The 53,827-nt window shown below is 68.9% G+C and carries 65 protein-coding genes, 1 tRNA gene, 1 pseudogene and 1 riboswitch (1 of these 68 running past the window's edge); of the genes and pseudogenes, 18 read left to right on the top strand and 49 right to left on the bottom strand.

Annotated features, from left to right (window positions below; all coding sequences use genetic code 11):
• The 13 genes from J1M46_RS01635 to prmC form a co-directional block, all read right to left on the bottom strand.
• Window positions 1-149 carry the start of a peroxide stress protein YaaA gene (locus J1M46_RS01635; RefSeq protein ID WP_206446245.1) on the bottom strand. Its footprint begins 568 nt before the window's first position, so 149 of the gene's 717 nt are visible here — the first part of the coding sequence; its start codon is at window positions 147-149; its stop codon lies off the left edge, out of view.
• Window positions 146-406 carry a F0F1 ATP synthase subunit epsilon gene (locus J1M46_RS01630; protein ID WP_206446244.1) on the bottom strand — a complete coding sequence of 87 codons (261 nt, stop codon included), beginning with the start codon at window positions 404-406 and terminating at the stop codon, window positions 146-148. Before J1M46_RS01630 ends, J1M46_RS01635 begins: the two co-directional genes overlap by 4 nt.
• On the bottom strand, window positions 406-1,869 hold the full coding sequence (atpD, locus tag J1M46_RS01625) for a F0F1 ATP synthase subunit beta (protein ID WP_206446243.1): 1,464 nt from the start codon (window positions 1,867-1,869) through the stop codon (window positions 406-408). The genes J1M46_RS01630 and atpD overlap by 1 nt, the downstream gene beginning before the upstream one ends.
• A gap of 18 nt (window positions 1,870-1,887) precedes the next feature.
• Entirely contained in the window at window positions 1,888-2,772 is an 885-nt protein-coding gene (locus J1M46_RS01620; RefSeq protein WP_206446242.1) for a F0F1 ATP synthase subunit gamma, read from the bottom strand.
• A gap of 23 nt (window positions 2,773-2,795) precedes the next feature.
• Complete coding sequence (gene atpA, locus J1M46_RS01615) at window positions 2,796-4,430, bottom strand: F0F1 ATP synthase subunit alpha (RefSeq protein ID WP_206446241.1); 1,635 nt, start codon at window positions 4,428-4,430, stop codon at window positions 2,796-2,798.
• A 26-nt stretch (window positions 4,431-4,456) separates the two neighbouring features.
• Window positions 4,457-5,242: a F0F1 ATP synthase subunit delta gene (locus J1M46_RS01610; protein ID WP_206446240.1), complete on the bottom strand. Its 786-nt coding sequence runs from the start codon at window positions 5,240-5,242 to the stop codon at window positions 4,457-4,459.
• On the bottom strand, window positions 5,242-5,802 hold the full coding sequence (locus J1M46_RS01605) for a F0F1 ATP synthase subunit B (RefSeq protein ID WP_206446239.1): 561 nt from the start codon (window positions 5,800-5,802) through the stop codon (window positions 5,242-5,244). Before J1M46_RS01605 ends, J1M46_RS01610 begins: the two co-directional genes overlap by 1 nt.
• Before the next feature lie 7 nt (window positions 5,803-5,809).
• The gene (gene atpE, locus J1M46_RS01600) at window positions 5,810-6,046 is read right to left on the bottom strand and encodes an ATP synthase F0 subunit C (protein ID WP_092667153.1); all 237 of its coding nucleotides are present in this window, start codon (window positions 6,044-6,046) and stop codon (window positions 5,810-5,812) included.
• 40 nt (window positions 6,047-6,086) lie between these two features.
• Window positions 6,087-6,914: a F0F1 ATP synthase subunit A gene (gene atpB / locus J1M46_RS01595; protein WP_206448517.1), complete on the bottom strand. Its 828-nt coding sequence runs from the start codon at window positions 6,912-6,914 to the stop codon at window positions 6,087-6,089.
• A 165-nt stretch (window positions 6,915-7,079) separates the two neighbouring features.
• Window positions 7,080-7,541 (bottom strand): hypothetical protein, encoded by a 462-nt coding sequence (locus tag J1M46_RS01590; RefSeq protein WP_206446238.1) that lies wholly within the window; start codon window positions 7,539-7,541, stop codon window positions 7,080-7,082.
• The gene (locus tag J1M46_RS01585) at window positions 7,538-8,749 is read right to left on the bottom strand and encodes a glycosyltransferase family 4 protein (protein WP_206446237.1); all 1,212 of its coding nucleotides are present in this window, start codon (window positions 8,747-8,749) and stop codon (window positions 7,538-7,540) included. The genes J1M46_RS01590 and J1M46_RS01585 overlap by 4 nt, the downstream gene beginning before the upstream one ends.
• Before the next feature lie 4 nt (window positions 8,750-8,753).
• Window positions 8,754-9,533, bottom strand: coding sequence for an L-threonylcarbamoyladenylate synthase (locus tag J1M46_RS01580; RefSeq protein WP_206446236.1), 780 nt, complete (start codon window positions 9,531-9,533; stop codon window positions 8,754-8,756).
• 57 nt (window positions 9,534-9,590) lie between these two features.
• The gene (gene prmC / locus J1M46_RS01575; protein ID WP_206446235.1) at window positions 9,591-10,463 is read right to left on the bottom strand and encodes a peptide chain release factor N(5)-glutamine methyltransferase; all 873 of its coding nucleotides are present in this window, start codon (window positions 10,461-10,463) and stop codon (window positions 9,591-9,593) included.
• A gap of 124 nt (window positions 10,464-10,587) precedes the next feature.
• Here prmC and cysK point away from each other — a divergent pair, with 124 nt between their 5' ends.
• Window positions 10,588-11,517, top strand: a complete 930-nt coding sequence (cysK, locus tag J1M46_RS01570; protein WP_206446234.1) for a cysteine synthase A — start codon at window positions 10,588-10,590, stop codon at window positions 11,515-11,517.
• 58 nt (window positions 11,518-11,575) lie between these two features.
• Window positions 11,576-12,130, top strand: a complete 555-nt coding sequence (epsC, locus tag J1M46_RS01565; protein ID WP_206446233.1) for a serine O-acetyltransferase EpsC — start codon at window positions 11,576-11,578, stop codon at window positions 12,128-12,130.
• Between the two features lie 166 nt (window positions 12,131-12,296).
• Here epsC and J1M46_RS01560 read toward each other — a convergent pair whose 3' ends face one another.
• From J1M46_RS01560 to lysA, 19 genes are all read right to left on the bottom strand, one after another.
• Entirely contained in the window at window positions 12,297-12,710 is a 414-nt protein-coding gene (locus tag J1M46_RS01560) for a DMT family transporter (protein WP_206446232.1), read from the bottom strand.
• Between the two features lies 1 nt (window position 12,711).
• Window positions 12,712-13,026 carry a DMT family transporter gene (locus J1M46_RS01555; RefSeq protein ID WP_206446231.1) on the bottom strand — a complete coding sequence of 105 codons (315 nt, stop codon included), beginning with the start codon at window positions 13,024-13,026 and terminating at the stop codon, window positions 12,712-12,714.
• A gap of 10 nt (window positions 13,027-13,036) precedes the next feature.
• Window positions 13,037-13,100, bottom strand: a riboswitch (guanidine-III (ykkC-III) riboswitch).
• 148 nt (window positions 13,101-13,248) lie between these two features.
• Window positions 13,249-13,668: a hypothetical protein gene (locus J1M46_RS01550; RefSeq protein WP_206446230.1), complete on the bottom strand. Its 420-nt coding sequence runs from the start codon at window positions 13,666-13,668 to the stop codon at window positions 13,249-13,251.
• Between the two features lie 17 nt (window positions 13,669-13,685).
• Entirely contained in the window at window positions 13,686-14,291 is a 606-nt protein-coding gene (locus J1M46_RS01545; RefSeq protein WP_206446229.1) for a carboxymuconolactone decarboxylase family protein, read from the bottom strand.
• Window positions 14,292-14,476: 185 nt separating this feature from the next.
• Complete coding sequence (locus tag J1M46_RS01540) at window positions 14,477-14,938, bottom strand: AAA family ATPase (protein ID WP_206446228.1); 462 nt, start codon at window positions 14,936-14,938, stop codon at window positions 14,477-14,479.
• A 79-nt stretch (window positions 14,939-15,017) separates the two neighbouring features.
• The gene (locus J1M46_RS01535; RefSeq protein ID WP_206446227.1) at window positions 15,018-16,133 is read right to left on the bottom strand and encodes a ScyD/ScyE family protein; all 1,116 of its coding nucleotides are present in this window, start codon (window positions 16,131-16,133) and stop codon (window positions 15,018-15,020) included.
• A gap of 184 nt (window positions 16,134-16,317) precedes the next feature.
• The gene (locus J1M46_RS01530; RefSeq protein ID WP_241248974.1) at window positions 16,318-16,572 is read right to left on the bottom strand and encodes a PLD nuclease N-terminal domain-containing protein; all 255 of its coding nucleotides are present in this window, start codon (window positions 16,570-16,572) and stop codon (window positions 16,318-16,320) included.
• Window positions 16,569-17,786, bottom strand: coding sequence for an MFS transporter (locus J1M46_RS01525; protein WP_206446226.1), 1,218 nt, complete (start codon window positions 17,784-17,786; stop codon window positions 16,569-16,571). The genes J1M46_RS01530 and J1M46_RS01525 overlap by 4 nt, the downstream gene beginning before the upstream one ends.
• A 53-nt stretch (window positions 17,787-17,839) precedes the next feature.
• Window positions 17,840-19,240, bottom strand: a complete 1,401-nt coding sequence (locus J1M46_RS01520) for a HipA domain-containing protein (protein ID WP_206446225.1) — start codon at window positions 19,238-19,240, stop codon at window positions 17,840-17,842.
• On the bottom strand, window positions 19,240-19,503 hold the full coding sequence (locus J1M46_RS01515) for a helix-turn-helix domain-containing protein (protein ID WP_206446224.1): 264 nt from the start codon (window positions 19,501-19,503) through the stop codon (window positions 19,240-19,242). Before J1M46_RS01515 ends, J1M46_RS01520 begins: the two co-directional genes overlap by 1 nt.
• Before the next feature lie 121 nt (window positions 19,504-19,624).
• Window positions 19,625-19,774 (bottom strand): hypothetical protein, encoded by a 150-nt coding sequence (locus tag J1M46_RS01510; RefSeq protein WP_206448759.1) that lies wholly within the window; start codon window positions 19,772-19,774, stop codon window positions 19,625-19,627.
• Entirely contained in the window at window positions 19,767-20,351 is a 585-nt protein-coding gene (locus J1M46_RS01505) for a DUF6036 family nucleotidyltransferase (RefSeq protein WP_206446223.1), read from the bottom strand. Before J1M46_RS01505 ends, J1M46_RS01510 begins: the two co-directional genes overlap by 8 nt.
• A complete protein-coding gene (locus tag J1M46_RS01500; protein ID WP_274606898.1) occupies window positions 20,348-20,848 on the bottom strand; it encodes a helix-turn-helix domain-containing protein in 501 nt (166 codons plus the stop codon). The genes J1M46_RS01505 and J1M46_RS01500 overlap by 4 nt, the downstream gene beginning before the upstream one ends.
• A gap of 78 nt (window positions 20,849-20,926) precedes the next feature.
• Complete coding sequence (gene prfA, locus J1M46_RS01495; RefSeq protein WP_206446221.1) at window positions 20,927-22,009, bottom strand: peptide chain release factor 1; 1,083 nt, start codon at window positions 22,007-22,009, stop codon at window positions 20,927-20,929.
• 1 nt (window position 22,010) lies between these two features.
• Window positions 22,011-24,296, bottom strand: coding sequence for a transcription termination factor Rho (gene rho / locus J1M46_RS01490; protein WP_206446220.1), 2,286 nt, complete (start codon window positions 24,294-24,296; stop codon window positions 22,011-22,013).
• Window positions 24,297-24,452: 156 nt separating this feature from the next.
• Window positions 24,453-25,475, bottom strand: coding sequence for a homoserine kinase (gene thrB, locus J1M46_RS01485; protein ID WP_206446219.1), 1,023 nt, complete (start codon window positions 25,473-25,475; stop codon window positions 24,453-24,455).
• Window positions 25,472-26,572: a threonine synthase gene (gene thrC / locus J1M46_RS01480; protein WP_206446218.1), complete on the bottom strand. Its 1,101-nt coding sequence runs from the start codon at window positions 26,570-26,572 to the stop codon at window positions 25,472-25,474. Before thrC ends, thrB begins: the two co-directional genes overlap by 4 nt.
• Window positions 26,573-26,583: 11 nt before the next feature.
• On the bottom strand, window positions 26,584-27,894 hold the full coding sequence (locus tag J1M46_RS01475; RefSeq protein WP_206446217.1) for a homoserine dehydrogenase: 1,311 nt from the start codon (window positions 27,892-27,894) through the stop codon (window positions 26,584-26,586).
• Window positions 27,891-29,453, bottom strand: a complete 1,563-nt coding sequence (gene lysA / locus J1M46_RS01470) for a diaminopimelate decarboxylase (protein ID WP_206446216.1) — start codon at window positions 29,451-29,453, stop codon at window positions 27,891-27,893. Before lysA ends, J1M46_RS01475 begins: the two co-directional genes overlap by 4 nt.
• Window positions 29,454-29,591: 138 nt before the next feature.
• Here lysA and J1M46_RS01465 point away from each other — a divergent pair, with 138 nt between their 5' ends.
• Window positions 29,592-29,825: a hypothetical protein gene (locus tag J1M46_RS01465; protein WP_206446215.1), complete on the top strand. Its 234-nt coding sequence runs from the start codon at window positions 29,592-29,594 to the stop codon at window positions 29,823-29,825.
• A 6-nt stretch (window positions 29,826-29,831) separates the two neighbouring features.
• Window positions 29,832-30,104: a hypothetical protein gene (locus J1M46_RS01460; RefSeq protein ID WP_206446214.1), complete on the top strand. Its 273-nt coding sequence runs from the start codon at window positions 29,832-29,834 to the stop codon at window positions 30,102-30,104.
• Window positions 30,105-30,608: 504 nt separating this feature from the next.
• Here the strand turns inward: J1M46_RS01460 and J1M46_RS01455 are convergent.
• Entirely contained in the window at window positions 30,609-30,869 is a 261-nt protein-coding gene (locus tag J1M46_RS01455; protein ID WP_241249190.1) for a type II toxin-antitoxin system PemK/MazF family toxin, read from the bottom strand.
• 46 nt (window positions 30,870-30,915) lie between these two features.
• Window positions 30,916-31,146, bottom strand: coding sequence for a hypothetical protein (locus J1M46_RS01450; RefSeq protein WP_206446212.1), 231 nt, complete (start codon window positions 31,144-31,146; stop codon window positions 30,916-30,918).
• Between the two features lie 203 nt (window positions 31,147-31,349).
• On the opposite strand from J1M46_RS01450, the gene J1M46_RS01445 reads away from it, so the two are divergent.
• Both J1M46_RS01445 and J1M46_RS01440 read left to right on the top strand, forming a co-directional pair.
• Window positions 31,350-32,492, top strand: a complete 1,143-nt coding sequence (locus J1M46_RS01445; protein WP_342384218.1) for a Fic family protein — start codon at window positions 31,350-31,352, stop codon at window positions 32,490-32,492.
• Window positions 32,493-32,501: 9 nt separating this feature from the next.
• The gene (locus J1M46_RS01440) at window positions 32,502-33,200 is read left to right on the top strand and encodes a DNA-3-methyladenine glycosylase (protein ID WP_206446210.1); all 699 of its coding nucleotides are present in this window, start codon (window positions 32,502-32,504) and stop codon (window positions 33,198-33,200) included.
• Here the strand turns inward: J1M46_RS01440 and J1M46_RS01435 are convergent, their stop codons facing one another.
• The 4 genes from J1M46_RS01435 to cmtR (J1M46_RS01420) all read right to left on the bottom strand — a co-directional run bounded on the left by J1M46_RS01435 (window position 33,201) and on the right by cmtR (J1M46_RS01420) (window position 36,518).
• Window positions 33,201-33,596, bottom strand: a complete 396-nt coding sequence (locus J1M46_RS01435; protein ID WP_206446209.1) for a PIN domain-containing protein — start codon at window positions 33,594-33,596, stop codon at window positions 33,201-33,203.
• Complete coding sequence (locus J1M46_RS01430) at window positions 33,593-33,883, bottom strand: hypothetical protein (protein WP_206446208.1); 291 nt, start codon at window positions 33,881-33,883, stop codon at window positions 33,593-33,595. Before J1M46_RS01430 ends, J1M46_RS01435 begins: the two co-directional genes overlap by 4 nt.
• Window positions 33,884-34,110: 227 nt before the next feature.
• Entirely contained in the window at window positions 34,111-36,003 is a 1,893-nt protein-coding gene (locus J1M46_RS01425; RefSeq protein WP_206448515.1) for a heavy metal translocating P-type ATPase, read from the bottom strand.
• A 143-nt stretch (window positions 36,004-36,146) separates the two neighbouring features.
• Window positions 36,147-36,518 carry a Cd(II)/Pb(II)-sensing metalloregulatory transcriptional regulator CmtR gene (gene cmtR / locus J1M46_RS01420; RefSeq protein WP_206446207.1) on the bottom strand — a complete coding sequence of 124 codons (372 nt, stop codon included), beginning with the start codon at window positions 36,516-36,518 and terminating at the stop codon, window positions 36,147-36,149.
• A gap of 124 nt (window positions 36,519-36,642) precedes the next feature.
• Between cmtR (J1M46_RS01420) and J1M46_RS01415 the strand changes: the two genes are divergently transcribed.
• From J1M46_RS01415 to J1M46_RS01405, 3 genes are all read left to right on the top strand, one after another.
• Window positions 36,643-37,164 (top strand): signal peptidase II, encoded by a 522-nt coding sequence (locus J1M46_RS01415; protein ID WP_206446206.1) that lies wholly within the window; start codon window positions 36,643-36,645, stop codon window positions 37,162-37,164.
• 97 nt (window positions 37,165-37,261) lie between these two features.
• Entirely contained in the window at window positions 37,262-37,621 is a 360-nt protein-coding gene (cmtR, locus tag J1M46_RS01410; RefSeq protein ID WP_206446205.1) for a Cd(II)/Pb(II)-sensing metalloregulatory transcriptional regulator CmtR, read from the top strand.
• Complete coding sequence (locus tag J1M46_RS01405) at window positions 37,618-38,217, top strand: cadmium resistance transporter (protein ID WP_206446204.1); 600 nt, start codon at window positions 37,618-37,620, stop codon at window positions 38,215-38,217. Before cmtR (J1M46_RS01410) ends, J1M46_RS01405 begins: the two co-directional genes overlap by 4 nt.
• Window positions 38,218-38,292: 75 nt before the next feature.
• On the opposite strand, the gene argS is transcribed toward J1M46_RS01405, so the two are convergent.
• Window positions 38,293-39,951 (bottom strand): arginine--tRNA ligase, encoded by a 1,659-nt coding sequence (argS, locus tag J1M46_RS01400; protein ID WP_206446203.1) that lies wholly within the window; start codon window positions 39,949-39,951, stop codon window positions 38,293-38,295.
• A 62-nt stretch (window positions 39,952-40,013) separates the two neighbouring features.
• Between argS and J1M46_RS01395 the strand changes: the two genes are divergently transcribed.
• Window positions 40,014-40,604 (top strand): hypothetical protein, encoded by a 591-nt coding sequence (locus J1M46_RS01395; protein WP_206446202.1) that lies wholly within the window; start codon window positions 40,014-40,016, stop codon window positions 40,602-40,604.
• 20 nt (window positions 40,605-40,624) lie between these two features.
• On the opposite strand, the gene J1M46_RS01390 is transcribed toward J1M46_RS01395, so the two are convergent.
• The 10 genes from J1M46_RS01390 to J1M46_RS01345 form a co-directional block, all read right to left on the bottom strand.
• Window positions 40,625-41,734: an IS110 family transposase gene (locus J1M46_RS01390; RefSeq protein WP_241248972.1), complete on the bottom strand. Its 1,110-nt coding sequence runs from the start codon at window positions 41,732-41,734 to the stop codon at window positions 40,625-40,627.
• 228 nt (window positions 41,735-41,962) lie between these two features.
• Window positions 41,963-42,727 carry a transglutaminase-like domain-containing protein gene (locus J1M46_RS01385; protein ID WP_206446201.1) on the bottom strand — a complete coding sequence of 255 codons (765 nt, stop codon included), beginning with the start codon at window positions 42,725-42,727 and terminating at the stop codon, window positions 41,963-41,965.
• A gap of 64 nt (window positions 42,728-42,791) precedes the next feature.
• Complete coding sequence (locus tag J1M46_RS01380; protein ID WP_206446200.1) at window positions 42,792-43,685, bottom strand: type II secretion system F family protein; 894 nt, start codon at window positions 43,683-43,685, stop codon at window positions 42,792-42,794.
• A complete protein-coding gene (locus J1M46_RS15165) occupies window positions 43,685-44,503 on the bottom strand; it encodes a type II secretion system F family protein (protein ID WP_206446199.1) in 819 nt (272 codons plus the stop codon). The genes J1M46_RS01380 and J1M46_RS15165 overlap by 1 nt, the downstream gene beginning before the upstream one ends.
• Before the next feature lie 104 nt (window positions 44,504-44,607).
• Window positions 44,608-46,083: a CpaF family protein gene (locus tag J1M46_RS01370; protein WP_206446198.1), complete on the bottom strand. Its 1,476-nt coding sequence runs from the start codon at window positions 46,081-46,083 to the stop codon at window positions 44,608-44,610.
• Window positions 46,080-47,267, bottom strand: a complete 1,188-nt coding sequence (locus tag J1M46_RS01365) for an AAA family ATPase (RefSeq protein ID WP_206446197.1) — start codon at window positions 47,265-47,267, stop codon at window positions 46,080-46,082. The genes J1M46_RS01370 and J1M46_RS01365 overlap by 4 nt, the downstream gene beginning before the upstream one ends.
• The gene (gene cpaB, locus J1M46_RS01360) at window positions 47,264-48,013 is read right to left on the bottom strand and encodes a Flp pilus assembly protein CpaB (protein WP_206446196.1); all 750 of its coding nucleotides are present in this window, start codon (window positions 48,011-48,013) and stop codon (window positions 47,264-47,266) included. The genes J1M46_RS01365 and cpaB overlap by 4 nt, the downstream gene beginning before the upstream one ends.
• A 49-nt stretch (window positions 48,014-48,062) precedes the next feature.
• Window positions 48,063-49,034: a Tad domain-containing protein gene (locus tag J1M46_RS01355; protein ID WP_206446195.1), complete on the bottom strand. Its 972-nt coding sequence runs from the start codon at window positions 49,032-49,034 to the stop codon at window positions 48,063-48,065.
• Window positions 49,031-49,411 carry a TadE family protein gene (locus J1M46_RS01350; protein WP_206446194.1) on the bottom strand — a complete coding sequence of 127 codons (381 nt, stop codon included), beginning with the start codon at window positions 49,409-49,411 and terminating at the stop codon, window positions 49,031-49,033. Before J1M46_RS01350 ends, J1M46_RS01355 begins: the two co-directional genes overlap by 4 nt.
• 78 nt (window positions 49,412-49,489) lie before the next feature.
• Window positions 49,490-49,708: a Flp family type IVb pilin gene (locus tag J1M46_RS01345; protein ID WP_206446193.1), complete on the bottom strand. Its 219-nt coding sequence runs from the start codon at window positions 49,706-49,708 to the stop codon at window positions 49,490-49,492.
• Between the two features lie 387 nt (window positions 49,709-50,095).
• On the opposite strand from J1M46_RS01345, the gene J1M46_RS01340 reads away from it, so the two are divergent.
• From J1M46_RS01340 to J1M46_RS01305, 8 genes and pseudogenes are all read left to right on the top strand, one after another.
• On the top strand, window positions 50,096-50,731 hold the full coding sequence (locus J1M46_RS01340; protein ID WP_206446192.1) for a TetR/AcrR family transcriptional regulator: 636 nt from the start codon (window positions 50,096-50,098) through the stop codon (window positions 50,729-50,731).
• Window positions 50,732-50,762: 31 nt separating this feature from the next.
• Window positions 50,763-51,401, top strand: a complete 639-nt coding sequence (locus J1M46_RS01335) for a prepilin peptidase (protein WP_206446191.1) — start codon at window positions 50,763-50,765, stop codon at window positions 51,399-51,401.
• 42 nt (window positions 51,402-51,443) lie between these two features.
• Window positions 51,444-51,519, top strand: a tRNA-Arg gene (locus J1M46_RS01330).
• Between the two features lie 60 nt (window positions 51,520-51,579).
• Entirely contained in the window at window positions 51,580-52,173 is a 594-nt protein-coding gene (locus tag J1M46_RS01325; protein ID WP_206446190.1) for a TetR/AcrR family transcriptional regulator, read from the top strand.
• Between the two features lie 62 nt (window positions 52,174-52,235).
• Window positions 52,236-52,517, top strand: a complete 282-nt coding sequence (locus J1M46_RS01320) for a metal-sensitive transcriptional regulator (protein WP_206448513.1) — start codon at window positions 52,236-52,238, stop codon at window positions 52,515-52,517.
• A gap of 37 nt (window positions 52,518-52,554) precedes the next feature.
• Window positions 52,555-52,887, top strand: a complete 333-nt coding sequence (locus tag J1M46_RS01315; RefSeq protein WP_206446189.1) for a heavy-metal-associated domain-containing protein — start codon at window positions 52,555-52,557, stop codon at window positions 52,885-52,887.
• Between the two features lie 136 nt (window positions 52,888-53,023).
• Window positions 53,024-53,350, top strand: a complete 327-nt coding sequence (locus J1M46_RS01310; RefSeq protein ID WP_206446188.1) for a hypothetical protein — start codon at window positions 53,024-53,026, stop codon at window positions 53,348-53,350.
• A pseudogene (locus J1M46_RS01305) lies at window positions 53,341-53,706 on the top strand (HTTM domain-containing protein); the annotation flags it as partial. The gene J1M46_RS01310 and the pseudogene J1M46_RS01305, both read left to right, overlap by 10 nt.
• Between the last annotated feature and the right edge of the window lie 121 nt (window positions 53,707-53,827).

Here is a 53,827-nt window from a genome sequence, read left to right as displayed (position 1 = left end):
TCCTGCCCGGCGGCGACCAGGCGGTCGAGCGCTGCCAGTGCCCGCGAACGGGCGACGGCCAGCCCGGGGAATCCCAGACTGGCCGTCGTGAGGCTTGCGCCGCTCCCGCCTGCCGCCTTCGTCTCGCTGGGCGGCAGCAGGACGATCACGTGAGCTTGGCGTTCCGAGCGACGATCTCGACCCGGTCGTGGTCGACCGAGAGGAAGCCATCGGCGGCGTCCACGGCGTGCACCGTGCCGGAGCTGTCGGTGACGCGCACCTGCCCCTCCGCGGCGAGCACCGCGAGCACCGGCTCGTGGCCCTTCAGGATGCCGATCTCGCCCTCGGTGGTCTTGGCGATCACCTGCGTGGCCTCGCCGGTCCAGACCTCCTCCGCAGCGGAGACGATGCTGACGGTGAGAGCCATCAGCCGTTGTCCTTCTGGATCTGCGCCCACTTCTCCTCGACGTCCGAGATGCCACCGACGTTGAAGAAGGCCTGCTCGGCCACGTGGTCGAACTCGCCCTTGGCGATCGCGTCGAACGACTCGATCGTCTCCTTGAGCGGCACCGTGGAACCCTCGACACCGGTGAACTTCTTCGCCATGTAGGTGTTCTGCGAGAGGAACTGCTGGATGCGGCGCGCACGGTTCACGACGATCTTGTCCTCCTCGGACAGCTCGTCGACACCGAGGATGGCGATGATCTCCTGCAGCTCCTTGTTCTTCTGGAGGATCTGCTTGACCGTCGTCGCGACGCGGTAGTGGTCGTCGCCCAGGTAGCGGGGGTCGAGGATGCGGCTGGTCGACGTGAGCGGGTCGACGGCCGGGTAGAGACCCTTCGACGCGATCTCGCGGCTCAGCTCCGTCGTGGCGTCGAGGTGCGCGAACGTCGTGGCCGGGGCCGGGTCGGTGTAGTCGTCAGCGGGCACGTAGATGGCCTGCAGCGACGTGATCGAGTGACCGCGGGTCGACGTGATGCGCTCCTGGAGCACACCCATCTCGTCGGCGAGGTTGGGCTGGTAGCCGACGGCGCTGGGCATGCGGCCGAGCAGCGTCGAGACCTCCGAGCCCGCCTGCGTGAAGCGGAAGATGTTGTCGATGAACAGCAGCACGTCCTGCTGCTGCACGTCGCGGAAGTACTCCGCCATCGTCAGCGCGCTCAGCGCGACGCGGAGACGCGTGCCCGGGGGCTCATCCATCTGGCCGAAGACGAGGGCGGTCTTGTCGAACACGCCCGCCTCCTCCATCTCGTGGATGAGGTCGTTGCCCTCACGGGTGCGCTCGCCGACACCGGCGAACACCGAGACACCGCCGTGGTCGGATGCCACGCGCTGGATCATCTCCTGGATGAGGACGGTCTTGCCGACACCGGCACCGCCGAACAGACCGATCTTGCCGCCGAGCACGTAGGGCGTGAGGAGGTCGATGACCTTGATGCCGGTCTCGAACAACTGCGTCTTCGACTCGAGCTGGTCGAACGACGGCGCCTTGCGGTGGATGCCCCAGCGCTCGGTGACCTCGAGGGTCTCGCCCTCGGCGAGGTTGAGCGCCTCGCCGATGACGTTGAAGACCTTGCCCTTGGTGACGTCGCCGACGGGAACGGTGATCGACTCGCCGGTGTCGCGCACCTCCTGGCCGCGGACGAGGCCGTCCGTCGGCTTCAGCGCGATGGCGCGGACGAGGTCGTCGCCGAGGTGCTGTGCGACCTCGAGCGTGATCTCCTGCGCCGGCGTGCCGTCGCCGAAGTCGACGGTCGTCTTGAGCGCGTTGTAGATGCCGGGGATCGCGTCGTGCGGGAACTCGATGTCGACGACGGGACCGGTCACGCGAGCGACGCGACCGACGCCGGCCTGCGTCTGCGAGGTCTCGGTGGTGTCAGTGATGGTCATGATGGTTGCCTTTCGTGGCTACTTCGCCGAGGCGAGGGCGTCCGCGCCGCCCACGATCTCGGAGATCTGCGTCGTGATCTCGGCCTGGCGCGCGTTGTTGCGCAGGCGGGTGTAGTCGGTGATGAGCTTGTCGGCGTTGTCGGAGGCCGACTTCATCGCCTTCTGCGTGGCTGCCTGCTTGGCGGCGGCCGACTGCAGCAGTGCGTTGAAGATGCGGCTCTCGACGTAGACCGGCAGGAGTGCGTCGAGCACCCGGGCGGGCTCGGGCTCGAACTCGTACAGCGGCAGGTGCTCCGCGGTGCCGGCGTCCTCCGCCTCCACCACCTCGAGCGGCAGCAGCCGCACCGAGGTCGGATCCTGCGTCATCATGCTCACGAAGCGGTTGTAGACGACGTGGATCTCGTCGACCTGCTCCGAGACATACGCCTCGAGCACGGCCTCCGCGATCTCCTGCGCGACCTCGGGCGTCGGCACGTCCGAGATGCCCGTCCACTCCCTGATGTAGGGGCGCTGGCGGAACTTGAAGTAGCCGACGGCCTTGTTGCCGATCAGGTAGTGATCGACTTCCTTGCCCTCAGACTCGAGCTTCGCCCGCAGCTCGCCCACCTCGCGGATGATCTGCGAGTTGAACGCGCCGGCCAGGCCGCGGTCGCTCGTCAGCACGACGATCGCCGCCCGCTTGAGCTCGTCTCGCTCGACCGTCAGCGGGTGCGCCTCGTTCGAGTACGTGGCCACTGCGCTCACGGCGCGCGTGAGCGCCCTGGCGTAGGGGTTCGACGCCTTGACGCGCACGAGCGCCTTCTGGATGCGCGATGCAGCGATGAGCTCCATCGCCTTGGTGATCTTCTTGGTCGACTGCGCAGACTTGATCTTCTGCGTATAGACCCGGAGCTGGGCTCCCATTCCGCCTCCTCAGCGAGCTCGCGTCAGCGACGGCCCTTGACGATCTGCTCCTGGTTGACGTCCTCAACCATCGGGTTGTTCGCCTCGGTGCCGGGGTCGGTGATGCTCGAGGACTCCTTGCCCTGCCAGTTCCTGGCGAACTCGTCGACCTCGGACTCGAGCTGAGCCTTCGTCTCGTCGTCCAGCTTGGCGGCGTCACGGATCGTGGCGAGCAGCGTGCTGTTGTTGCGCAGGTGCTCGAGGAGCTCGGACTCGAACTGCAGCACCTGGCTGACCTCGACGTCGTCGAACTTGCCGTTGGTGCCGGCCCAGATCGAGACGACCTGCTCCTCCACCGGGTACGGCGAGTACTGCGGCTGCTTCAGCAGCTCGGTGAGGCGTGCGCCTCGGGCGAGCTGCCGGCGCGAGGTGGCGTCGAGGTCGGATGCGAACATCGCGAAGGCCTCGAGCGAGCGGTACTGGGCGAGCTCGAGCTTGAGCGTGCCGGAGACCGACTTGATCGACTTGACCTGCGCGTCACCGCCGACTCGCGAGACCGAGATGCCGACGTCGACCGCAGGACGCTGGTTGGCGTTGAACAGGTCGGACTGCAGGAAGATCTGGCCGTCGGTGATCGAGATCACGTTGGTCGGGATGTAGGCCGAGACGTCGTTGGCCTTCGTCTCGATGATCGGCAGACCCGTCATCGAGCCGGCACCGAGCTCATCCGAGAGCTTCGCGCAGCGCTCGAGCAGACGCGAGTGCAGGTAGAAGACGTCACCGGGGTATGCCTCGCGGCCCGGCGGACGGCGCAGCAGCAGCGAGACGGCGCGGTAGGCCTCCGCCTGCTTCGACAGGTCGTCGAAGATGATCAGGACGTGCTTGCCCTCGTACATCCAGTGCTGGCCGATGGCCGAGCCCGTGTACGGAGCGAGGTACTTGAAGCCGGCCGGGTCGGAGGCGGGCGAGGCGACGATGGTGGTGTACGCCATCGCGCCGGCGTCCTCGAGGGCGCCCTTCACCGAGGCGATGGTCGAGCCCTTCTGGCCGACGGCGACGTAGATGCAGCGCACCTGCTTGTTGACGTCGCCCGAGTCCCAGTTGGCCTTCTGGTTGATGATCGTGTCGATCGCCAGTGCCGTCTTGCCGGTCTGGCGGTCGCCGATGATCAGCTGACGCTGGCCGCGGCCGACGGGGATCATGGCGTCGATCGCCTTGATGCCGGTCTGGAGCGGCTCGTGCACCGACTTGCGCTGCATCACGCCGGGCGCCTGCAGCTCGAGGGCGCGGCGGCCGCTCGTGGCGATCTCGCCCAGTCCGTCGATCGGGACGCCGAGCGGGTCGACGACGCGGCCGAGGTAGCCCTCGCCGACGGGGACGGAGAGGACCTCGCCCGTGCGGGTCACCTCCATGCCGGCCACGATGCCGTCGAACTCACCGAGCACGACGACGCCGATCTCGGTCTCGTCGAGGTTCTGCGCGAGGCCGAGCGTGCCGTCCGCGAAGCGGACGAGCTCGTTCGCCATGACGCCGGGGAGGCCCTCGACGTGCGCGATGCCGTCTGCGGCGTCGATGACGTGGCCGACCTCGGCCGTCGTCGAGGTCGACGCCTCGTAGGACGAGACGAAGGCGGCGAGGGCGCCCTTGATCTCGTCTGGGCTGATGGTGAGCTCTGACATGTGTCTTCCTCTTCGGGGCTTTCGACCTAGCCGAGCTGCAGGCGGAGGTCGGTGAACTTGGAACGGACGGTGCCGTCGATGATGTCGTCGCCGATCGAGACGCGGAGTCCGCCGAGCACGGCGGGGTCGACGATCTGCTGCAGCTGCAGCGTGCGGCCGTACTGGCGCTCGAGGCCGGCGCGGAGCCGGTCGAGCTGCGGGGCAGGGATCTCGCGAGCCGTGGTGACGGTCGCGAGCGACCGGCCGGCGGCCGCAGCCACCTCGGTCGCCGCGGCGCGCAGCATCGCACCGATGCGGCGGCCGCGCGGTGCGCGCACGAGGTGGTCGAGGATGACCGCTGCGGGCTCGCTCGCCTTGCCTGCGAGCAGCTGCTCGACCAGGCGGGCCTTGCCGTCGGCCGAGCCGCGCAGGCCACCGAGGGCCAGCTCGAGCTCTGCGTCCGCGGCGACGATCCGCTGGAACGAGGCGATCTCGCCCGCGACATCGGCATCCCCTGCCGCCCGCACGGCGACGCGGATGCCCGCGGCGTCGATGGCGGAGAGGATGTCGTCGGCGTCGGACCAGCGCTGGCGGGCCAGGTGCGCGACGATCGATCTCGCCGGTGCACCGAGCTGACCGAGCACGCGGTGGGCCAGAGCCGCACGCGCGTCGGGGGTCGAGACCGGGTCGCCGAGCGAGGCGAGCACCTGCGAGCTGCGCTCGATGGCGCGCGAAGCCCGGAAGAGCTCCCGTGCGTCATCGAGCCCCGCCTGCGGCTGCGCCCGAAGCGCCTCGTCGATGCCGGCTCGCGCCTGGCTGGTCGCGCTGCCCACTAGCGGTTCACTCCGTCTCGCTGAAGATCGGCACGCTCGAGGTCAGCGAGGAAGCGGTCGACGATGGCTGCCGAGCGCGAGTCGTCCATCGACTCGCCGACTACCTTCTCGCTGAGGTCGAGGGCGAGCGTGCCCACCTCGGACTTCAGCGACGAGAACGCCGCCTGGCGCTCCTGCTCGATGCGCTGGTGCGCCTGCGCGGTGATGCGCTCGGCATCCTCCGTGGCGCGTGCCTTGAGGTCAGCCTCGATCTTGGAGGCGTCGGCGCGCGCCTTCTCCTTGATCACGGACGCCTCGGCGCGAGCCTCTGCGAGCTGCGTGTTGTACGACTCCAGTGCGGCAGCGGCTTCCGCCTGCGCCTCCTCGGCCTTCTTGATGCCGCCCTCGATCGCTGCGGCGCGCTCGTCGAGCAGCGCCTGCACGCGAGGCAGGACGACCTTCCAGAAGATCAGCAGGAGGACGACGAAGATGACCGACGACCAGAGGATGTCGTAGAAGGCCGGGAGCAGCGGGTTGGGCAGCTCCTCCTCCCCCGCCATCCTGAGTGCAGTTGTCAGCATCAGGTCCTCAGACCATGAAGAAGAACGTGGCGATGCCGATGAAGGCCAGCGCCTCGGTGAACGCGATGCCGATGAACATGAGGACCGTCAGGCGGCCCTGCAGCTCGGGCTGGCGGGCGACACCCTCGATCGTCTTGCCGACGACGATGCCGACGCCGATGGCCGGGCCGATCGCGGCGAGGCCGTAGCCGACCGTGCCGATGTTGCCGTTGATCTCGGCGAGAATGGTCGTGGCGTTGTCCACGGTGTTTCCTTCCGTTGTGTTCCGGGAGTCCGGTGGTTGGTCAGTGCTCTTCAGCCAGCGCGAGCTGGATGTAGATGGCGGTGAGAATGGCGAAGACGTAGGCCTGCAGCAATGCGACGAAGATCTCGAAGATCGTGAAGGCGAAGCCGAAGGCGAGGGTGCCGACGCTGAGCAGCGGGAACAGGCCGCCGGCGCTCAGCAGGAAGAAGTGCGTCGCCGAGAAGAAGAGCACCAGCATCAGGTGGCCGACGAGCAGGTTCATCATCAGTCGCAGCGTCAGCGTGATGGGGCGCAGAACGAAGGTGGAGATGAACTCCAGCGGCGTGACGATGATGTAGAGGAACCACGGCACGCCGGAGGGTGCCAGCGAGTTCTTGAAGAACGCGCCCGGGTGCTTCTTGATGCCCGCGTAGATGAAGGCGACGTAGGAGACGATCGCGAGCACGAGCGGCACGCCGATCACGGCGGTGCCTGCGATGTTCAGGAACGGGACGACGCCGGTGAGGTTCATCGCCAGCACCATGAAGAAGATGGTGGTGAGGAGCGGCAGGAAGCGCTTGCCGTCCTTCTCGCCCAGCAGGTCGTAGGCGATGCCGTCGCGCACGAAGCCGAGGCCCATCTCGACGAGGCTCTGGCCGCGCGTGGGGATGAGCTTCATCTTGCGGGTGCCGAGCACGAACACGAGGATCAGGACCGCTGCCGCGATGAAGCGGACCAGCATGATGCGGTTGATGCCGAAGATGGGCGAGTCGTCCTCGAACCAGGGGATCGTCGGCTCTGCGAACAGGAAGACCTGCGGGAAGAAGTCGGCCAGGCTCGGCGGGTGGAACGGCTCGGGCTCGTTCGCAGCGGAGGCCAGCAGCGTCATCAAGGCGTTCAGCGTTTCTTCCTCAACCTCATGGCGCCTGGCGCCGGTTCGACGTCGGTGCGCCCCCTCGCGCACACACGCTCAGGGAATGAGCGGCACAGCAGGGGGAGCAATCACAACACTATCAGAGCGGATTCGGCCGATCGGCCATTCCGGACGCAGGCTTCAGGCGCGCGCGCCCGAAGCCGGGCGCCCCTGGGTCTCGTCGTCGGCGTCGCTGTCGACCGTCGGCTGACGACTGGTGGCGATGACGACGCAGTCGATGGCGAGCGAGCCGATCACCGCGGCCACCAGTGAGCCGAAGGCGACGCCTCGGTGCAGCCAGCTCTGCTCGCCCAGCACGAACACCAGCACGATGAACAGCGCGAACTTGACCAGCCAGCCCCCCAGCACGATGCCGAAGAAGGCACCCGAGACCATCTCGCCCTTCGACACCTTCAGCGCCAGCAGGATGCTGCCGGCCGTGAGCATGCAGAAGATGATCGCGAGTGCCGTGCCGACCAGTGCAGAGGCGACGCCCGCGCCTGCGGCCAGGAACCATCCGACCACCCCGCCGATGACGGCGACGGCCGCGGCGAGGATGCCTCCCCACAGCAGGATGCGCTGCATGATCTGGGTGCTGGTCACCGGGTGTCTCCCCTGGAAATCGGCGTCTCGGCGCGGGTGTCGACGAGTGTCGTTGTGTCGGGATCCATCCTCCCATGAGCGCCGCGCCGCTCGCGCATCACCCGCAGGAAGGTGCGCCAGATGCGCCTGCCGACCGGCGCCGCGGTGAGCAGCGCGCAGACCAGGAAGCCGGCGAGCATGACGCCGACGACGACCCACCACGGCCAGATGAGGAAGAGCAGGCAGCCGATCGAGACCACCGCCGTCCAGGCGTAGAAGATCAGCACGGCGCCGAGGTGCGAGTGGCCCATGTCGAGCAGCCGGTGGTGCAGGTGCTTGCGGTCGGCGGCGAAGGGGCTGTTGCCGTTGATGACGCGGCGCACGACCGCGAGCACGAAGTCGGTCAGCGGCAGCAGCAGGATGGCCAGCGGCAGCAGCACCGGGATGAACGCGGGCAGGATCTGGCTGCGGCCACCCATGGTGCCGATGTCGATCTGGCCGGTGACGGCGATGGCGCTCGCCGCCGTCAGCAGGCCCAGCATGAGCGCTCCGCCGTCGCCCATGAACATGCGGGCCGGGTGCCAGTTGACGGGCAGGAAGCCCAGGCAGACGCCGACGATCACCGCGGTGATGAGGCTCGCGAGCGAGAAGTAGGCGTTCTGCTGGGCGAAGTTCTGGCTGATCACCCAGATGTAGCCGAAGAAGGCCGCCGAGCCGATGATCGTCGTGCCCGAGACGAGCCCGTCGAGCCCGTCGATGAAGTTCACCGCGTTCATCACCAGCACGATGATGAGCACCGTCAGCACGATCGCCATGGTCGCCGAGGGCACGGTGAGCCCGGCGATCGGCAGGCTGACGATCTGCACGCCGAAGACGGCCACGCCGGTGGCGACCAGGATCTGCGCGCCGAGCTTCAGCATCCAGTCGAGGTCGAACAGGTCGTCGAGCACGCCGATGACGGTGATGGCGAGCGCCGCGCCCAGCAGCGTCCAGATGCGGATGGGCTCGGCGAAGATGCCGGCGAGCTCGGGGATGAGCGCCGCGATGCCGAAGGCGCCGAGCATGCCGATGCACATCGCGACGCCGCCGAGCCTGGGCGTCGGCCGGGAGTGCACGTCGCGCTCCCTCACCGGGGGGTGGATGCCGTGCTTCAGTGCGAGGCGCAGCACGACCGTGCTGGCGACGAAGGTGATGACCGCCGCCGCGAGCGTGATCAGGAGGAAGGTCATCGCGTCATCCGGCGGCGGGAGGTTCGGAGCCGGCGCTCTCGGCCGGCGGCTCGGCCGGCGGCTCGGCCGGCGGCTCGGCCTGCAGCTCTGCCTGCAGCTCGGCCGGCGGCTCTGCCTGCAGCTGCTCGCCGAGCACCGCCGCGATCGTCTCGCGCGGCAGCACGCCCTGGCGGACGATGCGGAAGACGCCGTCGGTGGAGCAGTCGAGGATGGTGGAGCCGTTGTTCGAGCCCGCGGGCTGCTCACCCGGCTCGCCGCCGACCGTGCCTGCGTCGAGCACGACCGAGACGCGCTCGCCCAGCATCTCGGCGGCCGCAGCGGCCTCGGTGGGCGCCGGCATGCCGTGCAGGTTGGCGCTCGAGACCGCGAGCGGGCCGGTCTCCCGCAGCAGGCCGACGGCGATGGGGTGGTCGGGCACGCGCAGCGCGACGGTGCCGCCGGTGTCGCCCAGATCCCACGACAGCGACGACTGCGCGCGCACGATGACGGTCAGCGGGCCCGGCCAGTGCGCGTCGAGCAGCGGCTCGATCTCGACGGGGATGCGCTCCGCGAGCGCCGCCGCCATGTGGCGGTCGGCGACCAGCACCGGCGGCGGGAAGCCGCGGTCGCGCCCCTTGGCGGCGAGCAGCCCGGCCACCGCCTGGTGCGAGAAGGCGTCGGCCGCGATGCCGTAGACGGTGTCGGTCGGCATCACGATGCACCGGCCGGCCGCGATCGCTGTGCGAGCCGCGCGGATGCCCGCGAGCAGCGAGGCAGGGTCGGCGGTGTCGTGGATGGCGGGCACCCGTCCATGGTAGTGCTGGCGGGGCCGCCGGCGTCCCCCACCGAAGGGGTCGCAGCGTCAGCGGATGGCGCCGGTGACGCGGTCGCGGCCGGTGTGATCGCGGCGGGTGAAGGCGTCGCGGAAGCCCGCGTCCGCCACCAGCTCCCACACGTCGCCCGCCTGCTGCTCGGCGTGCTCGAACGCCACCAGCCCGCCCGGCTGCACGAGGTCGGCGGCGATGGAGGCGAGGTCGCGGATGAAGTCGAGCCCGTCGGCGCCCGAGTAGAGCGCGGTCGCCGGATCGAACGATCGCACCTCGTGGTCGGCGGGCACGGATGCGTGGGGCACGTAGGGCGGGTTCGACACCAGCGCGGCGAGCGAGCCGGGCACGACCCCGACGGCCGCGAGCGCGGCGGCATCCCGCGCATCGGCGTGCAGCAGCACGGTCGCGGGCGCGAGCTCGGCGATGTTGCGCCGCGCCCAGACGTAGGCGGCCGGGCTCCACTCGACGGCGACCACCGGCACCTCGGCCTCGCGGGCGATCGTGATCGCGACGGCGCCGCTGCCGGTGCCGACATCGAGCACGAGCCCGGTGTCGAGCTCTGGCCGGTGCCGCCGCAGGTGCTCGAGCGCCACGTCGACCAGCACCTCGGTCTCCGGCCGGGGCGTGAAGACGCCCGGGCCCACGCGCAGCTCCACGTGCCGGAACGGCGCGGAGCCGGTGATGTGCTGCAGCGGCTCCCGGCCCTCGCGGCGGGCGACGGCCGTGAGGAAGCGGGCCACCGCATCCGCTTCGAACGACCGGCCCATCGCCATGTCGACGCGCACCTCGCCGAGCGAGCTGCCGGCCGCCCAGGCGGCGAGCAGCTCGGCGTCGGGGCCGTCGATGCCGGCCAGGCCGAGGCGCGCGCGAGCGTCGCGCACGAGGTCTGCGACCGCCTGAGGATCCACAGCATCACGCTAGCGCCACGGGGCGGCCGCTCCCTGCGGGAATGCACCGGTGAGCACGACGCTTGCACGCAGCTGAGGCGGCGTAGAGTAGAAGCAAGGCTTCCACCCGATGAAAGGAAACGGCATGGCTCGCATCTTCGACGACATCACCGCCACGATCGGCGGCACTCCCCTGGTGCGCCTGCAGCGCATCAACGATTCGGAGGCGACCGTGCTGGTCAAGCTCGAGTCGTTCAACCCCGCCGCCTCCGTCAAGGACCGCATCGGCAAGGCCATCGTCGACGCGGCAGAGGCCGCAGGCGACTTGCAGCCCGGCGGCACCATCGTCGAGGGCACCAGCGGCAACACCGGCATCGCGCTCGCGCTGGTCGGCGCGGCCCGCGGCTACAAGGTCATCCTCTCGATGCCGGAGACCATGTCGGTCGAGCGGCGCGCGATCCTGAAGGCCTACGGCGCCGAGCTCGTGCTCACGCCCGGCGCGGACGGCATGCGCGGCGCGGTCGAGCGCGCGCAGCAGATCGTCGACGAGACGCCCGGCGCCGTGCTCGCCCGCCAGTTCGAGAACGAGGCGAACGTGCGCGTGCACCGCGAGACCACCGGCGAGGAGATCTGGGCCGACACCGACGGCGCCGTCGACATCTTCGTCGCCGGCATCGGCACCGGCGGCACCATCTCGGGCGCCGGCAACCTGCTCAAGGAGCGCAAGCCCGAGGTGCAGGTCGTCGCGGTCGAGCCGATCGACTCGCCGCTGCTGACCGAGGGCAAGGCCGGCCCGCACAAGATCCAGGGGCTGGGCGCCAACTTCGTGCCGGCGATCCTCGACCGCGAGGTCTACGACGAGGTCATCGACGTCTCGCTCGACGACTCGGTCGCCACCACGCGCGCGCTCGCCGCCAAGGAGGGCATCTTCGCCGGCATCTCCGCCGGCGCCGCCGTCTTCAGCGCCCTGCAGGTCGCCCGCCGCCCGGAGTCGGCCGGCAAGACGATCGTCGTGATCGCGCCCGACACCGGCGAGCGCTACCTCTCGATGCCCGTCTACGCCGAGCTCGTCTGAGCCGGACCGCCGGGCCGGGACACGCATCCGCCCCCACCGCACGACGAAGGAGGATCGGTTGGGCCTGCTCAACATCCGTGAGGACATCGAGAACGCCAAGCGCCACGACCCCGCTGCGCACGGCAGCGTGACGGTCGCGCTCACCTACTCGACCCTGCACGCGGTGTGGGCCCACCGCATCCATCACCGCCTCTGGCATGCCGGTGCGCGGCCGCTCGCGCGGGCAGGCAGTCAGTGGATGCGGTTCCTCACCGGCGTCGAGATCCACCCGGGGGCGCGGCTCGGCCGCCGCTTCTTCATCGACCACGGCATGGGTGTGGTGATCGGCGAGACCGCCGAGACCGGCGACGACGTGATGCTGTACCACGGGGTGACCCTGGGCGGCACGGCGAACGCCGCCGTCAAGCGCCACCCGACGCTCGGGCACCGTGTGCTGGTGGGGGCGGGCGCGAAGATCCTCGGGCCGATCGCGCTCGGCGACGACGTGAAGGTGGGCGCGAACGCGGTGGTGCTGCACGACGCGCCGTCGGGCGTGACGCTCGTGGGGATGCCCGCGAAGGTGGTCTCGGAGCTCTCGCCCGCGGAGCTGCCGCAGATCGAGTACTCGATCTAGGAGGGCGGGGCTGTGCGCCCGGCGCCCCGCGCCCGGCGCCCCGCGCCCGGCGCCCGGCGCCCGGCAGGTATAGGGCGCGTTGCTCTTGGCGAGCGCGGCGAAGGGCAAACCGCCGTATACCTGCACCGGCCGCGCTACGCGGGGGCGGCGTGCGGAGCGATGGCGCTTACGCGGGGTCGGCGGGTGTGTCGGGCTGCGCGGGCTCGGCGGGCGAGGCGGGCTCGGCGGCCTCGGCAGGCGAGGCGGGCTCGGCGCGCTCGGTGAGCGCGAGGCCCGCGACCGCCACCAGGATGCCGGCGAGGAAGAGTAGCATCAGCGGGTTGAACGGCTGCGCGCCGGTCGCGAGCGCCCAGAGGACGGTGAGCGCTCCCCCGACGCCCGTCCAGACGGCGTAGCCGGTCGCCAGCGGGATCACCCGCACTGCCCGCTCGAGGCCGATGAAGCTGGCGATGCCGGCGACGACGAAGACGATCGATGGCGCGAGCCGGGTGAAGCCCTCTGACTGCCCGAGCGCGGTCGCCCAGACGGCCTCGAGCACGGCGCTGGCGAACAGCACGATCCATGCGGTGCGGGGGCGCATCTCAGCTCACCAGCTTCAGGCCGACGAGGCTGCCCACCAGCAGCACGAGCAGCAGCGAGCGCACGAGCGTGAGTCGCTCCTTGCCGCGCGCGAGCTGCAGCAGCACGGTCGCGACGGCGCCGACGCCCACCCAGACGGCGTAGGCGGTGCCGGTGGGAATCTCGAGCATCGCCCACGCGAGCCCGCCCATCGAGAGCACCATCGCGCCGACGAACAGCACGGTCGGCTTCCACTTCTTGAAGCCCTTCGAGGCCTGCATGGCGGATGCCCACACCGCCTCGAGCAGGCCGGAGACGAGCAGGATGATCCAAGACATGACGAGTCCTTCCGGCCGTCTTGTCGCGATGCGGGTACGGCTCCCTCGTCCGCGGACCCAGCCTCGGATCCAGCTCAGATTCTAGCAAATCCGGGCGGATCTGGCAGGGCTTCCCGGGCTCGCGGGCGAGAGATCGGTCTGCGGCGCGGGCCCGTCGACCGGCGTCAGCGAACGCCGGGCCCGTCGACCGGCGTCAGCGAACGTCGGGCCCGTCGACCGGCGTCAGCGAACGCCGGGCCTGTCGCCGCGCAGCGCGTCGCCGTCGGGGTCATCGCCCCGCAGTGCATCGTCGCCGAGCGCCGTGTGCGCCCGCCAGGTGGCGAGCGTGAGGCCGACGACGAGCACGATGGCGGCGAGCGCGAGCAGCACGGCAGATTCGTCGGTGCTCCCCTGCGCGCCGGCCACCAGCGCGCCGGCGGCCGCTACCGCGGCGACCGCCGCAGTGAGCCAGGTGAGCGGCGTGGCCGCGCGGTGCGTGCCCGCGTACACCCGCGCATCCGTCCGCAGTCGCCGGCCGGGCAGCCCGAGCGCGAGCTTCGGCGCGATGCGGCCCAACCCGATCAGGTGCACGAGGATGCCGATCGCCAGCGAGCCGAGCATCAGCAGCAGCGAGCCGAGCGAGAGGGCGACGGCGGGTTCCATGCGCCCATCCTGGCAGGTCAGCGCGCGGGCGCCCGGCCCCACGTGATGGCCTCGCGCACGGCGTCGGGGGCGGATGCGTGCAGCTCGGCATCGGGTGCGGCCCCGAGGGCGCCGTTGACGGTGGCGAAGGCGATCCGCGAGCCGATGTAGGCGCTCAGGCCCACGATCTGCCGGTCGTCGTAGCCGACCGCGCGCAGCGCCGCGACCTCGGCCGGCCCGGTGCCGCTGGGGTCGTCGACGAGCCGCCGGGCCCAGGCTGCGACGGCGCGCTCGCGGGCGTCGAGGCCGTCGTCGTGGCGGCCGGCCTCCTCGCCGCGCAGCACGGTGGCGGCGACCTCCTCCCCCGCCGCCGCGGCCAGCCGGGTGCCCCACGCGTACGAGCAGTACGAGTCGCCCAGCTCCGAGGCGACCGCGCTCACGATCACGCCCTTCATGCGGAAGCTCAGGCCCGCCGCCTCGGCCGCGGCGACCGCGAACGCCGACCACGCATCGTAGACGGCCGGCGCGTGCGCCCACACGCGCGTGAGGTTCATCACGTAGCCGTCCTGCTCGCGGTCGTCGGCGTACATCGCGTCGACGGCGGCGCTCCGCGCCGGCTCCGTGAGGAATCCCGCATCGCCCATGGCGCGCCTCCCTGTTCGGCGTCAGCGTAGACCCGGGCGGATGCGTCGTCCAGGCCCGCGCAGACGGGTCCGACCCGGGCAGATCAGCGGTGACGACAGAGGCCGGATCGGCGGTCGCACAGCGCCCCGATCGGCGACCGCGCCAGCGACCGGATCGGCGAGCGTGCCGGAGGCCCGATCGGCGGTCAGTCCGTGTCGACCGTGCGGTGCCGCTCGTCGTCGCCGGGCCACTCGAAGCCGGCGACGTAGTCGCGCAGCTCCTCGTCGCTGAGCACGACCGACTCGGGGCCGGGCTCGCGCTCGTGCGAGCGCTCCAGCAGCGACTCGAGCGGCGCGCGCACGACGACCAGCTCGACCTGCACGCCCATGGCGCCGCAGCGCATCCGCCACCGATCCCGCACGCCGCGGGTCGAGAGGGACGCGTCGAGCACCACCGGGCGCTCGGCGGCGACGGCATCGGCGAGCTGCCGGTGGAAGTCGTCGTCGATCTCGTGCACGAGCTGCTGCGAGGGCCGCCCGTCGCGCACGCCGCGCGCCCAGGCCTCACGGTCGTAGGAGAGCACGAGCGCGCCGGCGGCCTCGAGCTCGCGCGCGAGGGTCGACTTGCCCGCGCACGCGGGCCCGCACAGCAGCGTGACCTGGGCCATGTGCGCGAGCCTACGCGGGGTCTCCCGCGCGGGTGTCGCGGCCCAGATCACGCTGTGGCGATCAGTCAGCGCAGATCAGTCAGCGCAGATCGAGCTGCACCACCGAACCCTCGCCGGTCGAGATGGTGTCGAGCGAGACGTACATTGCATTGCCGCGGATCGCGATGCCGTACGGCGCCGAGAGCCCGTCGGCGACCGCCGCGTGCATCGAGCCACCGGGCGTGATCTCGCGCACCGAGCCGAGGTGCCCGTCGAAGAAGTTGCCGTCGTCGAGCTGCACGGCGTAGAGCGTGTCGTCCTTCCAAGCGAGGCTGGTCACCATCGTCAGGCCGGTCGCGTAGGCCGAGACGTCGCCGTCAGGCGTCACGCGCCAGATGGTCGAGGTTCCGGTCGGGAACGGGAACCCGGTCAGCTGCGAGACGTAGTAGGCGCCGTCGGGGCCGACCACCACATCCGTGGGCACCGCCTGCGGCGGGATCATGCCCGGTCCGAACGGGTTCGGCACCTCGTCGCCGTTCGGGAACACCGCGAGGGTCTCCTCGCCGTTCGCGCCCACGATCCGCAGCGCGTTGGCGCCCGCGTCGGTGACTGCCCAGTGCTTGGCGTCGAGCGCTGCCAGGCCGACCGCGTTGCTGTCGGGTCCGAAGCCGTCGGGGTCATACATGACCTCGGATGCGTTGAGGTCGGCCCGGAGGGTCAGGTCGGCTGCCGTCAGTGGTGCTGACCGCAGCGAGCCGGTCTGCAGCGTGCCGAAGTCGGCGAACTCCGCGGACAGGCTGTCGCGCACGCTCGCGGCGCCGGCCATGCCGCCGATCAGCACGGCGATGCTGTTGCCGCGCACGTCGACGTCGGAGGTGCCCATGATCTCGCCGTTGAAGGCGAGCGCTGGCAGGCCGGTGACGGCCCGCCACTGCTCACCGCCGCGCACGGCGGTCACTGAGCCGGTGAGGCCGCAGTACTCGAACTCGTCAGTGGCGCCAGGGATTGCCACGCAGTCGGCGTCGCTGCCTGCCTCGGCGACGTAGAGGGTGCCGGCCGGCCCGATCGAGAGCTGGCGCGGGTTGTCGAGGCCGGTCGCGATGGTGACGACCTCGTCTGAGGGCGGAGCTGCTTGCGCGGGGACGACCGCGAGCAGGCTGAGGCCGAGTGCTACTGCGGCCGCTGCGGCCGCCGCTGGGGTGCGGAATCGAGACATGGATGGGATCCTCGTCGTTGAGGGGTGATGCGTGACGCGACTGGCGTCGCCATCCGAAGCGTGCACCCGATCGGGAGGCGCTGCAAGCCCCCAGAATCCGGGCCTGCGGCCGCGGCTGCGAGCGGGTGGAGAGGGCCGCTACGCGGAGGCCGGCGCGGCCGCTACGCGGAGGCCGGCGCGGCCGCTACGAGGAGGCCGGCGCGGTCGCCCGCGAGGGGCGCCCGAGCACGAACCAGGCGAGTGCGCCGAGCACCGGCGCGACCACGATCAGCAGCGCCCACATGAGCTGCTGGCCGCCGCTGTAGTGCTTCGACCGCAGCGCCTGCCACAGCGCCGTGACCGCCAGCACGACCACCACCAGCACGATGCCTGACCAGATGAGGTCGTAGCCGGCCGGCAGCAGCGGGTTCGGCAGCGAAGTCGACGCGTGGACGATCATGCCGTCACGCTACCGCGCGCGAGCGGGGAGAGCGCAAGCCCGATCGCCGCGATCGCGAAGCCCGCGCAGACGATCGCGAGCGCGGGCCCGAAGCCGATCGCATCGCCCAGCAGCCCGGCGAGCGGCGCCGCGACCACGATCATCGCGCGGTTGACGGTGCGCATGGTGGCGTTCATGCGCGCCTGCATGCGGTCGGGCGTCGCGCGCTGCCGCAGCGCCATCTCGCTCGGGTTGCCGATGCCCATGCCGACCCCGACGAGCGCCAGCCCCGCCAGCAGCACCCCCATCGCGAGCCCGGCGATGAGCACGTCGCCCGCGAAGGCGCTGAGCGCGACGGCGCTCCACGCGATGGGCGAGGTCACGCGGCTGACGATGATGGTGCGTGCAGCGCCCAGGCGCGAGCCGATCACGCCCGCGAGCGCCGTGCCCGCGAGCGTCGCCCCGCCCAGCACGCCGAGCGCGAGGCCAAGGCCCGCTGGCCCGGCCTCGAGCTCGAGCAGCACGAGCGGCACCAGCAGCGTCATGGCGGCGCCGTTGCAGAGGAACCAGACGTGCGTCCAGCGCGCGAAGGGACCCAGACGCGGATGCCGGTGCACGAAGCGCAGGCCGTGCGCGATCGAGCGCCCCAGACCGTGAGGGCGCCGCGGCAGTCGCTCGTCGGCCGGCAGCGTCGAGAGCACCAGGGCCGAGACCAGGTGCGCGCCTGCGGCCAGCAGCAGCGAGATGGGTGCCCCGAGCCAGGCGATCACGATGCCCGAGACCGCCGGCCCGGCCGACTGCGCCGCGTTGGAGCCGATGTCGAGCCGCTGGTGCGCGGCCAGCAGCCGGTCGCGGCCGACCAGGCGCGGCACGAACGCCTGCGAGGCCGCGTCGTTCACGAGGCTCGCGGTGCCGAGCAGCACGACGGCCAGCAGCAGCACCCACAGCGCGCCGCCGCCGAGCAGCCAGACAGCCGCGAGGCCGCCCAGGACGACCGCGCGCACGACGTCGCTGACGATCATGACCGTGCGCCGACGCATCCGCTCGACGATCGCGCCGACCATCAGCCCGAGCACCATGTAGGGCAGCCAGCGGGCGGAGGAGAGCCAGCCGACCTCGGTCGCTCCCCCACCCAGGTCGAGCACGACCATCGTCTGCAGGGCGATGACGGCGAGGCCGAGGCCGGTCTCGGTCGCGAGCTCGACGCTCCAGAAGCGCCAGAACCCGCCGCCCATGCGGGCCGCTCGGATACGTCGGGGCGTTGGATGCGAGCGTTCGGCTGGTGTGCTCATGACGGCGACGGCAGGGTGCCTGTCGTTGGCGGCTGCGGCGTGCGCATGAACTGGCCGCCGCCGAGCCCCTTGCCCCTGCGCGGCTGGGGGCCGGCTGCGGCGATCGCGGCCGCGCGCCCCTCGGCCCAGCGCCGCTCGCGCACGGTCGCGAGGGACTCGAGCGTGTCTGCGCTGAGCCGCGCTGCGGCGGGCACGAGCTTGTCGCGCAGCCGCTGCCGGGCGGCCTCATGCGGGAGTCGCTCGACCTCGTCGCGGAGAGCGTCTGGGATCGTGCCGGCGAGCTCTCGCACACGCTCGAGCATGCCACCGGCGTCGACGCCGAGGTTCTTCGCGGCCTTCCGCCAGTGCTCGGGCTGCACCGCGCCGAAGTGCCGCTCACCGCCGATCGACATGGCTGCCTTCGTGAAGCGCAGGGTGTCGTCCTTGCGGTAGGTGAGGCCGGATGCGACGTCATAGAGCGGCGCGAGCATGGCGCTGCGACGCACGAGCAGCAGCGAGTAGTTCTTGGCGTGCGCGTCGGGGGCCCCGATGAGGTAGTTGGCGATGATGGCGTCCGCGAAGCGGTCGCGGCCCTCGGTGTCGATCCCGCCGAGCAGCTGGCCGATCTGCTGCAGACCCGGGCCGCCCTTGTCCTCGTACTTGCGCTCTGGCATGAGTGCGAACGCCTGGGTCAGATCCTCCTGATGGATCCGGAGCGTGCTGTGTCTCGTGCGGCGGTCGTAGCGCTCGATGATGATGGCTGGCTCTGCCCCGAACTCGGCGTACTCTGTGCGGGCGACATCCAGGCCTACGGCGGAGAGGGCGCGCATGCTGACGTGCTCGATGAGCGCCTGGTCCTCGAGCACGGTGATGCCCGGCTTCAGAATGTGGGTGGAGGGTGCGCTGCCGGTCGCGGTCGCCCAGTGATCGCCGTCGCGAGCAAGTGTGAACTTGCTCTGCGCGCCGGCGAGCGACCAGGACGCCTCAGCGTCGCCGGCAGCCCAGTCGGCGCCGTCCTCGCGGAGGTGCCGGATGCGCTCCTCGAGCTCGAGCTCGTCGATCCGGCGGAGTCCGCCGGCGGGCTGCGCGGCGGTCGGGTCGGTGTGGAACTGCACAGCCCCGGCAACGTCGAGGCCGACCGCGCCGATGAGGGAGAGCACGTCGCCCTCGGTGACCCCGTGCTCCTTTGCCCAGCGACTGCGGACGCGCACGTGGTCCGGCAGCAGCCCATCGAGGTAGGCCATGACCGGGCGCCGCTGGTGCTCGAGCGACTCGAGCGGCAGTGAGAGTGACAGCGGGGTCGCGCCGTTGTCGTCGGCGTAGGACTCGTCGTAGGCGAAGCGCACCTTGCCGCCCGAGCGCGTGATGACGCCGGCGTGCCTGCCGTAGATGCTGACGTGCAGCTCATGGACCGCCATCAGCGCTCCTGTGCGGACTCGCTGAGCGTCGCCTCGAGCGCACTCTCGAAGTCGTCGTGGTCACGCTCCAGGATGATGCCGAGCCCGAGCGCGCGCAGGATCGCGAGCACGCGCCGGAGCTCGGCGCCGGGCCGCGAGGCGGACTCCATGCCGCTGACGAAGGCACGTGAAACGCCAGCGAGCTCGGCGAGCTCGGACTGCGTGAGCCCGGCCTTGGTGCGGGCCTGCCGGATCGCCGCGCCCAGCTGCCGTTCGGTGGTCATCACACGTGTCACAGTACCATGACACACCAGGCTTGTCGCATACTCGTTACATATACGGTCTGTCGCAGCACTGTGACATGCCAGCAGCTGGGCGAGATCGCTTTCGCTGTCTCGATCGAGATCAGCCCTCGTCGCCCGCAAGTGCGGCCAGGCGCGCCTCCTCGTCGGCGGTGATGCAGGAGTCGATGACCGCCTGCAGCGCGCCGTCCATGACGGTGTCGAGCGCGCCGCCAGCCTGACCGGGTCGCGCGGAGCAGGTGTCGTCACGCATCGGTGAGGGGATCGACCTGCCTTGCGACCGACGTCTGCTCATGTCGACCGCGCCCAATGAAGGCCCGCGCACGCTCGACAGTCGCGCGAACCACCGGCGCATCGGCCTGCAACAGCTCGACCCGCGCGAGAATGATCGCCGGATCGACAAGACCGGCATCCACGAGCACTCCGACGAAGTCGAGATCCTTCTGCGCCCCGCGAGCCAGCTTCGAAGCGCAGAGATCGTGCTTCTCCAGGAACCTCGGCGACGAAGGCTGGCGATGCCAGGTCACCACACGCTGCTTCCAGCCGGAGGGAAGGATGACGGTGTCACGGTGGACGCCCTCCGCATACGTGCCCCATTCCGCATCATGCGGGGACATCTCTCCGATGATGGCGTTCACAAGATCGGCCTTCCGGCGATCGGGATCACGGAGGAAGACGAGGTCGACTTCCCTCGACAGCACGGCGCGGTCAGGCAGCTTCTCCTCCGCGAAGGAACCGAGTATCGCCTGACTGCCGACGACGAGGATGTCCCCGTCCTCGGTGAGCGAGGCGGCCCTCCGCAGCAGCTCGGCCAGCTCGTCGCGCTTCACGCTGCATGGGCGATGTCGAGCTCGCGGCTCGCATCGATCGCGGCACGGCGCGAGTCGGCGTCGAGCACACCGGCGAACGGTGTGCCCTGCCGCAGATCGGCCGCATCCTGGCTCTGCTCGATCAGCAGCAGCGCGATGCGCGCAGGCGGCTCAGCGAGGATCCGCTCCCACCGATCGATCCAGTACTGATCGCGTCGCTTGCCATCGCTCCACCGCTCGAGGTTCTGCCGGGCGATCGCGAGCACCGGACCCGGGTCGGAGATGAGTCGCGCGGCGATCTCCAGGTGCATCAGCAGTGATCGCGCCTGGTCAGGAGTAGGGGTCTGATGCGCAACACCCAGGGCGTCGAGCACCCGCTGCCGTGTCGCCGCAGCGATCGAGCCTGACTCGTCACGGCGCTCATAGCCCTGCACGGTCGCGCGTGTGACATCGAGCCTCGCGGCCACGTCGGCAAGACTCATGCCCCTGTGCTGACGCAGTTGCTTCAGGGTCGTCATGCCGCGCCTCCAGTCCGTCGTGCTCGCAATGTATGCGTGAAAGCATACACCGGCGGCGCGGATCGCACCATGCGTGCGTCAGCCCTCGTCGCCCGCAAGGGCGGCCAGGCGCGCCTCCTCATCGGCGGTGATGCAGGAGTCGATGACCGCCTGCAGCGCGCCGTCCATGACGGTGTCGAGGTTGTAGGCCTTGAAGCCGGTGCGGTGGTCGGCGATGCGGTTCTCGGGGAAGTTGTAGGTGCGGATGCGCTCGGAGCGATCCATGCCGCGGATCTGCGAGCGGCGGGCATCCGAGGCCGCCGCCTCGAGCTCCTCCTGCTGGCGCGCGAGCAGCCGGGCGCGCAGCACGCGCATGCCCGCCTCGCGGTTCTGCAGCTGGCTCTTCTCGTTCTGCATCGACACCGTGATGCAGGTCGGCACGTGCGTGATGCGCACGGCCGAGTCGGTGGTGTTCACGCTCTGGCCGCCGGGGCCCGAGGAGCGGTAGACGTCGATCTTCAGGTCGTTCTGGTCGATCTGGATCTCGTCGGGCGCGTCCACCTCAGGGAAGACCAGCACGCCGGTCGTCGAGGTGTGGATGCGGCCCTGCGACTCGGTCGCCGGCACGCGCTGCACGCGGTGCACGCCGCCCTCGTACTTCAGCGACGCCCAGACGCCCTCGGCGGGGTCGTTCGAGGAGGACTTGATGGCGATCTGCACATCCTTGTAACCGCCCATGTCGCTCGCGGTCGACTCGAGCATCTCGACCTTCCAGCCGCGGGCGGCCGCGTAGTGCGAGTACATGCGCACCAGGTCGGCCGCGAACAGCGCCGACTCCTCGCCGCCTTCGCCGCCCTTGACCTCCATGATCACGTCGCGCCCGTCATCCGGGTCGCGCGGGATGAGCAGCCGCCGCAGCTTCTCCTCCGCCTCGTGGGCGGTCTGCTCGAGCGCGGGCACCTCCTCGGCGAAGGCGTCATCCTCGCGGGCGAGCTCGCGCGCCGCCCCGAGGTCCTCGACCGAGGCCTGCCAGCGCTCGTGCGCCGCCTTGATCTGGTTGAGCTCGGCGTAGCGCCGGTTCACCCGGCGCGCACGCACGGCATCGGCGTGCAGCGCCGGGTCGGCGAGCTGCTGCTCGAGGTCGGCGTGCTCGGCGAGCAGCCCGGCGACCGACTCGAACATGTCAGTCCTTGTCGTGCTGGCCGGGCACCGACTTCGAGACCTTCATCAGGAACTCGACGTTCGACTGCGTCTCCTTGAGCTGCTTGAGCGTGAGCTCGAGCGCCTGCTGGGTGTCGAGCCCGGCGAGGGCCCGGCGCAGCTTCCACATCACCTTGGTCTCCTCGACGCCCATCAGCATCTCTTCACGACGCGTGCCGGATGCGTTGATGTCGACGGCGGGGAAGATGCGCTTGTCGGCCATGTGGCGCGAGAGGCGCAGCTCCATGTTGCCGGTGCCCTTGAACTCCTCGAAGATCACCTCGTCCATCTTCGAGCCGGTCTCGACCAGCGCGGTGGCGAGGATGGTGAGCGAGCCGCCGTGCTCGATGTTGCGCGCGGCACCGAAGAACTTCTTCGGCGGGTAGAGCGCGCTCGAGTCGACGCCGCCGGAGAGGATGCGGCCCGAGGGCGGGGCGGAGAGGTTGTAGGCGCGGCCCAGGCGGGTGATGCCGTCGAGCAGCACGACCACGTCGTGGCCCAGCTCGACCAGGCGCTTGGCGCGCTCGATCGCGAGCTCGGCGACGATCGTGTGATCCTCGGCGGGCCGGTCGAAGGTCGAGGCGATGACCTCGCCCTTGACGGTGCGCTGGAAGTCGGTGACCTCCTCGGGGCGCTCGTCGACGAGCACGATCATCAGGTGCACTTCTGGGTTGTTCTCGGCGATCGCGTTGGCGATGGCCTGCATGACGAGCGTCTTGCCGGCCTTGGGCGGCGAGACGATCAGGCCGCGCTGGCCCTTGCCGATCGGCGCGACCAGGTCGATGACGCGGGTCGAGAGCTTGTTCGAGGTGGTCTCGAGGCGCAGGCGCTCCTGCGGGTAGAGCGGCGTCAGCTTCGAGAACTCGACGCGGGTCAGCGAATCCTCGGTGGTCTGGCCGTTGATCGTGTCGACGCGCACGAGCGCGTTGTACTTCTGGCGCGTCGAGTGCTGCTCGCCCTCGCGCGGCTGCTTGATGGCGCCGACGACGGCGTCGCCCTTGCGCAGGCCGTGCTTCTTGACCTGGGCGAGCGAGACGTAGACGTCGTTCGAGCCGGGCAGGTAGCCCGAGGTGCGCACGAACGCGTAGTTGTCGAGCACGTCGAGGATGCCGGCGACCGGCAGCAGCACGTCGTCCTCGTGGATCTGCGGCTCGTCGTCCTGGCCGCGCGTGCGGGTGCGCTCGCGGCCGCGGCCGCGGCGCGAGCCGCCGTCCTGGTCGGACTGCTGCTGGTTGCCGCCCTGGTTGCCGCCCTGGCCGCCCTGGTTGCCGTTCTGGCCCCGGCCGCGACCGCGACCGCGGCGCGAGCCGCCCTCGTCGTCCGAGTCGTCGTCCTGCTGCTGGGTGCCCTGCTGGCCGCGCTGGTTGCCCTGCTGGTTGCCGCGCTGGCCGCCGTCCTGCTGGTCGCCGCTCTGGCCGCCCTTGCCGCGGCTGCGGCGACGGCGCGAGCTCGACGACTGCTGGTCGTCGCCCTGGTCGTCCTGGTCGTCGTCGCGGCGGTCGTCGCGGCGGTCGCCGTCGTTCGAGTCGTCGGACTCGGCGGATGCGTTGCCGCGGCCACGGCGCGAACGCGACGTGCCTGCGTCCTCCGCAGGCGCATCCGTCGAGGTCTCGTCGGCGTCGGCCTGCTCGCCGCGCTTGCGGCCACCGCGCGTATCGGCGTCGCGCTTGTCGGCGTCGCGCTTGTCGGCGTCGCGCTTGTCGCTGTCGGCCTTGTCGGCGTCGGTCTTGTCACTGCCGGCCTTGTCGCTGCTCTTCTGGTCGAGCGCGCTCTCGAGGCGGGCGGCGGTGCCGTCCTGCTCGGCGGGGGCGGCGGCCTCGGCGGCTGCGGCCTCGTCGGCGCGCTTCTGCGCGGCCGTGCGGCGCGCGGGGCGCTTGGAGGCCGGCTTCTCGGCGGCGGCGTCGGCGTCGGCTGCGGGCTGCTCGTCCGTGCTGCTGCTGGTCGAGCCGGTGCTGCCGGACTCGGTGCCGCCAGACTCGGCGCCGGCGGCCTCGGCCGCGGCTGCCTCGTCGGCGCGCTTCTGCGCGGCGGTGCGGCGTGCGGGGCGCTTGGTGGCCGGCTTCTCGGCCGGTGCGGCCTCGGCGGGCGCGGCCTCAGCGGCGGGCGCCTCGGCAGCGGCGGGGGCCGCAGCCTGCTCCGCCACCGACGACGACGACGCGCGGCGCGAGCGGCGCTTGGGCGCGGCGGGCGCCTCGGCCTGCGCAGCCTCGGCTGCGGGGTTGGCGGCAGCGTCTGCTGCCGGGGTGCTGGTGGTCGACTCGCTGGTCATGACGCGAGGGCTCCTTCGATGTTGGCCCGCGCGCGATGCCGCGGGCATGGGACCTTGTCTCCCGCTGCGCCCACGGCCGGTGCAGCGAACAGTGCTGGCCGACGGTCGAGCGCATCAGAAATGCAGAGAGTGGAGTCAGGAACTCCCCGAACCGGGCTAGGCCGCGGCACTGGTGGGGATGCCCTCCACTGTACCACCGCGGATGTCGACCGCGAGCAGGCGCGCAGTCCATCCCTCTGGGCGCGCCTCGACGATCGCCGCCGCCTCCAGCCGGGCCGCGGGGTCGGCCGCGAGCACGAGCACCGAGGGGCCGGCGCCCGAGACGACGGCCGCGTGGCCGGCGGCGCGCAGCTGCCCGACGAGCTCGCTCGTCTGCGGCATGGCGCTGGAGCGGTACGACTGGTGCAGGCGATCCTCGGTGGCGTCCAGCAGCAGCTCGGGGCTCTGCGTCAGCGCCGCGACCAGCAGCGCCGAGCGCGAGAGGTTGAAGACGGCGTCGGCGTGCGGCACCGCCTCAGGCTGCAGGCTGCGGGCGAGCTTCGTCGACATGGTGGCCTCGGGCACGGCGACCAGCAGCGAGACGCCGCGGTGCACGGCGAGCTGCTTGTGGCGGGGGCCGCTCTGGTCGACCCAGGCGATCGTCAGGCCGCCGAAGATGGCGGGCGCGACGTTGTCGGGGTGGCCCTCGAGCTCGGTCGCGTAGCGCAGCACGTCGGCGTCGGTGACCTCGACGATGCCCTCCAGCAGCCCCTTCGCCGCCAGCACGCCGGCGACGATCGCGGCGCCGGAGGAGCCCATGCCGCGGCCGTGCGGGATGCTGTTGGTCGCCTGCAGCGCGAGGCCGGGCGCCGCGACGCCCACGCGGTCGAACACGTGCAGGATCGATCGCGCGACGAGGTTGGTCTCGTCGGTGGGCACGGCGTGGTCGGTGCCGGCGGCGCCGATGCCGGCGACCTCGACGCTGACCGCAGGTCCCTCGGCGCCCGCCGCGGTCGCCTCGACCTCGAGCTCGTCGTGCACGTTGAGCGCCAGGCCCAGCGTGTCGAAGCCGGGGCCCAGGTTGGCGCTGGTGGCGGGCACGCGCACGTGCACACGACGGCCGAGCGGCACCGTGACATCCCCGCCCGGCGTCGCCGACGCATCCGCCGTGTCACGACCGCCCGCGACCGCACCGCTCATGCGAGGCCCAGCAGCTCGGCGACCTGCTTGGTGTCGGCGTCGGCCGACTCGGGCGCGGCGTCGGAGCCGTCGTCGAGCTGCAGGCCCCACTGGGCGTCCTTGAGGCCGTGGCCGGTGACGGTCAGCGCGATGGTCGAGCCGGCGGGGATCTCGCCCGCCGCGTGCCGCTCGAGCAGGCCGGCGACCGAGATCGCCGAGGCGGGCTCGACGAAGACGCCGGTGGAGGAGGCCAGCAGCCGCTGCGCCTTCAGGATCGCCGCGTCGTCGATAGCGCCGATGAAGCCGCCCGACTGGTCGCGGGCGTCGAGCGCCTGCTGCCACGATGCCGGGTTGCCGATGCGGATGGCGGTGGCGACCGTGTCGGGCTCGAGCACGCGCTCGCCGCGCACGATGGGCGCTGCGCCGGCGGCCTGGAAGCCGAGCATGCGCGGGCGCTTGGTGGCGAGACCAGAGGTCTCGGCGAGCGAGTAGCCGCGCCAGTAGCTGGTGATGTTGCCGGCGTTGCCGACCGGGATGCAGTGGATGTCGGGCGCGTCGCCCAGCACGTCAACGATCTCGAGCGCGGCGGTCTTCTGCCCCTCGATGCGGTCGTCGTTCACCGAGTTCACCAGGTGCACCGGGTACTGCTCGGCGAGCTCCTTCGAGATCTCGAGGCAGTCGTCGAAGTTGCCGCGCACCTGCACGATGCGGGCGCCGTGCACGACCGACTGGGCGAGCTTGCCCATCGAGATCTTGCCCTCGGGCACCAGCACGATCGCCTGGATGCCGGCGGCCGCGGCGTAGGCGGCGGCCGAAGCCGAGGTGTTGCCGGTGGAGGCGCACGCGACGGCCGTCGCGCCCCGCTCGACGGCGCGCGAGACGGCGACGGTCATGCCGCGGTCCTTGAACGAGCCGGTGGGGTTCAGGCCCTCGAACTTCACGAACACCCGCGCATCGGTCAGCTGCGAGAGCGCGCGCGACTCGATGAGCGGGGTGCCGCCCTCTCCGAGCGTCACGACCGTGGACGCATCCGTCACGTTGAGCACGTCAGCCCACTCGTGCAGCAGGCCGCGCCACTGGTTGCGTGAGCCCTGCTTGCCTGCAGTCTGGTTCGCCATTGGGGTTCCTCCTAGTCGATGAGCCGGATCACGCTGTCGATCCGCTCCACGTCGTCCTGCTGCTCGAGCGCGGCGAGCACCTCTGCGATGCGCGCCTCGGTCGCGGTGTGGGTGCCGAGCACCAGGGTGGCGGCGCCGTCGCGCACATCCTGGCGCACCGACTCGACCGAGACGCCGTGCAGGGCCACCAGCCCGGCGATCACCGAGAGCACGCCCGGCTGGTCGGCGACGGTCAGTGCGATCTCGTGCCGCGCGAGCACCTCGCCGAAGGGCGCCAGCGGCAGCTTCGCGTGCGTCGAGCCGGCCGTGCCGGGCCCGCCCGCGACGTGCCGGCGCGCGATCGAGACGAGGTCGCCGAGCACCGCCGAGGCGGTCTCGGGCCCGCCGGCGCCGGCGCCGTAGAACATCAGGTCGCCCGCGGCCTCGGCGGTCACGAAGACGGCGTTCATCGCCTGGCGCACGGCGGCGAGCGGATGCGTCGCCGGCAGCGAGACGGGATGCACGCGTGCCGAGACGCGGTCGCCCGCACCGCCCGGCTGGCCCTCGCCGGCGGGCAGCCGCTCGCAGATCGCGACCAGCTTGAGCACCCGGCCGGCGCGCTCGGCCTGCGCGACCATGTCGCTGGTGACACCGGTGATGCCCTCGCGGTGCACCTCGCTCGCGGGCACCTCGGTGTGGAAGGCGAGCGAGGCGAGGATGGTGGCCTTGCTGGCGGCGTCGTAGCCCTCGATGTCGGCGGTCGGGTCGGCCTCGGCGTAGCCGAGCTCCGTCGCGATCGCGAGCGCCTCCTCGAGCGTCGAGCCCTCGGTGTGCATGCGGTCGAGGATGAAGTTGGTGGTGCCGTTGACGATGCCCATCACGCGCGTGACGCGGTCGCCGGCGAGCGAGTGCTCGAGCGGGCGGATGATCGGGATGGCGCCGGCGACGGCCGCCTCGTAGGCGACCTGCGCGCCGACGATCTCGGCGGCGGCGAAGAGCTCCGGTCCGTGCGCGGCGACGAGCGCCTTGTTGGCGGTGACGACGTCGGCGCCGGCGGCGAGCGCGTCGAGCAGCAGCGTGCGGGCCGGCTCGATGCCGCCCAGCAGCTCGACCACGATGTCGGCGCCGGCGACGAGCGCGCCGAGGTCGGTGGTGAGCAGCTCGCGCGGCAGCTCCACGTCGCGCTTCGCGTCGACGTCGCGCACGCCGATGCCGACCAGCTCGAGCGGTGCGCCGGCGCGGGCGGCGAACTCGTCGCCGTGCTCGAGCAGCAGGCGCGCCACCTGCGAGCCCACGCTGCCGGCGCCCAGCAGCGCGATGCGGAGGGAACGGTAGGAGTTCATGCGGATGCGGCTCCGTTGCTGTCGAGTCCCGCGTCGCGGGCGAGCAGGTCGTCGATCGATTCGCGGCGCACGAGCGTGCGCACGGCCGGGCTGCCGTCGGCGCCCTGGCTGACGGCGAGCACCGGCGGGCGCGGCGCGGCGTTGTAGTTGGAGGCGAGCGAGTGGCAGTAGGCGCCGGTCGCGGCGACGGCGAGCAGGTCGCCCGGGGCCACGTCGCCGGGCAGCCACTCGGCGTCGACGACGATGTCGCCCGATTCGCAGTGGCGGCCGGCGATCCGCACGAGGGCGGGCTCGGCGGCGGATGCGCGGCTCGCGATGCGCGCGGCGTACTGCGCCCCGTAGAGGGCCGGCCGGGCGTTGTCGCCCATGCCGCCGTCGACCGAGACGTAGGTGCGGGTGCCCTGCTCGAGCGAGCCGGCCTCCCCCACCTGCACCGGCTTGATGGTGCCCACGGTGTAGACGGTCACGCCGGCGGGGCCGACGATCCAGCGACCGGGTTCGATCGAGATCCTGGGCACCGCGATGCCGAGCTCGTCTGCGGCGGTGCGCACCGCATCCGCCAGTCTTGTCGCGATCGTCTCGATCGGCTCGGGGCTGTCGGCGGCCGTGTAGGCGATGCCGAAGCCGCCGCCGAGGTTGAGCTCGGGGAAGGCGCCGTCGGCGGCGCTGCCTGTGCCGCCGAGCTCGGCGTGCAGGGCGAGCATGCGGCGCGCCGACTCGCTGAAGCCTGCGGCGTCGAAGATCTGCGAGCCGATGTGGGTATGCAGGCCGACGAGCTCGAGGCCCGGCAGCTCGCGGATGCGTGCGACCACGGCGGGCGCCTCGTCGACCGGGATGCCGAACTTCTGATCCTCGTGGCTGGTGGCGAGGAACTCGTGGGTGGAGGCGTGCACGCCCACCGAGATGCGCAGCCGCACGCGCTGCACGCGGCCGGCGCGGGTGGCGGCGGCCGAGATGCGCTCGGCCTCGATCGGCGAGTCGACGATGAACGTGCCGATGCCGGCGCTCACGCCCGCCTCGATCTCGAGCTCGGACTTGTTGTTGCCGTGGAAGCCGATCGCGGCCGGCTCGATGCCCGCGCGCAGGGCGGTGGCGAGCTCTCCCCCGGTGCACACGTCGATGCGCAGCCCCTCGGCGCGCATCCAGCGCGCGACGTCGGCGGTCAGCAGCGCCTTGCCCGCGTAGTAGACGTCGACGGCGGGCTTGCCGGCCTGCGCGGCCGCACCGGACGCATCGGACGCATCCGCGAACGCAGTCTCGAAGGCCTCGCGGATGCGGCGGGCCCGCTCGCGCACGACGGTCTCGTCGACGAGCAGGAAGGGCGTGCCGTGCTGCGCGGCGATCGCGCTGAGGGCGACACCGCCGACGTGCATGGCGCCGTCGACGCGCTCGGCTCCGGCAGGCCAGACGCCCTCGGCGAGCGCGTTGGCGTCGCCGGTGTCGGGCAGCTGGGGGGCGAGCGGGTGCGGCACGGAACTCCGTCCGAGTGGTGGTGCTTGTGCCCGCGACGGATCGCTCCGGGTGCGGGTGGTGTGCGGCGCTTGTGGCGCTGCCTCCATCCTACGAGGGTCGGCATGGCCGAGCTTGCCCTGGTCGGGCGCGGAGTTGCAGCGCGACGAGGGGCGACCGACGCCCGTTTGGGTCGAAGCGAGTCCCCAGCCCTTGGCAAGTTCTCTTGCGACAAGTAACCTTGTGCCATGGAGGCGGATCCGATCATCCTTGACACCGCTCACAGGCACGGCGTCACCGATTCGGCAATCCTCCATGCACTCCGATTCCCAATCCGGCACTTCGTGCAAGACGATTCGATGACGATGTTCATCGGCCCCGACGACACAGGCATTCCGATCGAAGTCGGTGTCGTCGAGTGGCATGGCGTCATCGCTGTCGCGCACGCGATGCGCCCGGCCCGATCCAAGTATTTGAGGTGAACCACTATGACTCGACGCTCGATTGCAGACATCAAGGCTCGCGCTGACGAGTTCGCCGATGCCTTCGAGAACTACGTCCCCAAGTCCAGCGACCGCGATGCTCCGCTGCCGCCGGTGATGGCGGTCAAACTCGCTGCCTGGCGACGCGACGCTGCGGAACGCGAGCTCGCAGCAGCAGTCCAGGCAGCGCGCGAGCAGCGGCTGTCCTGGCGAGAGGTCGGCGACGCGATCGGCACCAGCGGCGAGGCCGCGCGTCAGCGGTACAGCACCAGCGTCTGACAGACGGAAGGGCGTGACGCGTTTCGACCGGTGCACGCGATCAATCGCTACCGCACACGGCGATGATCCTCGGCGGGCTGAGCGACCGCGGGTGATGCGAAACCAGCATTACTCATAATCGAGGCCGGGAACCGTAGGAGCAAGTCGCGCTGCACGTGGCCGTCGACCGACACCACCTGGCTGTTGCGGCAGCCGCCATCCGGTATTGCCCAAGACGCCGGTCGCGAGTACGAGGAGACGCTCCCTCCGCGCATTTCTGGCCTCTCTCCTGACCCGAGCCCGCCAATCCAGGCGCTCTCGCTCGCGACCACTCGAGAACTCATCCGGCTCGACGCCGAGCTTGTGCGTCGCGTGCACCAGTTCAGTCCGTTGTTGCTGCGATTGGAGGCCGCGTCGTCTTCCAAGATCGAGAACGTGACAGCGAGCGCACGGTCGGTGCTCGCAATCGAGCTCGGCGGACGCGGTGGTGGCAACGCAGAGCGAGTGGTCGCCTTGGCGCTGCGGTCAATCGAGACCGAGCACGACCAGGAGCGCCTCGTCGACCGCCTGCAGCTCTGCGGCGTCGAGCCTGCCGGTGAACTCCCCAAGCCGAGCCTCCGGGTCGATGACCGCCAGCTGCTCGACCATCACTCTGGTCGTGACGCCATCGATCTCGATCTCGGGACGAAACGATGCCGCACGTCTCCCCGCCGACGTCGGGGCGACGACCCAGGTCGACAGCGGGAGATCGTCAGACTGCACAACTACTGCATAGCGCGCGCCCATCTGCTCGTGGCCGCGGGCAGCCGTGGGAGCCTTCAGGCGATAGACGTCACCACGCACGAACTGCAGCCATCTCCTGGGCGAGTTCACGCGAAGCCGCGACGTCCTCCGCGTCCGCGCGAAGTGCCTCCGCCTCTGCCCGGATGCTGCGTCGGCGCTGCTCTCGTTCGGCGGCCAAGATCGCGGCGCGTGTCGCCTCGGAGCGCGACGCCCCATCTCGAGTCAACGCGGCAAGCGCCTTCTCGATCGCGGAGTCTGTACGAATCGTCAGCGTGGCCATGTCACAAAGTGTACAACACATCGCACTCGACAGAGCAGTCCAAGATTGCCTGCATGAGGCCGTCGGCATGGCCGGGCCTCACGCAGCCAGTTGCTCATAACCCGCTCGCGTCGTATTATGAGTAACTGCAGTTAGTCATAATTAAGGACATGGGAGTTATGAGCAGCAAGCGGCGCAGCTGGCCAGCGACCGGGAGCACGCAGGTGATCTGGCAACCGTCTTCCGGCATCGACCGCGATGCTGGGCGCGAGTACCCGGCGTCGGTACCCGCACGCATCGCGGCGCTCTCCCCCGTGCTCGACCCGGCGACGCGGGCTCTGACCATCGCCGCGACGAGCGAGCTCATGCGCTTCGACAGCGAGCTCGGGCACCGCGTGCAGCAGTTCGGCCCATTGCTGCTGCGATCGGAAGCAGCGTCGTCGAGCCAGATCGAGAACCTGACAGCGAGCGCCAGCTCGGTGCTGTCGGCGGAGCTCGGGGGCAGGGTCGGCCGGAACGCCGGCGAAGTGGTGGCGAACACGCGGGCGATGCAAGCGGCGATCGACCTCGCGGGATCGATCACGCCCGACTCGATCCTCGCGATGCACCGAGCACTGCTCGAGCAGCAGCCGCGGCACCGCCCGGGTGCGTGGCGCGACGAGCCCGTCTGGATCGGCACCCGCTCCGACTCGCCGTTCGGCGCCAGCTATGTCGCGCCGCCCTTCGAGCAGGTGCCGGCGCTGATCGACGACCTCATCGACTTCGTGCACCGGGAGGACATCGACCCGCTCACCAAGGTCGCCATTGCACACGCGCAGTTCGAGACGATCCACCCGTTCACCGATGGCAATGGTCGAACGGGCAGGGCCCTAGCCCAATCGATGCTGCGAGCAGAGGGCGTCACACAGTCGGTCGCAGTCCCAGTCTCCGCTGGGCTCCTGACCGACGTCGAGGGGTATCACGCTGCGCTCGACGACTATCGGAAGGGTTCCCTCGACGCGATCGTGAGCGCCTTCGCGCACGCCGCCTCGCGAGCAGTCGCCAATGCTCGGCAGTTGATCCAGGAGATCGACGATGTGCGCGCGAGCTGGAATGGCAAGCTCGCGGCACGGCGCTCGTCGAACGCGTGGTCGCTGCTCGATCTCTTCGCTGAACGCCCCATCGTCTCGGCGGTGATCGCCGCGCAGTCCCTCGGCATCGCGACGCCGAACGCCTATCCGCCGCTGCGTGCGCTGACCGATGCGGGCATCGTGCAGTCGAAGCACGAGCACAAGCTCGGCGACTCGCTGTGGCGGGCCGACGAGATCCTGCTCGCGCTCGATCGATTCGCAGATCGAGCAGGTCGCCGCACGCGCGACACTCGGTAGCGTGCCAGCGTGACCACTCCCGACCCCGCCTGGTTCGAGCGCGACCCGCTCGAGCTCGCCCCGCTGCTGCTCGGTGGCGTGCTCAGACGAGCGGATGCGTCGGGTGCGGTCGCGCTGCGCCTCACCGAGGTCGAGGCCTACCGCGGCAGCGACGACCCGGGCGCGCACACGTTCCGAGGCAAGACGGCCAGGAACGCGACGATGTTCGGCCCCGGCGGCCACGTCTACTGCTACTTCACCTACGGCATGCACCACGCGGTGAACATCGTCGCGGGACCTGAGGGCTCCGGCTGGGGTGTGCTCGTGCGCGCCGGCGAGGTGGTCGAGGGCTACGAGCTCGCGAGGGACCGCAGGCACATCCGGCGCACCACCGTCATCACGGGCGAGCTCGCCCGCGGCCCCGGCAACGTCGCCCAGGCGCTCGGCGCGACCCTCGCCGACAACGGCGCCGCCTTCGCCGCCCCCGCCCCCGGTCATCGAGTAGGGCCGCGGGTCACCGCCGGTCATCGAGTAGGGCCGCAGGCCCGTATCGAGATGACACCAACCTGGTCCTTCGAGCCGGCCCCCGCGCCGCCACCCCACCGCACCGGCCCCCGCGTCGGCGTCAGCGGCCCGGGCGGCGACGCATCCGCCTACCCGTGGCGCTTCTGGATCCCGGGCGAACCTAGCGTGTCGGCCTACCGCCCCGCGACGCAGCGCAGACGCTGATCAGCGGACGACGCGGATGCGGCAGCGCGGCCCGTTGGCGTTGGCGAGCCGCCGGTCGCCAGTGAGCAGCTCGCAGTCAAGGGCCTCGGCCAACGCGACGTACATCGCGTCGCAGGCGCTGACGCTCGCGCGCAGGTCATAGGCGCGAGCGACCAGGTGCCGGGTCGGCACTCGTGGGAACGCGAGTTGCTGCAGGTCGCTCGCCGCCGCTTCGAACTGCGCATCCGAGAGCGATCCGGCGAGCCACGCTCGGCGCAGCGCGGCCATCACCTCGACATTGATCAGGTCGGGCGCCGTGAGCTCCTCCGCGGCGCGCAGCGCTGCACGGGCGGCCCTCCCCGCGTCTCCATCGTCGCCGAGAGCGTTCACCAGCACGGAGGCGTCGATGACCTTCACCGCCGATCACGCTCAGCTTCGACGGCATCCACCGCTTGCTGGAACCCGATTCGACCGCCGGAGTGCCTTCGCTCGATGTCGTCCAGGATGTCGGCGAGCTGCTTCTCCTCAGCGATGCGCCGCAGCTCGATCGCCAGGAACTGCTGCAATGACTGCTGCCTCGCGGCAGCCTTCCCAAGCAGCGCAGCGTGCACATCTGCGGGCAGGTCACGAACCAGAACGTTCGGCATGCTTACAGTTTGCAAGCGCTCCCGTCGGTATGTCAATGAGTGATGGACGCTTTCCATGGCGCGAGCATGTCGGAACCGCGAACCTGTCAGAATCCGTTGTCCACAGCCGACGCCCTACGCCGCGCCAACTCGCGCGTCGCGTTCCAGGAAGAGGATGCGTTGCCACATGAGGACGTTCTGTCCTCGTCTCGTGACGGATCACGAATCGATCCTCATCTCGCGACAGCCTGTCGAGCCGGGCGGCCTCGAGACGAGCGGTGCGTGAGCGCTCAGTGCGATGAGTCTCAGACGTGGACGGGTGCTGCGCTCGACGCCTGCGCCGCGGCGAGCTGCGGCAGCGCTCTGGGGCGGCGGGCGGCGCGGAGGCCGTTGAGGATGACGATGACCTCGGCGACCTCGTGCACCAGCACGACACCCGCGAGCCCGAGCACACCGAACAGGGCGAGCGGGAACAGCACGATGATGATCGCCAGCGCCAGGCCGATGTTCGCGGTCATGATCCGGCGGCCCCGCCTCGCGTGCGCGAGCGCGCCCGGGATGAGGCGCAGGTCGTGGCCGGTGAACGCGACATCGGCTGACTCGATCGCCGCGGCGGAGCCCTTCACGCCCATCGCGATCCCGACCGTCGCCGTCGCCAGCGCCGGAGCGTCGTTGATGCCGTCGCCGACCATCGCCGTCGGGCGCGACGCCGCCAGCGCGGCGATGGCCTCGGCCTTGTCCTTCGGCAGCTGCTCCGCCCGCACGTCTGTGATGCCGGCCTGCTCGGCGATCGCGCGCGCGGTGCGCTCGTTGTCGCCTGTGAGCATGATGGTCTCGATGCCCTGCTCGTGCAGCATCCGCACCGTCTCGGCGGATTCCGGACGCAGCTCGTCGCGCACGCCGATGAGTCCCGCGACCTGTCCGTCGGCCTCGACGACGACCACGGTCATGCCCTGGGTGGCCATCGCATCCGCGCTGTCGCCGAGGTCGCCGGGGTGCAGCCAGCGCACGTTGCCGACGCGGATCGCGCGGCCCTCGACCTGCCCGGTGATGCCGAGGCCAGCCGCTTCGCTCACGTTCGTCGCGGCAGCCGTGCGGCCTGCAGCGGCGGTGATCGCGGCGGCGAGCGGGTGACTGCTGGTGCCTTCCACGGCCGCCGCCCAGTCAAGCACATCGTCGCGTGCGACCCCGGGCGAGGTCTGCACGTCGACGACGGTGGGCTCGTTGCGCGTGAGGGTGCCGGTCTTGTCCAGGGCGACGGCGCGGATCGTGCCGAGCTGCTCGAAGGCCTCGCCGGATTTGATCACGACGCCGAACTTCGATGCCGAGCCGATCGCGCTGATGACCGTGACGGGCACCGCGATGGCCAGGGCGCACGGGGAGGCGGCGACGAGCACCACGAGGGCTCGTTCGATCCAGGTGGCCGGGTCGCCCACGAGCACGCCGAACAGCGCGACGAGGGCGGCGAGGATCAGCACCGCCGGCACGAGGGGCTTGGCGATGCGGTCGGCGAGCCGTGCCCGGTCGCCCTTGCGTGCGTGAGCCTGCTCGACGAGCGCGACGATCTGGGTGAGGGAGTTGTCCCGCCCGTCAGCGGTGGCCCTGATCCGGAGGGTCGCGGATCCGTTCACCGAGCCGGCGATGACCTCGTCGGCTGGTCCGACCTCGACGGGGATGGACTCGCCGGTCACCGCGGAGGTGTCCAGGCTCGACCGGCCGTCGACGACCACGCCGTCGGTCGCGATGCGTTCGCCGGCGCCGACGACGAGCACATCGCGCTCACGGATCTCAGCCGCGGGGATCGTGACGTCGCCGTTCGGGCGGGAGACCCGCACGGTCTCGGGGATGAGCGAGAGGAGCGCGCGCAGCCCCTCCTTGGCGCGGTCCATCGCGCGGTCCTCGAGGGCTTCCGCGAGCGAGAACAGGAATGCCAGCGCGGCGGCTTCGCCGACGTGGCCGAGCAGCACCGCACCGACCGCGGCGATGGTCATCAGCAGCCCGACGCCGAGACGGCCGCGCAGCAGCCGGCGCACGGCACCGGGGACGAACGTGTACGCGCCGGCGAGGAGCGCGGCGGCCTGGAGGATCACCGCCGGGATGGGAAGGCCGCTCCACTCGAGGATGTATCCGGCCAGCAGCAGCACGCCCGCGATCGTGGAGGGCAGCAAGGCGGTGTCACGCCACCACGGCGGCCGCACTTCGATCTCCTCCGCATCGGTGCCCGTGCCGGAGGCGGGGTCTGGCCCGCAGCAGGCGTCATCGTCGGGGAGCGGACGCGCGAGCTCGATCGGGCGCGCGGGGCTGGTCTTCAGCGGCTCGTCCGGGCCGCAGCACTCCGCGCTCACGCCACGACCGCCGTCGTCATCGTGGCGTCGCAGCAGAACGGCACGTCGCAGTGCTGGTCGGTGCAGGGTGCTCCATCGTCGCAGGCGAGCACGGTGTCGACGAGCATCGAGATCGCGCGGGTGAGATGCGGATCCGCGATCTCGTACCGGGTCTGGCGCCCCTCGGGCGTCGCGACCACGATGCCGCAGCCGCGCAGGCAGGCGAGGTGGTTCGAGACGTTCGTGCGGGTCAGGCCCAGCGATTGAGACAATCGGGCCGGGTATCCTGGTGCTTCGAGCAGCGCGAGGAGGATCCGCGAGCGGTTCGGATCGGCCATCGCCCGGCCGAGCCGGTTCATCACATCAGCACGAGAAGCAAGAGTCAGCATATGCTGACCATACACCGCGCTGCGCTCCGCGCAAGCGAGCCAGGACCATCCCGATGACCAGCAAGGACTGACCCTTCATGCCCACACCGCCGCTCCCCCTCGATCCCGCTGCGCGAGACGCGCGATGAAGCGCAGGCGCGGCGCACGACTGGCACTCGCTGCCCTGGTCGCTCTCGCCATGGCCGTCGTGGATCAGGGCACGAAGGCGATGGCGCTCGCGCAGCTGAGCCAGCAGGCGCGCATCCCGCTGATCGGCGACCTGCTGGGCCTCCAGCTCGCGTTCAACCCCGGCACGATCATGTCGCTCGGGTCGAACAGCACCTGGGTGTTCACCGTGATCGCGAGCGCGGCGGCGATCGGGCTGTGCTACGCCGCGTGGCGCGCGCCGTCCAAGGGGTGGGCGATCGCCATCGGGTTCGTCTGGGGCGGAGCGGTCGGCAACCTCATCGATCGCCTCTTCGCCCCTCCCGGCTTCGGCGTCGGCCACGTCACCGACATGCTCGCCTACGGCAACCTCTTCATCGGCAACATCGCCGACGTCGCGATCGGCATCGGCGTCGGGCTGGGCATCCTCCAGCTCATCCGCAACCAGCGAGCCGAGCGGCACAGCGCCGCTGCGGCGGCGGCCTCCCCGAGCGAAGCCTGAGCTCCAGGCAGCTCGCCCGAGTGCGGGCGCACTGCCGCGCGGCGAGCCGATCGCGCCCCGCTTTGCGTCTACACAGCGCAGCGTGTATGTTCATCGAGTGCTGACTATTGCTGATCGATTGGATGTGATGAACCGGCTCGGCCGCGCGATGGCCGACCCGACGCGTTCACGCATCCTCATGGCCCTGCTCGAAGGCCCCATCTACCCCGCTGCTCTCTCCCGCGAGCTGGACCTGAGCCCATCCAACGTCTCGAATCATCTGACGTGCCTGCGCGACTGCGGCATCGTCGTGGGCGAGCCAGAGGGGCGCCGAACGCGATACGAGGTCGCGGATGCCCGACTCACGCGCGCGCTGACCGCGCTGCTGGAGACCACCTTGGCCGTGGATCATGCAGCCGAGTGCATCGGCGCTGACTGCGACCTCGAGGGATGCAGCACGACGGAGGTGCGCGCATGATCGCCTCCGTCCTGCAGGCGATCGGCTTGTTCCTCGCCACCAACATCGACGACATCATCGTGCTCTCACTCTTCTTCGCCCGCGGCGCGGGGCAGCGAGGCACGACGGTGCGCATCCTGGTCGGTCAGTACCTGGGGTTCGCGGGCATCCTCGGTGCGGCCGTGCTCGTGGCGCTCGGCGCCGGGGTGTTCCTGCCCCCTGCGGTCATCCCCTACTTCGGCCTGATCCCCTTGGGCTTGGGGCTCTGGGCTGCCTGGCAGGCGTGGCGCGACCGCCACGAGGACGATGACGACGAGGCGAAGATCGAGGGCAAGAAGGTCGCCGTCGGGGTCGTCGCCTGGGTCACGTTCGCGAACGGCGGGGACAACATCGGCGTCTACGTCCCCGTCTTCCTCAGCGTGGGGCCCGCTGCCGTGGTCGCGTACTGCATCGTGTTCCTGGCACTCGTCTCGGTCCTGGTGCTGGCGGCGAAGTTCATCGCCACACGACGCCCGATCGCCGAGCTCCTGGAGCGCTGGGAGCACATCCTGTTCCCGATCGTGCTGATCGGCCTCGGCATCTTCATCCTGGTGAGCGGCGGGGCGTTCGGGCTCTGACCCGCGGGTGCCGATCGGAGCGCCATCTCGATACGGGCCTGCGGCCCTACTCGACGATCGTGCGCGAGGGTTGCGCTACATGCGCTCCGGGGCGCTGACGCCGACCGTCGAAAGGGCCGTGCGCAGCACCTGGCCGGTGGCGTCGTTCAGCCACAGGCGCGTGCGGTGCACGATCGTGATCGGCTCGTCGCCGACCGGCGTGACGCGGCAGGCGTCGTACCAGCGGTGGTAGAGACCGGCGAGCTCCTCGGCGAAGCGGGCGACGCGGTGCGGCTCGCGCAGCTCGGCCGCCTGCGCGAGCACGCGCGGGAAGTCCGCGAGCGCGCCCAGCAGCGCCGACTCGCTGGGATGCGAGAGCAGCGAGGGGTCGAACTCCGAGCGGTCGACACCGGCCTGCGCGGCGTTGCGGCCGACTGCCGACATGCGGGCGTGCGCGTACTGCACGTAGTAGACCGGGTTGTCGTTCGTGCGCTGCGTCAGCAGCTCGAGGTCGATGTCGAGGGGCGTGTCTGCACTCGAGCGCACCAGGGCGTAGCGAGCGGCGTCGACACCCACCGCATCCACCAGGTCTTCCATCGTCACGATGGTGCCCGCACGCTTCGACATGCGCACCGGCTGGCCGTCGCGCATGAGGTTGACCATCTGGCCGATGAGGATCTGCAGGTTGTGGTGCGGCTTGTCGCCGAACGCGGCGCACATCGCCATCATGCGGCCGACGTAGCCGTGGTGGTCGGCGCCGAGCATGATGATGTTCTGCTCGAAGCCGCGCTCGCGCTTGTTCTGGTAGTATCCGAGGTCGCCCGAGAAGTAGGCCGGCTGGCCGTTCGAGCGCAGCACGACGCGATCCTTGTCATCGCCGAAGGTGGTGGTGCGCAGCCAGGTCGCGCCCTCCTCCTCGAAGATGTGGCCGCGCTCGCGCAGCGTCTCGATGGCGCGCTCGACCGAGCCGTCGGACTGCACCTGGTGCTCGTGGAAGTAGACGTCGAAGTCGACGCCGAAGTCGTGCAGATCCTGCTTGATCTCCTCGAACATCAGCGCGACGCCGTTGGCGCGGAACGTCTCCTGCAGATCGGCGTCGTCGAGGTCGAGCAGGTCGCCGTCGTAGGCGTCGTCGACCTTGCGGGCGATCTCGGCGATGTAGGCGCCGCCGTAGCCGTCCTCGGGAGTGGGGTCGCCGCGGAAGGCCGCGACGAGGCTGCGCGCGAAGCGGTCGATCTGGCCGCCGTGGTCGTTGAAGTAGTACTCGCGGGTGACGAGCGCGCCCTGGCGCTCGAGCACGCGGCCGAGGCTGTCGCCTACCGCCGCCCAGCGGGTGCCGCCCATGTGGATGGGCCCCGTCGGGTTCGCGGAGACGAACTCGAGGTTGATCTTGATGTCCTTGAGGGTCTCCCCTGCGCCGTACGCGTCGCCGGCCTCGACGATGGTGCGGGCGAGCTCGCCCGCGGCGCCGGCGGCGATGGTGAGGTTGATGAAGCCGGGGCCCGCGACGTCGGCGCGCTCGATGCCCTCGACCGCGGCGAGCTCGGCGGCGACCTCCTCGGCGAGCTCGCGCGGGTTCGCGCCGGCCTTCTTCGCGAAGCGCATGGCGGCGTTCGTCGCCCAGTCGCCGTGGTCGCGGTTGCGCGGGCGCTCGAGCACGATGTCGCTCTCGCCGACCTCCACGTCGCTGCTTCGTCGGCCGACCGCTGAGCGGACGGCGGCGAGCACGGCGGCAGAGATATCGGAGGGCTGCATCCTTCGATTCTAGTCCGCGTGCCTGGCCAGGGATCCCGTGCCGCTCACCCTAGTCTGGCTGCATGTCACGCCCCAGCCTGCGCATCCGCCACCGTCTTCTGCCCGTCACGATCGTGGCTGCGGTGACCGCGTTGGCGCTGACCGGCTGCGAGCCGGGCGTGCTGGCGCCGACGGATTCGCCCGACCCGTCGACGGGGCCTACGGTCACCGCGGAGCCGACTGAGACGACCCAGCCGACAGAGCCTGGTGCGACCGAGACGCCGGGCCAGACCGACACCCCCGAGGTGACGACGCCGCCGGTCGCGGGCGATCTGCCCTGCACCGACGTGTTCACGGCCGACCAGCTCTACGCGTTCAACCCGAACTTCGCGCCCTCGAGCGACCAGGGCGAACTGCCCGGCGCGATCGCAGACATTGCGGATGCGGGGGGCACGGTGTGCGCGTACCAGCACGTCACCGGGTCGGATCGGCTCGTGATCGGCGTGCTGGAGGGCATGGGTGACTTCGATGCGCCTGAGTTCGAGTCTGTCGGCGAGATCGGCGTCGCGTCGGCACAGACGGACGGCTCGGTGGTCGCCGCGGCCTCCATCTACTTCGTCGAGGCCCGCGACGCGCAGCAGGTGCTCGACGAGGTCAGCGCCAACGTCAACTGACCCTCGCCCGCTGGATAGTTCTATGTCCTGAGATTGGCAAGGTCGGTCTTGAGGCAACGGTAGATCTCGCGCACGATGGCTCGTTTGAGTACGCGGATCACGTCGCGCTTGGAGAGGCCTTCGGCGAGGCGTCGGTCACGGTAGTCGCGGGTCCGCTGGTCGTGGGCGAGGCGGGTGAGGGCAATGGGGTGGATGGCGCGGTTCGCTTGTCGGTTGCCGCCGCGGTGGAGCCGGTGCCGGTTGGTCTTGCCGCTGGAGACAGGGACGGGTGCGGTGCCGGTCATCCGTGCGAGGGCCGCCTCAGAACGGATGCGGTCGATGTTCTGGCCGACCGCGACCAGCAGAGTCGTCGCGGTGATGGGGCCGACCCCGAATGCGTGCAGGAGCGTGGGAGCGGTGGCGTTGACGAGCGAGGTCAGGTCGGCCTCGGCGACCTCGATCTCCTCAGTCAGGTGCTGCACGCGGGTGGCCAGTCGGCGCAGGGCCAGCTTCGCGGCCTGCTCGGGCTCGGCCAGCCGGGTCGTATCGGGGCGGAGCTTGGAGGTGGCCGTCACGAGCGCGCTCGTCGTGGTGGGCAAGCTCTCTCGCAACGCCGCGGGGGCTGTCGTGCGGACCGCCTGGAGTTCGTTGAGCGCTTGGGTCCTGGCCTTGACGGCGCTCTCGCGGGCCGAGTGGAGCAGCCGCATCGACTCGATCGGGCCGGTGGTGTCCTTCGGGATCGCGGTCGCGGTGCCGGCGAGGACCTTGCCGGCGGCGGCGATCGCGTCGGTGCGGTCGCCCTTGCCCCGACGTGCCCTGGTCGCCCGGTCAGCGGTGTTCACCTCCAGCACGGTAACGCCTGCAGCCAGCAGGTGGCGGGTCAGGCCGGCGCCGTAGGAGCCGGTCAGCTCTACCCCGACCCGGTCGATCACGCCGTGCGCGGCGATCCAGTCGAGCAATGCGCGGTAGCCGACGACGGTAGCCGGGAACGCGGCGTCGGCCAGCAGCTGACCGGTCAAGGTGACCACGGCGACGTGATGCGTGTCGAGATGCGTGTCGATGCCGGCGACGACGATCGGCGCGGCCGGCGGTGCGATGAGTACCATTTGGGCTGTCTCCCTCAGAGCGATGCTTTGGCGCGGATGACTCATCCGGGCGGGGCCGACACCACATTGACGAGCGAGAGATCGCGAAGTTCTATCAAGTCAGGCCCCGTCCGGCCCCACGCCCGGACGTGACGGTCGCGACAGTCGCCGACAGACCCAGCGCAAGGCATCCGGAGAGCCTGTCGAGTAGCAAGTCAGACGACCACGAGACCGCCACGCCCATTCTCAATGTCGAGTAGCGGACGAAGTCCGCGTATCGAGGCCACCTTCGGTCTAAAGAATCCGGTACCGCCTCCGCGGCTCATCCGTGGCACCCGCGATCAGCGAGTCATCCGTCGCCTCCACCGTCAACTGCGTCAGCACCACCGGGTTGCCGGCGGTTGTCGCCCACGCCGTCTCGAGCGCATCTGCTCCGGTCGCGATGCGGATGAGGCTCCCCCGCGGCGCGAGCCCGGTCGGATCGAATACCCACCAGTCGCCGTCGACGAACACCTCGGCGACGGCGTGGAAGTCGGGCGGGTTGAGCCCGGGCGCGTAGACGCCCACGTAGCGAGCCGGCATGCCGGCGGCGCGAGCGAGCGCGATCATCACGTGCGCGTAGTCGCGGCACATGCCGCCGCGCTTTTGCAGCGTGGTGACCGCGGAGTCGTCGATCATCGACATCGCCGGCGAGTAGGTGAAGCCGCGCGCGATCCAGTTGCGCATGGCGTCGAGCTGCTCGAAGCCGGCCACGCGCCCGAAGCGCTCGTCGACGAAGCCGCGCAGCGCCGATGCCTCTATATAGCGGGAGTCCTCGAGGTAGCGCGCCGGATCAGCGTCATCGATGGGCCGTTGCAGGTTGGTGAGACTTGTCTGAATGTCGACGTCGAGCATGCCCGTCGGCGCCGTGAACACCAGCTGACGCGTGTCATGTGCAGCGGCCAGGATCTGCCACTCGACCGGCGCACCGTCGACCGCGACTGAGATCTGGTCAGCGGATGCGTATGCCTCGGCCGGCAGTGCGAGCAACACAAAGTCGGTGTCGCCCACGAGCGACATAGAGAAGGCTGCATGAGCGGTGCGCATCGGGAACGATCATCCCATGATCTCGCGGATGCGCCAACTATCCCATGACAGTGGCAAAGGTATCAAACAATTTCATTGCCGCCGGAGCCATTACAACTAAGATCAAAACTGGCAGAATACACAGCATCAGTGGGAATATAACCTTTACCGGGACTTGCTGCGCCTTCTCTTCCGCGCGCTGCCTGCGCTTTAGGCGCATCTCCGCCGCTTGCGTCTTGAGTACATCGCCGATTGAAATACCGTTCGCATCAGCCTGGAGCACTGCGCGGACGAACTGCCGTAAATCCGACACATGATTGCGCATAGCTAAATCCTCAAAAGCTCGTCGACGGCTTACCCCCATCCGGATGTCTTGGAGCGTCCGCGTGAGCTCCTGCGCCAAGACGCCATGTCCGCCTGCGGCCACACGCGTCATGGCGGAGTCAAACCCCAAGCCCGCTTCAACGGCGATCGTCATCTGATCAAGTGTGTCGGCGAGCTCGACCTGAATCTGCTGCTCACGCTCTTGACTACGACTGACGAGCAACAGTTCAGGCAAGAAGTAGCTGATAGCCCCGACGAATCCAACAAGCACCACCAGAACCCCGGACTGCCGCGACGCAACCAACAAAAAAATCGGCAGAGCGACGATCGGAACGGTCACAAGCTTTAGCGTTAGCAAGCGGCTGACGGGCCAATTCTTTGGACGACCAGCGCTCGCATGCAGCCTTTCGACGAGCGAGACAAGAAACTGCGGCGTGACGGAGTACGCGATCGAATGAACACCCGATACCGCCGACCGTGTATCACCCGCTTCCACGACCGCATCGCCTCGCCTCAGGTTTGCCAGGCTGCCTGCTCTGGTGGGATTGATGCTGGCGGCAGCAACCCAGCCCACAATGCCCGAGGCCGCGGCAACGAAGCCACAAGCAAGCACCAGCTCGATAGACATCAGAACTTGACCTCGACGCTCTTGGCTATCCAAACGCTCCCGACCAAAAGCAGCAACCCGCCGCCGATGAGCAGGACGATCCCAAGCAGTGATTCCACTAGTGGTGCAAGATATCCGGGATTGATCACCATTAAGGAGCCAGCAACAACAAACGGAAGCAATATCAGAATGATCGCCGACATACGACCTTCAGCGCTCAAGGTGGCGACATGCCTGCGAATTTGTCCGCGCTCGCGAATGGTCTGGGAAACACCATCGAGCACTTCGGCGAGACTGCCGCCGACTTCCCGATTGATCGCGATCGCTTGAGCAGCCCATGTAAAATCGACACTGTCCATTCGCTCCGCAGCCTCCATCAATGCCTCGACGACGGGCCTTCCAACTCGCGTCTCGTTCACTACGCGCGCCAGCTCGGATGCAGTCGGCTCCTCAGACTGTTGCGCCACGCCCGCGAGCGACTGCATCATGCTGTGCCCGGCCCGCATTGAAGACGCAAGCAACTGCAAGGTGCTATCTAAATGGTTCGCGAAACGATGGCGACGACGGCGTATCCGCAACATAATCAGGACTACGGACCCTATTGGAGCAAGAGCCATCACTGGCAGGGCGAACCAACCGCCGCGCAGAACAAGCACTAGAGCGCCGACTGCGAAAGCGACCACAATCACGAGAAAGACGAAATCCTGCGGCCTCATTCTAAGGCCAGCGAGGTCGAGCTGCGTTGCCAACGAACCGGACCGCCGATTCAAGATCCGTCCAATGAGTCCGGTAGCGACCTCCGCGACTTCCGCCAGGGCGCCTTCGCCTTGGGTGCGCACAGGGCGACGCCTATTCTTCGGGACACGGTCATGAGTCGGCCTCGCTATCGCCAAGCCTGCAACACCCAGGCCCGCCACGACCGCACCGATGCCGATTTCAGCGATCATGATTGTGGCATTCGCACGTCGAACGTCCCCGACGGCAAGTCGATACCCATGTCCAACAGGCGCTCGACAAACCTTGGCCTGACTCCTGTCGCAACCGGAGAGCCTCGGAACCTGCCTTCATGATCTGTACCAGCGCTGTAGTCGAACAAGAAGATGTCTTGGAGCGTGACAGTCTGGCCCTCCATTCCCGCAACTTCGGTCACCGCCGTGACACGACGACTGCCGTCGCGAAGCCTCTCCAGCTGAATTATCAGATCGACTGCCGAAGAAACTTGCTCACGAATCGCCCGCAGCGGCAGGTCCATGCCTGCCATGAGAACCAACGTCTCCATCCGAGCGATCGCATCTCGGGGCGAGTTTGCATGGACGGTGGACAGCGAGCCGTCGTGCCCAGTGTTCATCGCCTGAAGCATATCTAGCGTCTCCCCACCACGAACCTCGCCAACGACGATTCGATCTGGCCTCATACGAAGCGAGTTGCGAACCAGTTCACGAATGGTTACTTCGCCTCGACCCTCCACGTTGGGCGGACGCGACTCCAGACGCACAACATGATCTTGCTGCAATTGTAGTTCTACAGCATCTTCAATCGTGATGATGCGCTCTCGGACCGGGATGAATGAAGACAGTACGTTCAGCAGCGTTGTCTTGCCGGTGCCTGTGCCACCGGAAACAATAATGTTCAACTTGCCTTCGACACACGCCTGGAGAAGCCGCGCCATTTGTGAATTTATCGTGCCGTAGCGGATCAGATCAGGTACGCGCAACGGGTCACGCGCGAACTTGCGAATCGTCAGCGCGGATCCAGAGAACGCGAGTGGCGGGATTATGGCGTTGACGCGCGAACCGTCCTCGAGGCGCGCGTCGACCATTGGCGAAGCTTCATCGATGCGTCGCCCCATTCGGGTAACAATACGCTCGATGACCTGCCGGAGGTGTTCTTCCGAAGTGAAGCGGGAAGCCGCGCGTCCTAGCCTTCCATTCTCCTCCACGTAAATAGCGTCGGGGCCATTAACCATGATTTCGGTTACGTTCGGATCGTCAATTAATTTCTGCAGCGGACCGAGTCCCAGGACGTCATCGCGAACTTCGTTGATCAATCGCTGACGCTCATCGCTATTCAATGGCGCCTGCTCAGCCTCCACCACGATATTGAGCTCATCACGGACCAGTTGATGGAGTTGTGATTCACTGAGATTCGGGTCGTTCAGCCTGCTCCCAATCCGCGCAAAAAGTGCGACAGCCGCGCGCTGCTTTACCCGAAACAGGGCATCTTGAGACGACGAATCCACGTCTGCGTCGTCGTCGCCAGGTCTCTGCGCCAACTCCGTTTGCGGACCGCCTTTACCTTCGCTATCGGGCGCATCGTGCTGGGAAGCGGCGATCCGCGCTGCACGTCGCGGACCGGGTGGCAGCGTGATCTCGTCATCCAGCGGAGGGCGTGCGCCAAGACGCTCAGCAAGCGTGCTCATGACCTTGCCTTCTGCAACTCCCGCACCGCCTGGGCCGGAGTCGTTGCATAATGGTGGAGCAACTTCAAGAGTTGCTTTGCGACAGGGTCTCTCGGCTTCTGGAGGATCAATGGGACTCCAGTGTTCATGGAGGCCGTAACCGCACGAGAGTGCGGCAGAGTGAGATCTACGCTCGCCTGAATGGTGGATTCCACATCCGCGACGCTAAGCCCCGACCGCGGATCCGCGAAGTTCAGAACGACCTGGCGAGCACTCGTCAGCATCCCCAACTCCCGCAGGGTCGACATCTCCTTCCGCAGGCCACGTCCTCCCATGACGTCGAGCGTGGAGAGAAGAAGCGGGTCCGTGGTTTGGTCGAGGGCAGCCAGGGTCGTGGCGTTCAGACCCGCGGCGGTATCAACCACCACAAAGCGGAACTGAGTCGCGAGCATTTGCAGAAGAGCGCCGACCTGCTCCGGCGTTATTGTATCCGCGACCGCAGCGCTCTCTGGAGCGCAAACTACTGAAAGGCCTGACTCGTGTCTGCTGAGATGTGTTTTTAGAGCAATCGGATCTCGGAGCGCTGCACCACGCACGACATCTTCAAGCGTAAATTCAGGATCTATGTTTAGAGCTGTCGCCACGTCCCCGAACTGAACATCGAGGTCGACGAGCACGACCGGTCCAACTCCAGCACCAGCCAGACCAATCGCCAGGTTCACAGCAACTGTTGTTTTGCCAGCTCCGCCTTTCGGCGAGAGCACCGTTAACACCCGGCCCAGTACCCCTCCCCCGGAGGCGGCGCCCGAAGGTTCTGGATGGAGCAACCGGCGCTGTATGGCCAAGCTGGTGACGTGCTCAATAGCAAGTCGGACTGCGTCGACATCGGAATCGGGGGCTAGAACATCTCTGGCTCCCACTCGCATCGCAGCGGGAGACAAGGTGGCGATGTTTCCCGCGAGGATGATGCCCGTGCCCGGCAACTCCTGATCGAACCTGGCTGCCAGCGATAGCGCGCGCTCCGGATCGTCCGCTGTGTCGAGAATTATGACATCCGGCAGCGCGGACATGCCAACTCGAGCCACTACCGCGGCGGGCGAATCCACGAGGGACTCCTGCGGCAGGACGATGCAGTTACCGGCCGAAGCCTCTTGCACCGAGGACACCAACCCTCGGTCATCCGAAATTAGCAGAACGTTGCTCATTGGAAGACCTCCTCTGCTGTGACCGGCCCAGGGCTGTCTTCCTGCACCTCCGGGCCTTCGATCGATAACCAGACGGAACCAAACTCCTGGCCGAATACCAAGAGCTCTGCATCAGAAGCCGATAGCGCCAGTGTCACCATGATCGAATCGGCCGCCGGCTCCTCAACGCGTTCTCCAGTCTCGCTCGTCGTTGTTGTTGCGGAGCCGTCGACCGCAGTGACCAGCACCTTATGGAGAACGAGATCGGTTAGAGATTCTTGGCCACCACCCTGTGCGGTACTCGGGTCTGTCGCGGTCACTTGGCCCGACACGAAAACGCCGACGGTATCGCCAGGTTGCAGCTCTCCGCCGATGACTCGCTGTCGATCCAGACGGACCGACAGCACATGCAGGTTCGCAGGAACTTCGACCTCGCCCGGCACCAATTCAGGAAGCGCGAATCGTGCCTCGAGCAACTGCTCTCCCGGCACCAGCGCAACCGTCGTCAGCATCCCAGCCACCTCACTCAAGTCGGCAACGCCGCCTGGGACCACGGCTGACGCGGGGATTTCCGCTGACACGACGGAGCGAACGATCTGCTCGACCGGGGTGCCAGCTTCAATTCCTTCCGCAACTATCAGGACGGTGCTGGGTTCGAGTTCCGCAAGCGCACGCGCATCGGCATTGGCCGCGTACAGAAACGTAAGCACGCCTCCGACAGCAGCAACGAGCAGAGCCGCTAGGGCAATTGTTAGTCGGCGGATCATTGGGGAAACTCCTTCGAGCTAGTTCCATGCGGAGTCAAGCCGTCGAGCATCAGGGGAGCCGGAGTTGAACTTCGGGTTCGACGATCGCTTCGGCCGCGGGGTCGCCCAGCGAAATGAAGTCGATCAAAGTGCCTTGCACGCATCGACTCGCACCGCCGCAGGGATTGGGTTCCGATCGATGCGAACCATCAAAGTAATATCCGTCGAGATCAAAGACTGCATAGCCAATAAGTGGGTATCGCACGCTGGACCCAGCGCCTTCGGCGCCATGGAAAACGGGCACCAGAACCGGTTGCGAGTTGTCCGACCGCCATTGAACCAACTTCTCGGCACAACCCTGGTCAAGCTGATTGCCAGGACTTCCGGGAACGTCGCCGCTTGCAGGATTGACCTCGAGATCGCACTCTCCATGGAGCAAGAACCCGAAGTTACCGGGCGCGATCAACCCGTTCGTTCCTGTACACCCTGTGTCGGCCTTCTTCGGCATAATGATGACCGTCGGCTGCGGATCACTGACCGGCTCAAGTCCGACCACGTCATCGCCGTCACTTATAGGCGACATACCTCCCTGCACGTTGAGTTCACACCAGCTGAACGCAACAGGGAATACTCCGCCTGCGTCTGTCCATGACGCGGCACCAATAGCCGTCAGCGCTGTCTCATCTATGTCCATCGCTGGCGAAAACCAGTGCTCTCGGGTGCTCGTGGCCTCGACTTCAACCCAATTGGAGCCAAGGTCCAAATCGAGAATACGAGAATCTGCAGCGTTCGCAAGTGGCGAGTTCTTGCTAACCAGTGTGTGCCTGATCGTTTCCTGAGGCGCTAGGTCTAGGGGATCGCAATCTCCTATCGCACAGCTTTCGGCGATCGCCAGTGCGGCCGCATCCGCGCCGTACTGCAACCGTTGACGATCCGAGTGCATGGCTCCGAGGTCAATGGCAAGGGCGCCGACGATCAGCAGAGGTATGAGCATTATCGCTACCCAAACGGCGATCGCACCATGATCGTCCTTAGGCTTCAACCGCCGCATCGCATAGTCCCCTTACCAATGAGATCTACCTTCCAAAGGCCGCCGAGTAACTCAAAGTCCGATACTCGCGTTGTGACAGTCACATAGGCCTCAGCGGCGCAAGTTGCCGGCGCATCGATGGCCGAGGTAGGCAAAGTGATGGTCGGCAGCGCGGAATGCTGCGCCTGCAAGATTGCCGCATCCCGCGCGTCTATATCCGTCAGCGTGAACACTCGCACTGCGTCTCGAGCGGAATTATCCAGCACGGTCTGGACATGAAATGCGAAACCGAAGGACACAATGCCCACGAGCATAACCATCAACATTGGAACTACGAGCGCGAACTCTACGGCCGTTGCGCCGCGGTCACGCCATGTAAGTGGTTTCATCACCCGGTCCCCTGCTCGCATCGAGTCGGAAAAACGCGGTGCCCGAACTGTCGAAGTCCGGGCACCGCGTACATCCGACTATTCGCCTGCAGGAAGCGTGACAGTCCCGGCAACCGAGGTACGAACGCTCTCGAAGAGGTCCGTCACGAGCGGACCGAGCACGACCAGCGCGGCAACAACCGCAGCAGCGACCAGCGCGACCAGGACGCCGTACTCGACAGCAGTCGCGCCACGATCGGTCTTCTTGTCAAAACGGTCAGCCACGAAGGTCTGAGCCGCAACGAGGAATGCGAGCATGGAAATTTCCTAACTTGACAGGCCCAGAGCTGGGGACTCCGGTGCTTGAGGGATGCCGACCCGTTCGGGGCGACGTCCATGATGTTCGCATGACCGTTGCTCAGGACGCAAGATTCCGGAGCCTAAAGATTTGCTCAAGACCGGCGTTGCATAGGCGGCAACCTTCCGGTTTACGCAAGATCGCTTGACTAAAACGGCGTTACGGCAGAAACTTACTGCTGAGAGCCATACGATCGCCGGCTCGACCTCAAGTAAGGGTCGCGACCGCCACCCCGTTCATCCCGAGACCGGACACCGCCATGCAGTTCACTTCCACCGCCCATCCTTGGTCGGCCTTGAGGACGCGCATGGCCGGCACTCTGCCTCCCGTCGCTAAAGTGAGCCGCCATGCCTGAGACGAATCTGCCTGCCGACGAGCAGCCCCAGCCCGGTCTGCGCGAGCGCAAGAAGCAGTTGACGCGCCGCACGATCGCCGACGCCGCGTTCACGCTGACGAATGAGCATGGGCTCGACCACGTCACGATCGACCAGATCGCCGATCGCGCCTTCGTCTCGCCCCGCACGGTCTCGAACTACTTTTCGTCGAAGGAAGCTGCAATCATCGCGGCCCACAACAACGCGCCGATCGAGATGCTCGCCGGCCTCGACGAGCGGCCGACAGACGAGCCGCCGTTGCAGTCGTTGCGCGCCGTGCTCACGGCTGCGATCCGCGGCTGGTCGAAGGAGCAGATGTCGGCGCTCAAGGCGAAAGACGAGCTCGTGGAGCGCTACCCCGCACTGATGCCGCACCGCATGGCGCAGTTCGAGGAGCTTGAGACAGCCATCTGCGAAGCGGTCGCCGAGCGCGGCGGCGCCGACCCCGACACCGACCCGCTCCCCCGGCTGATCGCCGGGGCAGCGACGACCGCTGTTAAGACGGCGATTCGCATGTGGGACAACACAGGCGGCAACGCCGACGCGATCGCCGATCTGGTCGAGCAGGCGTTCATCGATCTTGAGGCGGGCCTGAGCCCCGAAGCCTGACGACCGTCGCGCTCGCGTAGCATCAGTCGCGATGCCGCCGCTCGTGATCGCGATCGCGGCCGCACTGTGCGCTGCGGCCGCATGGTTGCTGACCCCGTGGGCCCGCCGCATCGTCGACAGCTCGTCGAAGTGGCTGCACCGCTGGGTGCCTGGCGTGCTCGGCGCCGCGTTCGGTGTGGGCGCGGGTCTCGTCGCCCACCACTGGACGGTCCTGCTCGCGCTGTGCGCGCTCGCGGTCGGTTGCGCACTGCTCGTCGCGGTCGATCTCGCAGTCTTCCGCCTACCGGATGCAATTGTCTGGCCGACCACCGGCCTGGTACTCGCGCTGCTGCTGCTCGCCGCGATCGTCACCGGCGAGTGGTCGCGGTTCGGAACCGCAATGCTGGCGATGCTCGCCGTCGGCGTCGGCTACTTCATCCTCGCCTTCATCTCCCCCGCCAGTCTCGGCCTCGGCGACGTGAAACTCTCGCTCGTCCTAGGACTCGTGCTCGGGTGGTTCGGATGGCAGGCAGTCTTCTTCGGCATCCTCGGCGGCTTTATCGCTCTCGCCCTGGTCGCACTTGTCCTCATGGCCGTGCGACGCGCATCCATCAAGTCCGACCTGGCGTTCGGCCCATGGATGATCGTCGGTGCCGCTGCAGGCCTCGCAGTCGCGTCGGTCGGCGCGTAGCCCGCGCGGTGATAGATTGGGCGTCGCTGTTCACACAGCCCGGCCCCCATAGCTCAGGGGATAGAGCGTCTGCCTCCGGAGCAGAAGGCCGCAGGTTCGAATCCTGCTGGGGGCACCAAATCTTTCGGCCTGCGCGGCGGGTCCAGGGACGCGCGCCAAAACCCGTACGCTTACAAGCATGGGACGCCCACGCCTGCATGACGAGCACCTGCAACAGCGACTGCTCGAGGCCGCCACTGATCTGATGGCGGTGGACGGCCCCGACTTCTCGCTGCGGCCGCTCGTCGCATCCGTCGGCACCTCGACCTCGGCTGTGTACTCGCTGTTCGGCTCGCGAGGCGAGCTGCTCGAGGCGATCACGGTGCGCGCGGCCAGCTCGTTCGTGGCGGCGCAGCGCACCGCGCACAGCGACGACCCGGTGCAGCACATCGTTGGCATCGCGCACGCGATCCGCCAGTGGGCGACCGAGAACGCCGCCATGTTCCAGGTGGTCTTCGGCCGCACCGACGACTCCCCCGCGATCGCGGAGGCGCGCGATCGCGCGACGGAGCCGCTGCTCGAGGCCGTGACGGCTGCGATCGAGCAGGGCATCCTGCACGGCGACGCCGAGACCACCGCCCGCACGATCTTCGCCGGCTTGCATGGCTTCATCGCCCTCGAGCTGCTGGGCCACTACCCCGCCGGCCAAGCCGATACGCTCTTCACCGCGCTGTTGGCCGCCATCTGGCGCAGCTGGGCGACGCCCGAGCACCTCGGCGCGGTCGCCGCCTGAGGCTTGATCGAGATACCCCTCGGGGGTATCATCGTCACATGACCACTACCGCTGTCGCGCCGATGCACGGCTATGCCGACAACAAGGATGCGCTGCTCAAGCGCCTGCGCCGCGCCGAGGGCCAGGTGCGCGGCGTCGCCCGCATGGTCGACGAAGACGTGTACTGCATCGACATCCTCACCCAGGTCTCGGCCGCCACGAAGGCGCTCGAGACGGTCGCGCTGCAGCTGCTCGAAGACCACCTCGCGCACTGCGTCGCGGAAGCCGCCGCCCAGGGCGGGCCCGTCGCCGAGGCGAAGCTCGCCGAGGCCAGCGCAGCCATCGCACGCCTCGTGCGCTCCTGACTCCCCCAACTACCTGTTCACGACCGAAAGGCACGCAATGCTGCAGAACATCGAGATCACGACCACCCCGACCGACGCCAACGAGCAGGCAGGCGGATGCTGCGGTGGCGGCTGCTGCTCGACGGACGCGGCTGCCACCACGACCGACGCCGGCATCTCGCAGGCGTTCTCGGTCGAGGGCATGACCTGCGGCCACTGCGTCTCGTCGGTCACCGAGGAGATCTCCGGGCTCGCCGGCGTCGAGGGCGTCGACGTGCAGCTGGTCGCCGGCGGCCGCTCGACCGTGACCGTCGCCTCCGACAGCCCGCTGCGTATCGATGACGTGCGCGCCGCGGTCACCGAGGCAGGCTACTCGCTCGTCGAGGGCTGAGACAAGCTTTCGAGAGCGCCGACCTTTGCGAGGGTCGGCGCTCTTCGTTTGCGGGCAAACTCGCTGAAGTCTGGCCGTGTCGTTGTCGGGCCGTCATCCGTCCGCTTTACGCTCCGATTCCGAGAGGAGTGTGCAAATGACGAAGTCGCAAGGCTGGCTGCTGGTGCTCGGCACCGTCATCGTGGCGCAGATCGCTGTGCCCACAATCGCGCTCATGCACGATGCACCCGCCCGATTCGGGTTTCAGATGTACTCGGGCTACCACACAGGGTCGATCACTGTTCTCGACTACGGGGGGACCGAGATCGATGTGGAATTCAACGCCCTACTGCCCACTGGACTTCGGTCGGAGCTCGACTGGGAGCGATACATCCCAGAGCACATCTGCAGTGAGGTCACTGACGCTGCAACGATCACCATCCAGCGAGCAGATCGCCCCGAGACGAACGTGCCATGTCGCTGACGGGCGTGTTGACTGTCCGTGTCGACGGGCGGCCAATTGCGCTAGCGCGTGGACTGCTGGCGCTCGCACTTGCCGTCTGCGTGCTCGAAGTTGCCGTCATCCTGTCCGGAATTGCCGAAGGCAAACTCCGATACCCGGGGATCAGTGTCCTACCGGCACCGACCGCCGACACCGCTCAGGCGTTCTTGATCGTCGGGCTTCTCGCCGCCGCGTTGATCCTTCTCGGCTTATGCGCCGGCGTCGCTGCCGCGGCTGGCAGCATGCTTCTGACCGTTGCGCTGCTCTGGGACCAGCAGACCTACTCGAATCATCTGGTTCTAGTCATCCTGCTACTCGCCTATCTGTCGTTCGGGTCTGCTGCACGGATAGGTGACAGTTCTAGTCACGCCGCGAGTGCGACGGTCGTGTTCATGATGGTCTCGAACTCGATGGGCGTCAAACGGCCCAGGGCTGCTTGTCGGCGACGCCGGTGGTAGG

Source organism: Agrococcus sp. KRD186, from assembly GCF_017168255.1.
Taxonomy (GTDB): Bacteria; Actinomycetota; Actinomycetes; order Actinomycetales; family Microbacteriaceae; genus Agrococcus.
Note: the sequence above shows the minus strand (reverse complement) of the source record. Positions and strands in the feature narration are given on the sequence as shown.

Coding starts and splice junctions, on each gene's coding strand:
- atpB (WP_206448517.1), bottom strand. CDS start 6,914: ATGACGCTGCTGGCCTCCGCTGCGAACGAGCCCGAGCCGTTCCACCCG.
- J1M46_RS01540 (WP_206446228.1), bottom strand. CDS start 14,938: ATGGCCCAGGTCACGCTGCTGTGCGGGCCCGCGTGCGCGGGCAAGTCG.
- atpD (WP_206446243.1), bottom strand. CDS start 1,869: ATGACCATCACTGACACCACCGAGACCTCGCAGACGCAGGCCGGCGTC.
- J1M46_RS01515 (WP_206446224.1), bottom strand. CDS start 19,503: ATGACCACCGAACGGCAGCTGGGCGCGGCGATCCGGCAGGCCCGCACC.
- cmtR (WP_206446207.1), bottom strand. CDS start 36,518: ATGCTGACTCTTGCTTCTCGTGCTGATGTGATGAACCGGCTCGGCCGG.
- J1M46_RS01430 (WP_206446208.1), bottom strand. CDS start 33,883: ATGGAAAGCGTCCATCACTCATTGACATACCGACGGGAGCGCTTGCAA.
- J1M46_RS01535 (WP_206446227.1), bottom strand. CDS start 16,133: ATGTCTCGATTCCGCACCCCAGCGGCGGCCGCAGCGGCCGCAGTAGCA.
- J1M46_RS01605 (WP_206446239.1), bottom strand. CDS start 5,802: ATGCTGACAACTGCACTCAGGATGGCGGGGGAGGAGGAGCTGCCCAAC.
- J1M46_RS01380 (WP_206446200.1), bottom strand. CDS start 43,685: ATGTCTATCGAGCTGGTGCTTGCTTGTGGCTTCGTTGCCGCGGCCTCG.
- J1M46_RS01520 (WP_206446225.1), bottom strand. CDS start 19,240: ATGGCGGTCCATGAGCTGCACGTCAGCATCTACGGCAGGCACGCCGGC.
- J1M46_RS01465 (WP_206446215.1), top strand. CDS start 29,592: ATGGAGGCGGATCCGATCATCCTTGACACCGCTCACAGGCACGGCGTC.
- J1M46_RS01370 (WP_206446198.1), bottom strand. CDS start 46,083: ATGAGCACGCTTGCTGAGCGTCTTGGCGCACGCCCTCCGCTGGATGAC.
- J1M46_RS01340 (WP_206446192.1), top strand. CDS start 50,096: ATGCCTGAGACGAATCTGCCTGCCGACGAGCAGCCCCAGCCCGGTCTG.
- J1M46_RS01405 (WP_206446204.1), top strand. CDS start 37,618: ATGATCGCCTCCGTCCTGCAGGCGATCGGCTTGTTCCTCGCCACCAAC.
- J1M46_RS01455 (WP_241249190.1), bottom strand. CDS start 30,869: ATGGGCGCGCGCTATGCAGTAGTTGTGCAGTCTGACGATCTCCCGCTG.
- J1M46_RS01630 (WP_206446244.1), bottom strand. CDS start 406: ATGGCTCTCACCGTCAGCATCGTCTCCGCTGCGGAGGAGGTCTGGACC.
- J1M46_RS01310 (WP_206446188.1), top strand. CDS start 53,024: ATGACGAAGTCGCAAGGCTGGCTGCTGGTGCTCGGCACCGTCATCGTG.
- J1M46_RS01385 (WP_206446201.1), bottom strand. CDS start 42,727: ATGTCGCTCGTGGGCGACACCGACTTTGTGTTGCTCGCACTGCCGGCC.
- J1M46_RS01550 (WP_206446230.1), bottom strand. CDS start 13,668: ATGGAACCCGCCGTCGCCCTCTCGCTCGGCTCGCTGCTGCTGATGCTC.
- cpaB (WP_206446196.1), bottom strand. CDS start 48,013: ATGATCCGCCGACTAACAATTGCCCTAGCGGCTCTGCTCGTTGCTGCT.
- J1M46_RS01390 (WP_241248972.1), bottom strand. CDS start 41,734: ATGAGTCATCCGCGCCAAAGCATCGCTCTGAGGGAGACAGCCCAAATG.
- J1M46_RS01530 (WP_241248974.1), bottom strand. CDS start 16,572: ATGATCGTCCACGCGTCGACTTCGCTGCCGAACCCGCTGCTGCCGGCC.
- lysA (WP_206446216.1), bottom strand. CDS start 29,453: ATGGAGGCAGCGCCACAAGCGCCGCACACCACCCGCACCCGGAGCGAT.
- atpA (WP_206446241.1), bottom strand. CDS start 4,430: ATGTCAGAGCTCACCATCAGCCCAGACGAGATCAAGGGCGCCCTCGCC.
- J1M46_RS01345 (WP_206446193.1), bottom strand. CDS start 49,708: ATGCTCGCATTCCTCGTTGCGGCTCAGACCTTCGTGGCTGACCGTTTT.
- J1M46_RS01460 (WP_206446214.1), top strand. CDS start 29,832: ATGACTCGACGCTCGATTGCAGACATCAAGGCTCGCGCTGACGAGTTC.
- J1M46_RS01395 (WP_206446202.1), top strand. CDS start 40,014: ATGTCACGCCCCAGCCTGCGCATCCGCCACCGTCTTCTGCCCGTCACG.
- J1M46_RS01475 (WP_206446217.1), bottom strand. CDS start 27,894: ATGAACTCCTACCGTTCCCTCCGCATCGCGCTGCTGGGCGCCGGCAGC.
- J1M46_RS01500 (WP_274606898.1), bottom strand. CDS start 20,848: ATGACGACCCTGAAGCAACTGCGTCAGCACAGGGGCATGAGTCTTGCC.
- prfA (WP_206446221.1), bottom strand. CDS start 22,009: ATGTTCGAGTCGGTCGCCGGGCTGCTCGCCGAGCACGCCGACCTCGAG.
- J1M46_RS01620 (WP_206446242.1), bottom strand. CDS start 2,772: ATGGGAGCCCAGCTCCGGGTCTATACGCAGAAGATCAAGTCTGCGCAG.
- rho (WP_206446220.1), bottom strand. CDS start 24,296: ATGACCAGCGAGTCGACCACCAGCACCCCGGCAGCAGACGCTGCCGCC.
- J1M46_RS01545 (WP_206446229.1), bottom strand. CDS start 14,291: ATGGGCGATGCGGGATTCCTCACGGAGCCGGCGCGGAGCGCCGCCGTC.
- J1M46_RS01560 (WP_206446232.1), bottom strand. CDS start 12,710: ATGCGCCCCCGCACCGCATGGATCGTGCTGTTCGCCAGCGCCGTGCTC.
- J1M46_RS01315 (WP_206446189.1), top strand. CDS start 52,555: ATGCTGCAGAACATCGAGATCACGACCACCCCGACCGACGCCAACGAG.
- J1M46_RS01510 (WP_206448759.1), bottom strand. CDS start 19,774: ATGCGTGACGACACCTGCTCCGCGCGACCCGGTCAGGCTGGCGGCGCG.
- J1M46_RS01525 (WP_206446226.1), bottom strand. CDS start 17,786: ATGGGCGGCGGGTTCTGGCGCTTCTGGAGCGTCGAGCTCGCGACCGAG.
- J1M46_RS01350 (WP_206446194.1), bottom strand. CDS start 49,411: ATGAAACCACTTACATGGCGTGACCGCGGCGCAACGGCCGTAGAGTTC.
- J1M46_RS01335 (WP_206446191.1), top strand. CDS start 50,763: ATGCCGCCGCTCGTGATCGCGATCGCGGCCGCACTGTGCGCTGCGGCC.
- J1M46_RS01365 (WP_206446197.1), bottom strand. CDS start 47,267: ATGAGCAACGTTCTGCTAATTTCGGATGACCGAGGGTTGGTGTCCTCG.
- thrC (WP_206446218.1), bottom strand. CDS start 26,572: ATGGCGAACCAGACTGCAGGCAAGCAGGGCTCACGCAACCAGTGGCGC.
- cysK (WP_206446234.1), top strand. CDS start 10,588: ATGGCTCGCATCTTCGACGACATCACCGCCACGATCGGCGGCACTCCC.
- J1M46_RS01325 (WP_206446190.1), top strand. CDS start 51,580: ATGGGACGCCCACGCCTGCATGACGAGCACCTGCAACAGCGACTGCTC.
- J1M46_RS01320 (WP_206448513.1), top strand. CDS start 52,236: ATGCACGGCTATGCCGACAACAAGGATGCGCTGCTCAAGCGCCTGCGC.
- J1M46_RS01555 (WP_206446231.1), bottom strand. CDS start 13,026: ATGTCTTGGATCATCCTGCTCGTCTCCGGCCTGCTCGAGGCGGTGTGG.
- J1M46_RS01450 (WP_206446212.1), bottom strand. CDS start 31,146: ATGGCCACGCTGACGATTCGTACAGACTCCGCGATCGAGAAGGCGCTT.
- argS (WP_206446203.1), bottom strand. CDS start 39,951: ATGCAGCCCTCCGATATCTCTGCCGCCGTGCTCGCCGCCGTCCGCTCA.
- J1M46_RS01415 (WP_206446206.1), top strand. CDS start 36,643: ATGAAGCGCAGGCGCGGCGCACGACTGGCACTCGCTGCCCTGGTCGCT.
- thrB (WP_206446219.1), bottom strand. CDS start 25,475: ATGAGCGGTGCGGTCGCGGGCGGTCGTGACACGGCGGATGCGTCGGCG.
- J1M46_RS01585 (WP_206446237.1), bottom strand. CDS start 8,749: ATGACCTTCCTCCTGATCACGCTCGCGGCGGCGGTCATCACCTTCGTC.